Genomic DNA, 55,756 nt, shown 5'->3' with positions numbered 1-55,756 from the left:
CCGGCCGCCTCGCCGGCCACTGCGTTTGCCACCCCGCCGGCTCCCGCGCCGGATGCATGGCATTCGACCAGTACGTCGAGCGGTCGTTCGAGCCCGGACAGGTGGGGCAGGTAGAAGGTCTCGATGTCGCCCGGCTCTCCCGGGTGGTGCTGGTGGCGGGTGAGGCGCGCTTTCTGGATTGCCCATTGCACGTGTGAACCGTGCATGAGGCAGACGCTCGCATGCCGGTCGCGGTTTATGCCGAGCACAACGGGGGTATCGTCCATCGTCTTCTCCTGGTTAGCGCAGCGGCAGATCAGTGGGTTGAACACCGGGAGCGACAGCCGGTGTATGCCGGATTGAAAGCAGCGGGCAGCGTGCGGTAGTCAGCCATTGGTAGTCAGCCATTCTTTGAGCGCGACCGTTCAGGATTAGTTCGCGGCCATGCGGCGAATTCGGCCGGCGGCGCCGGGCCGGCGCCGGTACGCTCACCGGAAAGGCGGTATCATCCGTGGATCCTGGCCACCATCCTCCCGACCATGCTCCAGACGCCCGCCTCCTTCACGCCGCTGTTCGCGCCGCATCCCGACCCGGAACCCTTGAACTTCCTGTTCCACAAGGGACAGCTCCTGGTGCGCGAAGACGGGCCGGCCTTGCCGGACGCGGCGGCGCTGGAGCGCATGGGCGTGGCGCGCGACACGCTACAGCCGCTGGGCTTGCTGGACGGACGGTATTGCCAGGCCGGCTGGTTCGACCTGGAACCGGCGCTGCCGCCGGGCCATGCCTGGCGCGGCCTGCGTGCGCTGTTCGGGGTGATCGACGAGGCGCTGGTGGGCGTCGCGGGAAGGGCGGCGCAAGTGGCCGAGTGGGCGCGCACCCACCGCTTCTGCGGCGTGTGCGGCAGCGGCACCGTGCTGGCCGTCGGCGAGCGTTGCTTCAAGTGCGTCAATTGCGGCCACATGGCCTATCCGCGCATCTCGCCGGCCATGATGGTGCTGATCCGCAAGGGCGACTCGGTGCTGCTGGCCAAGCACCTGCAGCATGCGACGCAGCGCTTCGTGCCGCTGGCCGGCTTCCTGGAAGCGGGCGAGTCGATCGAGGAAGCGATCCACCGCGAGGTGTTCGAAGAGGTGGGCCTGCGCGTGCACAATCTGCGCTACTTCTCCAGCCAGTCGTGGCCGTTCCCGCACTCGCTGATGCTGGCCTTCACGGCCGACTACCTCGAGGGCGAGATCCGGGTCGACGCCAGCGAGATCGCCGAGGCGCGCTGGTTCGGGCCCAACGACGAATGGCCGGAGCGGGTGCCGCAGATGTCGATCTCGAGCGTCCTGGTGGACGCCCATCGCCCGCCCGGCCGCTAGGGATTCAGGGCCGGGCCGGCGCCACCACCACCGTTACGCCATCCGGCGCGCGGGCCGCGGCCGGCGCCGGCGTGGGCGCCAGGGACTGTTCGACATTGAGCGGGGCCGGCTTGGCGCCGGTGCTGCGCAGGTTGATCGCGCGCTGCAGGATGTCGAACCAGAACGGCGCGCCGAACAGGGTGGTGCTGGCGGTCACCAGCCAGCCCGAGGCCTGCAGCGCGAAATCGGCATCGAGCAGCGGCGGAAAGGCTTGCCAGCCGATCGGCAGCACCCACAGCTGGGCCATCACGTCGGCGTCCAGCCCGTCGGGCACGGAGGTGATGTGGGCCGCCATGGCGGGATGCTGCCACAGGGTCTGGAACAGGTGGATGCTGTCGATGTTGAACAGGATCGTCAGCAGCAGCGAGACCAGGAACGAGATCAGGAGCTGGCGCCGCTTGTAGACGCCGGACAGGCGTTCCATGGCGGTTTCGAACCAGCCGGCAAGGGCCGCCTGGAAGCGCTGCAGGTCGCCGCCCGCCTGCTGGTACAGGGTCTGCAGGGTGCGCCGCAACTGGGGATCGGGAACGGCGGCGATGTCGGCCTCGAGCGAGCCCTGGCCCCCGCGGATGGCGTCGATCAGCGCGATCGCGAAGTTTGCCGGTTCGATGTAGGATGGGCGCAGCCTGGCGGGCAGGCGTGCGCCGGGATCGAGCGCACCGGCGTGCGGGTTGACCAGCGGATGCGCGTACAGCGCCCGCGCCGTGGCGTCGAAGCGGGGATCGTTCAGCATGCGCTTGATGGCATCCTGCAGCATGCCGGCGCGCAGGCGGAAGCTTGCTGCCAGCGCTTCCTGCAAGGTGGTGACGACCAGCGCCAGGGTGCCGTAGCAAAATGCCAGGCCGATGGCGACTTCCAGAACCGTGCTGCCGAACATAGCGCTCTCCCAGGCTGGAACCACACTCAACGCTAAGCGATCTGTGTCATATCGGATTTAATTTTCCTCAAGAATAGGGCGGCCGCCAGCCGGCTACGGTGCTTCCCTATATACTTGCGGCAATCGTTTTTTTAAGGTGCACCATGTCTGACAAAGAAGCTTTCACAGAACACGACTGGCGTCGTCTCCTGACCAGCCTGGGCGAAAATCCGGAGCGTCCGGGCCTGGTCGAAACGCCGGCACGCGTCGCGAAAGCCTGGAAACACTGGACCTCGGGCTACAACCAGGATCCGGTGGAAGTGCTCAAGGCGTTCGAGGATGGCGCCGAGGAATACAATGAACTGATCGTGGTGCGCGGCATTCCGGTCTACAGCCACTGCGAACACCACCTGGCGCCGTTCTTCGGCAAGGCCACCGTCGGCTACCTGCCGAACGGAAAGATCGTGGGCCTGTCGAAGCTGACCCGACTGGTCGACATCTTCTCCAAGCGGCTGCAGGTGCAGGAACGCATGACGATGCAGATCGCCAATGCGCTGATGGAAGTGCTGGAACCGAAGGCCGTCGGCGTCGTCGTCAAGTGCCGCCATATGTGCATGGAAAGCCGCGGCATCCGCGCCATCGGCGAAGAAACCATCACCTCGACGCTGCTGGGCGAGCTGCAACCGAACCTGGCGCTGCGCACCGAGTTCCTCGCGCTGGCGCGCGACTGAGATCCCGCGAATAGGTTACGTTGTAAATACAACGGGAACCTGTTCCAGATCAGGACCTCCAAGTTGTTTTGGAGGTCAATATGGATCGTCCAGCCTATCCCAGCGATATTCCTCGCGAGCAGTTCGAGGCGATACGGGCCATGCTCGAGGCGGCCCGGCGCAAGACGCGTCCGCGCAAGCATGATTTGTACGATGTGTTCTGCGCCGTGCTGTACTTCCTGCACACCGGCACCACCTGGCGTGCGATGCCGGCCGGCTATCCGCCCTGGCGCACCGTGCACGAGTATTTCACCCAGTGGACCATGCAGCGCGAGAACGGTCAGTCGCTGCTCGAAAGCGTGCTGGAGAAAGCGGAGAGGCAGGCCGAACTCGCCCAGCTGCGCTCCTTGATGCACAAACGCTAGGCGCCCGGCACGAGCTGTCACTTTTTTGTCACATTCTGTTGCACTTTGCCAAAGGTGCGCAGGAATGGATGGGCTAAGCTATGGAAAAAGTTATCAATTTTTCATCAATAGCCCCGCGCCATGTTCGAGCACGTCAATCTGATCCTGTTTTCCGCCCTGAATGCCCATGCTGGCCTGACTGGCTGGCAATTGTTGGGGGCTATGTTTGCAGCCGAATGGCTGATTTTCCTGGTGCCTTTTTCCCTGGTCTTGTTGTGGGCCAGTGGGACGGGTCCGCGGCGCGAGGTGGCGCTGCGCGCCTTCCTGGCGGCGGCCTGTGCGCTGACCCTGAACGCCATGATCGGCCACCTGTGGTACAGCCCGCGTCCCTTCGTGGCCGAGATCGGCCATACCTTCCTGCTGCATGCCCCCGACAGCTCTTTCCCCAGCGACCACGCGACCAGCATCTTCTCGGTGGCGCTGGTGCTGGCCTTCAGCCGCGTGCCGCTGGCGCGCAGCCTGGGACTGGTGATGCTGCCGATCTCGCTGCTCGTGGCCTGGTCGCGCGTCTATCTCGGCGTGCATTGGCCGAAAGACATGATCGGGGCCTTGCTGGTGTCGGGCGGCTTTGCGCTGCTGGCCTATACGCCGCTGGCGCAGGCCGCCTGCGCACGGGCGCTGCCGGCGCTCGAACTGGTCTATCACCGGCTGCTGGCGCTGCCGATCGGACGCGGGTGGCTGCGGCCCTGATTATTCTTCAGTCGACGCTTCCGGCTTTTCGAAGGTCAGCTTGTCGTCATCGCCGAGTTCGAAGATTCCCAGCGGCAGGCCGGTGACGGCGTCGGCATCCGGCGCTGCCAGCTCGGTGCAGCCCGTGGTGTCGATCTGCCAGGCCTGGTCATCGGCGCGCAGGGTATACACGTTGTTGCCGTTGCCGAACAACTCGACCTGCAAACCCGACAGCCATACCGACCCCAGCTCGAGCTGGCGCTGGCATTCCGGCAGGCGCGACATGATCACGCGCAGCGTTCCTTCCTTGGCCCAAAAGGTTTCTTTCTCGACCCTGACCGTGATCGCGTGATCGGTGTTCGGATCGATGGAATAGGTGGCCGTCTCGATGAAGCAGCCGGTCAACAGCAGCGGAGCCAGGAGGATGAGGGGAAGGCGCATCGGCAGTGTCATTGTTCATTCATGCAACAGTGTGGTGTGCCGAGTATAGCAATAGCGATAAGGACGGCGCCAATTCAGGCGGACAGCATGGATTGTCGTTTTGCGCCATCATGCGCCGCATGGAAAAGAACGACTACGAAGTGCTCGGCGGCCCGACAGCCAGTCGTCCCGTGAAGATGTGGACCAGGGGCGTGCCGGTCGAGCCGGAGGCGAAGGAACAGTTGTCGAAACTGGCGCAACTGCCGTTCGTCTTCCACCACGTCGCCGTCATGCCCGACGTCCATGTTGGCAAGGGATCGACGATCGGCAGCGTGATCCCGACCCTGGGGGCGGTGATCCCGGCCGCGGTCGGCGTCGACATCGGCTGCGGCATGATGGCCGCCAAGACCACCCTGCGCGCCGACGACTTGCCCGACAACCTGGGCAGGCTGCGCAGCGCTATCGAGCAGGCGGTGCCGCATGGCATGTCGCCCAAGACACGGCACGCCAGGGGCCGCGACGTCGGTTCCTGGAACAATCCGCCGCCGACCGTCGATGCCGGCTGGGCCAGGCTCAGGAACGAGTTCGACGAGATCTGCCGCAAGTATCCGAAGCTGCGGCATGCGAACCACTACAAGCACCTGGGCACCCTGGGCAGCGTCAACCATTTCGTCGAGGTTTGCCTGGACGAGGAAAACTTCGTCTGGCTGATGCTGCATTCCGGCTCGCGCGGCGTGGGCAATGCGATCGGCACCCATTTCATCGAGCTGGCGCGGCAGGACATGCGGCGCCACATGGTCAACCTGCCGGACCAGGACCTGGCCTACCTCGAAGAAGGCACCCAGCACTACGATGACTACGTCGAGGCGGTCGGCTGGGCCCAGAAGTTCGCGCGCATCAACCGCGAAGTCATGATGCAGAACCTGATCCACGCCGTACGCAGCGTGATCAGGAAGCCTTTCGAGACGCATGTGGAAGCAGTCAATTGCCACCATAACTATGTGCAGCGCGAGCGCCACTTCGGCAAGGACGTCCTGATCACGCGCAAGGGCGCGGTGTCGGCGCGCGAAGGCGAGCTGGGCATCATCCCCGGTTCGATGGGCGCGCGCAGTTTCATCGTGCGCGGCAAGGGTAATCCAGAAAGCTTCAATAGCTGCAGCCATGGCGCGGGTCGCGTGATGAGCCGCACCGAAGCCAAGCGCCGCTTCACGGTGGCCGACCAGGAGCGCGCCACGCGCGGGGTCGAATGCCGCAAGGACGAAGGCGTGATCGATGAAATTCCGATGGCCTACAAGGACATCGACGCCGTCATGCACGCCCAGCGCGAGCTGGTCGACGTGGTCCACACCCTCAAGCAGGTGGTGTGCGTGAAGGGATGAGCGCCCCATCTTCCACCAAGCGAGCCTGTCCATGACTGAAGACCAGAGCCTGACTGCCCGTCGCGGCAACGCGCCGGTTGCGCCACCCTCCGAGGTGCACGATCCGCAGCGCAATCCGGCGCCATCGACGCCGCCCGACAACCTGTGCCGCGCCGGCAGCTATGCCGGCCTGGTCACGGCGGTACGCAAGGCGCTCGAGCGCAACGCCGACTTCGGCAGCTGAATCTGCCGGGGATACTAGCGCCGCGCCAGCGACAGCAGGTCGGCCGGCGCGCCGAACTCGCGCTCCGGCGCCACCCGGCGCAGCGTCTCGATCGGCGCATAGCCCCAGCTGACCGCGCCGAAGCCGATGCCGGCGCGGCGCGCGGCGTCGGCGTCCGTGGTCTGGTCGCCCACGTACAGCGCCTGCGACGGTGGCGTGCTCGCCAGCCGCACCACCTTGCGGATGCGCGCGGCCTTGCCGAAGATCGACATGCCGCATTCGTACTGCCGCATCAGGGCCGCCAGCTCGGGCCCGAGCACGGCGCGCACGTTCTCCTCGGCATTCGAGGACACCACCGCCAGCCGCACGCCGGCGCGGTCGAGCTCGCGCAGGATCGGGCCGATGCCGTCGAACAGCGGGATGCGGCCGGCGCCGGTGACGGCGCGCATGCGGTCGATGAAGGAGCGCGAGGCGAACGGCAGCTTCCAGGCCGGCATGCCGACGTGGCGCATCACGTCGCGCGGCCCGTAGTGGCGCAGCCGCTCGGCCTGCTCGGCGTCGACCCGCCGGAAGCCGTGCTGGTCGGCGATATCGTTGAACACGCTCAAAAAGAAGGGCCAGGAATCGGCCAGCGTGCCGTCGAAGTCGAAGATCGCCAGGCGGTAGCTCATGCGGGGAGCCGGGAAGGAGTGGTCATGGCGCGATTATAGGAGACGGCGGCCATGGGGTGACGCCTGGTTTCCAATCGCCCGCGGGCGCCGCGCGCTGCTGATCCAGGAGCTCAGTGCGCAGCGCATCCTGGAGCGGGTCCGCGGCGCGCCGGTGGCCGCCTAGCGCATCGCCTGCAGCAGGCTGGCGCCATCGAGTGACTGGCGCAGCCGCGTCGAGTCGCGCCCCGGCGACAGGCCGAAGAAGCGCGCGTACTCGCGCGAGAACTGCGAGCTGCTCTCGTAGCCGACCGCATGGCCGGCGCGCGCCGCGTCCTTGGCGCCGGTGAGCATCAGGCGCCGCGCTTCCTGCAGGCGCAGCTGCTTCTGGTATTGGAGGGGGCTCATCGACGTCACCGACTTGAAGTGTTCGTGCAGGGTCGACGAACTCATGCCCACGTCGCCGGCCAGGCGCTCGACGCTCAGCGGGCGGTTGAAGTTGTCCTTGATCCAGCAGATCGCGCGCGTGACCTGGGCCATGCGGCCTTCGCCGCGCGCGATGTGGCGCACCACGTCGGCGTGTTCGCCGGTGAGCAGGCGATAGTGCAGCTCCTTCAACAGCAGCGGGGCCAGCACCGGAATGTCTTGCGGCGCCTCGAGCAGGCGCACCAGGCGCGCCGCGACGTCGGCCAGGCCAGGCGTGGTCTCGCTCAGGAACAGGCCGCGCGCCGACGCCGCGCCGCGTGCGCGTGGCATGGGGCGCCCCGGCAGTTCGAGGTCGAGCGCGGCCAGCACCTGGGGATCGAGGTCGACCCGCAGGCACAGATAGGGTTCTTCCTTGCTGGCCTGGGTGACGCAGCCGGTCACCGGCAGGTCGACCGACACCACCAGGAACTTGGCCGGGTCGTAATGGAAATCGTTGCCGGCCAGCGACACCAGCTTGGCGCCTTGCGCGATGATGCAGACCGCCGGCGCATGCACCACGTGCAGCGGTTCGGTGGTGCGGTCGCTGCGGATCAGCCACATGCCGGAAACGGGGCTCTGGTGCATGCCTTCGATGGGCGCATGGCGGGCAATCAGGTCGGCGAGTTCACGGATCGCTTGCATCGTCGTTCTCCTCGTGGCGGTGGCGGTTCATGCGCCTATTACACCCTATAACGCGCGTGAAATGCTCCGCAAGGATTGCCCAATCCTCCGGCTACACCACGCCGCCGTTGGCGCGCAACACCTGGCCGTTGACCCAGCCGGCCTCAGGGCCGGCCAGGAAGGACACGACACGGGCGATATCCTCCGGCTCGCCCAGGCGCTCCAGCGGCGGCAACCCGGCGAAATGGGCGATCTGCTCGGGCGTCTTGCCGTCGAAGAACAGCTCGGTCGCCACCGGGCCCGGCGCCACCACGTTGACGCGGATACGGCGGCCGCGCAGCTCCTTGGCGAAGATCTGGCTCATCGTCTCGACGGCGGCCTTGGTGGCGCCGTAGATCGCGTAGCCGGGCGGCTTGAGGCCGACCACGCTGGTGGAAAAGTTGACGATGCTGCCGTCGTCGTTCAGGCGCGTGGCCGCTTCGCGCATGGTGTTGAAGCTGCCCTGCACATTGATGGCGAAGGTGCGCGCGAACAGTTCGTCGCTGGTATCGGCCAGCGGCACCGTCTTGAGGATGCCGGCATTGTTGACCAGGACGTCGACCTTGCCCAGCTCGCGCTCGGTGGTGTCGAACAAGGCGCGCACCTGGTCGGGCTGGGCGACGTCGGCCTGGATCGCGATGGCCGTATGGCCGGCGGCGCGCAGGGCGGCGACGGTTTTCTCGGCTTCCTGGGTATTGCTGGCGTAGTTGATGGCGACGCGGTAGCCGTCTTCGGCCAGGCGGCGGGCGACGGCGGCGCCGATGCCGCGCGAGGCGCCGGTGACGATGGCAACTTTGGATGGGGTCATGGATGCTCCTCGGGTTGGTTGAGGACTCCATGATGCGCTGCTATCGGAAAAAGATCATTCCTGCGAAACCACCATCATTGTTTCGTTGCGGATAATATTTAGTAGCAGGGATTATTATTGGCAGTCATGCAGACGGTGGCGACCCGTTTGCGTTCCACGTAGTCCGGCCGTGGGACGCTGCCGTCGTCCGGGCAAGCGCCGGGGCCATTGCGGTTGCAGGCGACCGACTGGATCGTGTAGATGTGCTTGACGGTCGCTTCCGGCTCGCCGTTGGCGCCGGGGTGTTGGCCTTCGCGGAAGACGCGGTAGGAGCAGGTGACCGTGACCCGGAAACCGCTGTCGTCGACGAAATCGCCGAGGTCCGTGGCGGCGCCCGTTTGCGTGCAACGGCTGCCGAGGCCCTGGTAGACCCATTCGATGCCGGCGCGCGCCGCCAGGCCGGCGCGGGCGCCGAGCAGGGACTGGTTGACGGTGGCCTGCTGGGTATTGGTCAGCTGCAGCAGGGCCACCGCGATCCCGGCGACCACCACCAGGAACACGATCGCCGCGATATAGGCGAAGCCGGATTGGGGGCGCGCTTGGCTCATGGCACGTTGTCCACGTGGGCGCCGATGGTGAGCGGGACCGACTCGCCCTTGTCGCTCAGGGTCAGCTGCAGCTGGATGAAGCCGCTTTCCTGGGTCGCGCCCTGGTTGGGAGAATAGATGAAGGCGCAATGCGATACCTTGTCCGCCACCAGCGCGGCGCCGGCCGGCGCCGCTGCCGGGCAGGTTTCGTTGAAGTGGAAGCTTGCGTCGGCGAGGCGGTACAGCTTGCCCGCGCCGGTGCCTCCGGCCAGCTCCGCGCCGAGGCACAGGTAGGTGACGACTTTTTCGTCCTTCGGCACGATGACGAAACGTCCGCCGTCATAGCCCGGCGGGACCCGGATGGGGGCGTCGAGGGTGATGCTGGACACCCCGGTGGCGGCGTTGGTGGGAGCGCCCGATGCATTGACGATGCCGACGTTCACCTGGTCATAAACGTCGCTCGTGTTCTGGTTGCCGATCACGATGGCATCGCCCGGCACGGGCGCATTGACGTAGTCGGTCAGCACGTCGAAGCGGTCCCTGGTTTCGGTATCGTCGAGGAAGTCGCCGGCCACAGTGTTGCCTTCGATGTGGGGACCCATGCGGTAGCGGCCGCCGTCTTTGGTCGGCACCAGTTCCATGCACGTTGACGATCCGAGCCGCAGCGAATTGGGCACCGCGCTGCGCACTTCGCCGACGATCTTGCGCAGGGCCGTGTCGGCCTGGTTGGTCAGCGCCGCGCGTTGCCCGACCAGCAGGTAGCTGCGGATCGCCGGCAGCAGCTGCAGGACGAGCACGCCGCCGATGATGCCGATCAGGACGATGACGACGATCAGCTCGACCAGCGTGAAGCCGCGCGCGAGGGGGCGCTTCATGGCTGTCATGGCCTGGTCCTCCAGCCGGTGAGCTGCAATTGCTGGCCGCCGCGTTCCGTCACCACCACCTGGATGCGCCGGACATTGTCTGCATCGGCGATGTCCGTCAGCGTTGCCGGTGTGACGCTGACCGCGACGTCGTAGCGGTCGAGGCCTGCGATCGGAGCGCCGGCCACGTCGACGATGCCGCCGCTGGTCGCATATCCGTTGTAGTGAGTGACCTCGGTATAGTCGGCGCGGTTTTCAGGCTGTGCGGCGCTGCCGCCCTCTGTGACGTAGGGCTTGAGCATGACCTCTTCCATCATGGTTTCGGCAATGGCCAGCATCTGCTGGGTGATCAAGGGGTCGGCGCTGGCAACGTTGGCGCGGTTGTAGACCGCGACCAGGCCGGCCAGCGCCGTACCCACGATCGCGATGGCGATGATCAGCTCGACCAGGGTCATCCCGGCCATGCGCTTAATTGACAAGACCGGTCCTCCCGTCGACGTGGATCGTGCGCCGCACGCCACTGGAATCGCTGACCGTGATGTCGAAGCCCGCCAGCGGCGCACCATCCGCCGCGGCGGCGACCGTGCCGTCCGGACGGAAGAACAGGGCGGGCTGCGGGTTGTTCATGCTGACCTTGCCATCGTTGCTGTCGAAGGTGCCGTCTCCGGCGCCGTCGAGCTGCAGGTTGCAACCGGCCATGCCGGCAGCCGTGCTGATGCGCAGCTCGAGACGCCGCTCGAAGGTCGTCACGCACGCGATGCGGCGCTTGGCCACCGCGCTCTTCTGGGCGGTGCGCAAGGCGCTGGCCACCTGGTCGCCGAAGACGACGGCATTGATGCTGTTCCCGCCCATCAGCCGCGGAATGCCGATCGCGGCCAGCACGCTGATCAGCACCATCACCGTGATCAGTTCGACCATCGAGAAGCCGTCCTGGCGCCGCCATGCGCGCTTCAATTGAACACCTCGCGCATGTGGATGATGCGTTTGCTCTCGGGCGCGAAGATGCCGAAGGTGGCGCGGCCGGATGGATCGGCGCAGCCGCCGAGCGATTGCAGCCAGGGCAGCTTGGCGCCAGCACTGGTGCGGATCGGGTCGGCCTTCAGGCAGGACTGGTCGTGCGTGGTGTCGATGCCGAGGTTGAAGGCAATGTTGATCCAGCCCGCCGCATCGCCCTGGACTGGCAATTTGGCCTTGCCGCCATCGAGCTTCAGATCGGAAAAGACCTGGGTCTTGGGCTTGGCGCCGCTGCCGTTGGCGTGGGCATGCGAGGTCTGGGCGATGGCTGCCGCAGGCACGATGGTGAAGTCATCCCTGTTGTTGAGGAGCCAGCTGGCGCCGCTCCAGTATTCCACCGTGACCGGTAGATCGAGCGTGGAGCCAGCGCGGCCGAACAGCGTGGCGATGCGCAGACGCCCGCTGCGAATTTCCGGCTGAGCTTTTTCATGACTATCGTCGCCGCCCGAGCCGACCGTATTGTCGGCGTTCTGCGCGCGCAGGCGCATCACGCCGGGCGCGAGCGGCAGTCGCTTGCCATTGGCGTCGGCCGGCGAGGAATAGGTGGGATTGGCGCGCGCCACGCCCTTGGCAAAGGCGCTCGCCGCGATCGTCGCGGATCCCAGGACACCGCTGTTCGGGTTCGCTGTCTTGCCTTCCTTGTCGTAGGCAGTGAGCGTGACAGTCTGGCTGACGATGCCGTCCGAATAGTTTTCGGTCGCCTGGCCCGCGGCGTTCATTGCCGTGACCTTGACGGGAATCGGCTCGCCCGCATAGAAGAAGTCGAGCGGCTTGCGTGGCTCGTTGAACTGCTCGACCAGGAAATACTTTGGAATGACCGGCCCGACGCTGGTGCAATGGTCGGTTCCGTTGGTGGCCTGCGTGCTCCCCACGGTGTCCAAGCCGGTGTTCAGGAATGTCGTCTCCGTCTTTGCCGTCAGCTGAAGGCTGCCGGCTTCGTTCCACGACACCGCCGCGGTGGCCTTTCCTTCGCCGAACTCGAATGCTTTCTTCGTGAGTTGACCGGCTATGGCGCCGACCGGACGCACGCAGTTCAGGGAAATATTCGTCATGGTCGCGCTAGGCGGCAGCTTCGCCTTGTCGAAGTTCGCCGTGACCTTGTTGTTCTTGCTGAGCGCCGACACTGCCACATCGAACGTATCGCCCGCGTGGATCGGCCCTGCCGGCGCTGTGAGACCGAACTTGTATGGTGCGACGCCAAAGGTGGCCTCGCCTTCCACTTCGCCGGACTTCGCTTTCAGGCCCAACTCACCGGCATCCTCGTAGGCCAGCGTTACCTTGGCGTCGCCATACCTGTCGAACGAGGTCGCCAGGGTTTGCGCCTTGCCGGCAGCGCAGGCGAGGGCGATGCCGCTGCCGCCGGTCACGTTCAGGGTTTCGCCGCCGGTGCCCGGCCGGACATAGGCGCAGCTGTATTCGACGTCGATCGTCTGTTCCTTGAACTTGGCGACGCAGGAGTCGGTGTTGTCGCTTTTCTCCCGGGCCTTGATGATCGCCTGGATGCTCTCGCCCGCCCTGAAAGGCTGGACCTCGATCTCGAAGCCGGCGCCGGCAAAGCTCATGTCGCAGCTATTCACGCTGTTCTCGTCGGGAGCACTGCGGATGCAGCGTACCGGCGTGGTGCCGCCGGACGTCAGGCGCAGCGTTTCGGAGCCCACCGTGTTGCGCGAGACGGTCGCCTTGACCGTGCCGGTGCTGCCGGTGTCCGCGCTCACGTTGCCGGGGAATAGCTTGACCTGCGCGCCGCCGGTGAACTTGCTGCTGCAATCGGCATTGGCGCAGGCGGCGACCGTCACCGATTCCGGCGCGCACACCGAGCCGCTGCCATCGTGCGAAATCAGGAAGTGGTCGAGCGCCCCGGCTGCCGGCTTGGGTGCCTCGCAGCGTGGCCCGTTGGCGGTATTGACCGGATAGTCGCTCTGGTTGTCGACGCAATCGCAGTAACCCGGCCGCGTGCCCTTCTTGCAGAAGATCTTTTCGCTGACGCGGCCATGCCAGTACAGGGTCGCGAAGTCGACCGCCGCATTGCCGTTGATGAGCGCATCAGAGGCTTCCAGCTTGAGCTGGCCGGTGTCGACGTCGCCGTTGATGCGCACCGCGTGTCCCATGGTGAGGTATGTCGACGCCGTGACCTTGCCGGTGACGATGCTGCTGGCCGCATACATCTCGATTTCAGGCGAGGTGATATTGCCGTTGACCGTGCTTCCCGACGCCAGCGTGAAGCGGCTGGTGGCGACGATATCGCCTTTCAGGGTCACCGGCGAGCCGGTGGTGACGACGGTGCCGCTGATCGCGCCATCGATGTTCGCGTGCGAGCCGATCGTGATCGGCCCTTTCGAGCTCACCGTGCCGACGATGGTCGACGGGGAGTTGAGCGTGATCGAGTTCGTGCCGCTGACCGGCCCGCGGATCGTCGAATGGGAGCCGACCGTCAGGACGTCGCTGGCCTTGACCGTGCCGGTGATCGTGACCGAAGCGTCGGTGGTGATGGAGGTGCCGGTGACATCCGCGCCGACGGTGCTGCTGGAGCCGATCGACACCTTCCCCGTCGCGGTCACGCTGCCGCTGATCTTGACCGATGAGTTGGTGGTGACCTGGGCGCCGCTGACCGAGCCGTTGACGATGCCGCTGGAGCCGATCGACACCTCGCCGGCCGACGCCACGTTGCCGGTCACGGTCACCGAGGAGTCGGCCGTGATGGACGAACCGCTGACTCCCGCGCCGATGGTAGTGCTGGAGCCGATCGACACGGCTCCCGTCCCGGCCAGGCCGCCGCTGATCTTCACCGACGAGCCGACGGTGACCTGGCCGCCGCTGACCGAGCCGTTGACGATGGCGCTGGTGGCGACCGACACCGCGCCTTTCGAGACCATATTGCCGGTGATCTGGAAGCCCGCTTCGCCCCCGAGCGTCATGGAGCCGGCCGTCACGTTGGCGGTCACGCGGACCGGCCTGGTCAGGGAGAACTCGCCGGCCGCGTCGAACGAACCCCCGGAGATTCTGATCTTTTCCGGGTTGATCCCGTTGAGGTTGATGGAACCCCCGCTGCTCAGGCGCGCGCTGCCGGACATCGACACGCCATAGTCCCAGCCCGGACTGATACTGGATCTGATATGGACGCTGTAGCCGTTGGCGATCGCCATCGAGTCGTCCCATGCGCTCGAGGGCAGGTTGCCGCAGGTGTATGCCTTGCCGTCGAGTTGGCAACCTTTCACCCTGCTTCCATTGAAGGCATGCACCTCGCCAGCTTGCGCCGGCGCCTGCGTCAGGCACAGCACGCACAGCAGCATCCACGTCCACAGGCGCAGCGCTGGAATTGCTGTAAGAACGAAAGGAAAATGCACGAAGACCCTGACGCTAAGCGTAATTCCCGAAAGTGTGCACCGGATTGCCGCCAGGCGACAATAAGTTTTTCACTTCGGCAACGATCTGGTCGCATTCCCGCCCAAGAATGCGTTCCCCGGACAACGGTGTGTGACTATCATGGAAACAGACTTACAATAGTTTCCACCTTACTAACGCTTGCGGACACCATGGCCCATATTCAACCAGCCGGCTGGCGCGAGATGGCCGTCACCGGCGCCGCCGCGCGCGAGATCGAAACCCTGGCCTACCTCGAGCAGCGCCTGGCCGACACGCCGTACGTCATCTACCACGGCGTGCACTGGACCAACGTCGAGCAGGGGTACTCGGTCTATGGCGACGTCGACTTCATCGTGCTCGCCCCGAACGGCCGCATCCTGGTGATCGAGCAGGTCGCCGGCTTCCTGAACGAGACGCCGGAAGGCCTGGTGAAAAGCTACCAGGGCAAGCCGCGCAAGATCCGCAGCCAGATCCTGGCGACCATCGAGGGGCTGACCAAGCGCTACCACGGCACGCTGTCGGTCGACTATCTGCTGTACTGCCCCGACTACATCGTGCGCGACCAGCAGCTGGCCGGGATCGACCCGGACCACATCATCGACGCCACCAACAAGCCCAAGCTGGCGCGGGTGATCCGCGAGTCGCTGCCCATCACCGACCGCACCGACGAATTCGACAAGGTCACGCGCTTTTTAGGCGACACGCTGAACCTGCGGCCCGATCCCAGCGCCATGATCGGCAACGCGGTAAAGATGGTGACGCGGCTGTCGGGCGGCCTGGCGACATGGGCCCGGCGGCTGGAATTTTCTCCGTTCCGCCTGCACGTGATCGGCACCGCCGGCAGCGGCAAGACCCAGCTGGCGCTGGCCGAATACACGGCTGCGCTCGACGCCGGCCTGCGTCCGCTCTACGTCTGCTTCAACCGGCCGCTGGCCGACCACATCGAACGCCTGGTGCCGGCGGGCGGGCGGGTGGCCACCTTCCACATGCTGTCCGACGCCTGGCTGCGCGCGCAGGACGTCACGCCCGACTACGGCGCGGCGGACGTCTGGGACAAGATCGAAACGTCGATGACGGGAGCCGAACTGCCCGAGACTTGGCAGTTCGACGTGGTGATCGTCGACGAGGGCCAGGATTTCTCGGTGGCCTGGCGCGACATCGTGCTGCGCATGCTCAAGCCTGACGGGCGCGCGATCTGGATGGAAGACCCGGACCAGAACCTGTACGGCCGCGCGATGGTGCCGCTGCCGGGCTGGGTCACCCTGCATTCGCACACCAACTACCGCAGCCCGCGCCAGATCGTCGACATGCTGACGGCGCTCGGCGCCGCGCGCCAGCCGGTGGAGGCGGGCAGCCCGTTCAAGGGCGCCGACATCGAGGAGCTGACGTATCCGGAAGGGGACGAGGAAGCGATGCTGGCGCAGACGCGGCGCGCCGTGACCTCATGCCTGGCTGCGGGCTTCGGGCGCCAGGACATCGCGATCTGCGCGTTTCGCGGACGCGAAAAATCGGCCATCCTGAAGCTCGACCGGTTGAGCGATTCGCACACGCTGCGCTCGTTCACCGGGGCCTATGACTTGTTCGGCAACCCGGTATTTCGCGAAGGAGGCTTGTTGGCGGAGTCGGTGTACCGCTTCAAGGGGCAATCGGCCCCGGCGCTGATCTTCACCGAGATCGATTTCGAGGAACTGGACGAACGCGCGCTGCGTAAACTCTTCGTGGGAATGACGCGCGCGCGCCTGAAGCTGGTGCTGGTGATGAGCGAGCGCGCCTCGCTGCAGATGCTGGACCGGATGAGCGGCCCGGGCGCCACGGCGTGAAGCGCGCGCCACCGGGCCCGCGCCGGCGTATAGTCGGTGCATCCGGCCACATCGGCAGGGCACAGGAGGCAGCATGCGCGAAGCGACCCCGGGCACCACGTTCCACGGCCTGCCATTGACCGCCGAACAGCATAGCGAGATCCAGCATTACATCCACCGCCGGCAGCGCGCCGGCGAAGACTGGGACACGCCGGAACTGCAGGCCATGCTGGCCGACATGCTCGATCCGCCCGAGGCGGCCGTCCATTCGCGAGCCGACGACGATGCGTCGACCGCGGCCGAACGCTTCACGGCCGGCCGCGACGACGGCGAAGAGCCGATGCCGCATTGAGACAGTACGAACATTATTTTGTGCGCCGCACAAAAAAGCTGTTATACTCGGCTGCTCGATCAGGCCACGCCTGGTCGAAAGTCCTCCGATCCGTGACCGCGCCTGTGCAGTGCGCGACTTTCCGGAGGACGTGTTTTCGGTATGTCAGTCAGCCTGTACAGCGGACGCACCGCGCAGATAGCGCGGGCGCCCATAGCTCCGGCACCACGCAGATAGCATGGGCAGGAGCGGCGATAAATCGGTAATGCTTTGAAACGAAGCCCGCAGGATGCGGGCTTTTTTTTCATCCCTCTCCTGGCGCTCGATGCCGGGCCCCACGATCCCCCCGCATCAACGACGCCCGGCGCCTGCCGGCGCCGCACCTCCAGGAGAACCCGCATGGCAAAAGAAGAACTGATCGAAATGAACGGCCTCGTGTCGGAAGTGCTGCCCGAACTGCGTTTTCGCGTCGAGCTGGAAAACGGCCACAAGATGATCGCCTACACGGCCGGCCGTATGAAGAAGAACCACATCCGCATCCTGATGGGCGACCGCGTCACGCTGGAGCTCTCGCCCTACGACCTGACCAAGGGTCGCATCGTGTTCCGCCATCTCGAGTCGCGCGGACCGGCCGGCCCGCGCCGCGCCCCGCAGCGCCGCCGCTGATCGATCGGCGCAGGCAGGGCGTGCGCCGCCCCGCCTGGAACTTCAGGCCGCCAGCGCGGCCGGATTCTCTGCGCTCGCCGCCATGTGACGGTTCACCGCCGACAGCACCGACTTGAACGAGGCGGTCACGATATTGCTGTCGATGCCCACGCCGAACAGCGTCGGGCCATTCCCCACGCGCAGTTCGACGTAGCAGGCCGCGCGCGCATCGGCGCCCGAGCCGATCGCATGCTCGTGGTAGTCCATCAGGCGGATCTCCAAGCCCAGCGCGTTCACGAAGGCGTCGATCGGACCATTGCCGGTGCCGGCGAAGGCTTGCTGCGCATGGTGGCGCGCCACGTTCACGTCGAGCTGGACCTCGTGCTCGCTGTCTTCGACCATGCGGTGCGAGATGTAGTGATACGGCTCGTCCTGCTCCAGGTATTCGCGCGCGAACAGGGCGTGCAGGTCGCCCGCGTTGATCTCGCGGCCGCTCTCGTCGGCCACGCGCTGCACGGCGCGCGAGAATTCGATCTGCAGGCGCCGTGGCAGCTGCAGGCCGTATTCCTGTTCCAGCAGATAGGCCATGCCGCCCTTGCCCGACTGGCTGTTGACGCGGATGACGGCGTCGTAGCTGCGGCCCAGGTCGGCCGGGTCGATCGGCAGATACGGCACTTCCCAGATGGCGTCGGGCTGCTGCTTGGCGAAGCCCTTCTTGATCGCGTCCTGGTGCGAGCCCGAGAAGGCGGTGAACACCAGGTCGCCCGCATACGGATGGCGCGGATGCACCGGCAGCTGGTTGCAGTCCTCGACCAGTTGGCGCACGGCGTCGATGTCCGAGAAGTCCAGGCCGGGGTTGACGCCCTGCGTGTACAGGTTCATCGCCAGGGTGACCAGGTCGACGTTGCCGGTGCGTTCGCCGTTGCCGAACAGGCAGCCCTCGACGCGGTCGGCGCCGGCCATCACCGCCAGCTCGGCGGCGGCGACAGCGGTGCCGCGGTCATTGTGCGGGTGGACGCTGATGACCAGCGATTCGCGGTTGTTCAGGTGGCGGCACATCCATTCAATCTGGTCGGCATAGACGTTCGGCGTCGCCGCCTCGACGGTCGACGGCAGGTTGACGATCATCTTGTTATCCGGCGTCGGCTGCCATACGGCGCTGACCGCGTCGGTGATCTGCTTGGAGAAATCGAGTTCGGTGGTCGAGAACGATTCCGGCGAATACTCCAGGCCCCATTGGGTCTGCGGATGCTGGGCCACCAGTTCCTTGATCAGCTGGACGCCCTTGACCGCGATCTGCACGATCTCGTCGCGCTCCATGCCGAACACCACGCGGCGGAACACCGGCGCCACCGAATTGTAGACGTGGACGATGGCGCGCTTGGCGCCGACCGCCGATTCCACCGTGCGGCGGATCAGCTCATCGCGCGACTGGGTCAGCACGATGATGGTGACGTCGTCCGGAATGTGCTTGTCTTCCACCAGCATGCGCACGAAGTCGAAGTCGGTCTGCGAGGCGGACGGGAAGCCGACCTCGATCTCCTTGATGCCGATCTTGACCAGCATCTTGAAGAAGCGCAGCTTCTTCTCGACGCTCATCGGCTCGATCAAGGCCTGGTTACCGTCGCGCAGGTCGGTGCTCATCCAGATCGGCGGCGTGGTGATGGTGCGGCTCGGCCACTGGCGGTCGGCCAACGGGACGGCGGGGAAGGGACGGTATTTGGTGGCGGGATTGTTCAGCATGATCGGGGCTCCTGATGGGGTGGTCACTGGGCGACCTTGTGGGTCTGCGAGGTGGCGACAGGCTGCCGGACGGGCCACGAAAACGCTAGGCCCGGCAACCGATCGGTAGCTTTAGCAGCAGGCGAATGCCTGCGCGCGAGCCTGCCGCCAGGACGAGCCCGGTGGGAAAATGCGATGGTGCGAAAAATGGCGTGGTAGACATCGGTGCGAATCCTACTGCTGTTGGGGCCGGCGGAGCCGGGACGTACGGCGGAGCGTTACGCGCGTAGTAGCAGGGCAGCCAGCGATAGCGCGCCGGCGGCTGGTAGGGAGGTCGACAGATGCAGGGTGAAAGACATAATTTCGACTTTAAGGAACTCTTGGCCGTATGTCAAGCGGGAAAGTGCCGGTTGTGGAAAAGAAAGTACGGGAAATTCGCCGCGTTGATTACGTGGGTTGTTTGGCGAAAGTGTCACTTCGACGCCGTGGGGCGCACTGGCGATGCAGTTTATGCAGCTACCATGGCTGAGAACAGCGGCCGGTAGTTTGCTGCGTGGTAGCATCGAAGACGGACCTTTTTGGAGAGATTCATGACTCGCCGTTCCGTGACCGACACTGCCCGACTTCGCCTCAAGCTGTGTGGCGCCGCCGCCCTGATGCTGCTGTGCTCCGCCTGTGGCGACGGCATACCGAAGGACGAGGACGACGAGGATGGCGGCGAATCTCCCCCGCCGCAGGCCGCGCTGTCGATCCTGGCGGGCGATCCGACGATCGAGGGCACGATGGACGGCGCCGGCACGGCTGCGCGCTTCAAATGGCCGCAGGGTATTGCGATCGATGCCGATGACAATCTGTATGTCGCGGACACCGGCAACTTCGTCATTCGCAAGATCACGCCGGCAGGCGTTGTCACGACGGTGGCTGGGGCGGCCGGCACCAGCGGCTTTGTCGATGGCGACGCGGGCAATGCCCGCTTCGGTAATCCGGTGGCCGTGGCGGTGAACAGGCGCGGAACAATTTATGTCGCCGATAATCTGCGCATCCGGAGCATTACCTCCGCTGGACGCGTCAGCACGACGGCCACGATCCCCATCGGGAACAACGTCAGCGAGGGCCGGCTGGCCTCCGTGGTGCCTGGCGCGATCGCGGTCGATGCTAACTATAACCTGTTCATCACCAACAGCTACAGTACGCGCAGGATTGCGGGGGACAATACACTGATGCTGGAAGGCCAATCCGTCGTCAACAACCTGACGGGGGGGAGCCTGTTCGAGCCGCGCGGCGTGGCGGTGGACAACAACAACAACGTGTTCGTGTTCGACCTGGATCGCGAGATCAGTCGCTGGAACCCGAACGGCGTGATTGGCGTCAACAATATGATTTTCCTGGCCGGCGCGGCGAATGCCCGGGGATCGAACAACGGCGTCGGCACCGCCGCGCGCTTCGAGCAGGTGGTGGCGCTGACGGTCGACCCGCGCGGCAATGTGTATGCAGCCGATGCGATCAACAACCTGGTGCGCAGGATCACGCCGGAAGGCGTGGTCACGACGGTGGCGGGCTCGACACGGTCGACCACCCTGCGCACCGGCGACCTGCCGGGCAGCCTGGCCGACGTGCGCGGCATCGTCACGGATGGCAAGGGCAATCTGTATGTCACGTCCGGCAATGCGGTGGTCAAGATCAGGCTGCCGTAGGCGCTGACCCGCATCTTCGGATGATCGTGCAAGCTTCCCGGATGATCGAGCTACCGCGCGCCAGCGCGTGCGCTGCATACTAGCCGGAAGCGGAAGAGCCGGGATGGCCTTCCCATTCAACGATCATCAAGGAGTGCGCTATGAAATTCTTTCGATCCGATTCGGGTGGTTCGTCACGTTGGGCGGCTGCCTGGGTGTTGATGGCTGCGCTGGTCTGGTCTGCGTCTTCGGCGCGTGCCGACAGCGGCTCGGCGCAAGCGCAGGCCAACAAGGAAGCGGTTAATAAAGCATTCGCTGCCTGGGCCGCCGGCGGACGGACGTTCTTCGACGACATGCTGGCGCCGAATGTGGTCTGGACCATCAAGGGCAGCAGCCCGACCGCGCGCGTTCTTCGCGGCAAGCAGGAATTGATCGACGGTGCGGTCACGCCGCTGTCGACCCGTCTGCAGCGCCAGATTCGGCCCACGATCCGCAACCTGTGGGCCGATGGCGATCACGTCATCATCGAATGGGATGGCGAAGCGGTGGCGAAGGACGGCAAGCCTTATCGCAACAGCTATCTGTGGATCTTCCGCATGCAAGGCGGCCGCGCGACTGAGGTGACGGCCTATCTGGATCTGGCGCCGTATGACGACGTGTTGCGGCGCGTGCCGGCCTCGCAATAGGTGCGATCAGGCCGGCATCACGACAGCCTGCTTCCCATACTCGACCATGCGCCCGCCATGTTCGCGCTGCCAGGCCGCAGCAGTCGGCTGGTCCGCAAACCAGATGTGTTCATGGTCGCCGAGCGCGCCGAGATCGAGCCGGAAGCGGTCCAGCACTTCCGGCGGACGGCGGTCGATATCGCGCTTGCACGCATCCCAGGTCGCGTAGCCCAGCTCCGCGGCCAGCGTGCGGAACATGTGCTTGAGCTGCAGCGTCGTGCGTGCGTGGTAGAGCTGTGTGACGCGCACATCCGCTGTCTTTCCAGTCGCATGCACGCGGCGGACGATGGGCAAGGCCTTGCTTGGCTGGTCCGAATGAGCGCTGCGTAGCATCCCGCGGGCGTAGCGGCGCAGGAAATCGGTATTGGTGTCTGGAGGGGTGTTTCGATGGAGGCGCATGCCAAGTCCTTTTCACATGGTATTGGCCGCTCTCGCTACGGCATCAGTGAATGAACAGGGGATGAACTCCTGAAAAACGGTCACGTCGTGGACGTCGGCAGGTGCGCTGGCTTTCGCGAGAGTGGGCGTCCTGCACAGCCCGGAGCGGATGGTAGCACGAGTTTCGCGCGGTGTAGCCGCTGTGTTGCAAACATGCCATGGCAAAAAAGGCGCAACCGGTGGGTGATCGTGTTTGATACCATCCCGAAATGAACGTTACCCCTACTCACCTGGCCGCGACTCCGCGCATCCGCTATCGCCAGAATCTGGCATTGGTCCTGCTGGTCGTCACCGGCGTCATCAATTACCTGGACCGCGCCACGCTGGCCGTCGCCAATGAATTCATCCGCGCCGACCTTGGCCTCTCGCTCGGTGAGATGGGCGTGCTGCTGTCAGCCTTCTCGTGGAGCTATGCGCTGTGCCAGTTGCCGGTGGGCGCCCTGGTCGACAAGATCGGGCCGCGCTGGCTGCTCGGCGCGGGACTGGTGATCTGGTCGCTGGCACAGGCGGCGGGCGGACTCGTCTCCACCTTCGGCTGGTTCGTGCTGGCGCGCGTCGTGCTGGGCATTGGCGAGGCGCCGCAATTCCCGGCCGCGGCGCGGGTGGTGAGCAACTGGTTCCCCTTGCGTGCGCGCGGCACGCCGACCGGCATCTATAACTCGGCCTCGCCGCTGGGCTTCGCACTGGCGCCCTTGTGCCTGTCGCCGCTGATTGCCGCGACCAGCTGGCACTGGGCCTTCTTCATCACCGGCGCGCTGGGCATCGTCGCGGCCATCGTCTGGGTCATGCTGTATCGCGACCCGGTGCGCGAAGAGTTGACCGACGCCGAGCGGGCCTACCTGGATGAAGGCCAGACGCTGGAGGCCGCGCCGGCGACGGGCTTCGCGTCCTGGCGCGCGCTGTTCCGCCAGCGCGCCACCTGGGGCATGCTGCTTGGCTTCTTTGGCTCGGTGTATCTGAACTGGGTTTTCCTCACTTGGCTGCCGGGGTATCTGCGCACTGAACGTCATATGGACGTGGCCTATGTTGGTGTGGCGGCGACAATTCCCTTCCTATGCGGCTTCTTGGGTGCGCTGTCGGCTGGCTGGGCGTCGGACCAGATTACGCGCCGTGCCAAATCGGTCGTCGCGGGGCGTCGGACGGCGGTGGTGCTGTCGATGCTGGGGATGGTGGCGTTCACGGTTCCGGCTGCGCTGGTCGAGAGCAATACCGCGGCCATTGCCTGTATCTCGGTCGTCATCTTCTTGGCGAATGCGGCGTCGGCCTGTTCTTGGTCGCTGGTAACGGCGGTAGCGCCGCGTAGCCGCATTGCCTCGCTAGGCGCGATCCAGAATTTTGGCGGGTTCATTGGCGGCGCCTTGGCGCCGATCTTTACCGGCTATATCGCACAGGGTTGGTCGTTCGTGCCGGCTCTGTTGACCGGCGCCAGTATTGCGTTCCTCGGCGCAATTTCATATCAACTCTTGGTTGTGCAGCCAATTTCTGAGCAAGATTAAGAATTAGACAAGTGGGTGAGCAGTAAAAAATGCGTACAATCTAACTGCAGATAATGGATTTGCTGGAATGTTACAGATGTTTCTAGAGGTTGTTGCAAAATGCCTAGAAGGCATTTGTAAGCTCATCCGATGTTGTTATTGTTCTGCATTTAGGAGTGCAATTGACAGTGCTAACAGCGCCGTTCATTAATTATTATTAAGTATTGTCTTCCCTTTAAAATTTCACAGTCAACTATGGGTGAAAACTTGATTTCTCTAAAATCTTATGTCGCAAAGACGCTATCCGCAGTTGAAGCGCGACCAGAGCGGTCAAATCAACACGAATTCAATGGCGTACAGGGACTTAAAGCATTATTCGGACTCGCCCCGTTTAGTCGCGAAGCAGTTTTTTCGCTGAAGGGGTATTCGGAAAAATGTACTGCAGGTGTAACTTGGTATGATGCCCGGGAGTCACATGAGACTCGTACAGAACATCGATTATATTTTCAGTCCAATCCGGTAATGCAATTGGCTGAAGAGGGTGATAATATAATCATAGGGTTTGATCAAAAAAGCGTTCTTCATTTTATTTTGGTGAAATCAGGCTCTGATGAACACGGGGGGCAACTCGACAACTGGCTAAAATATTAGGGCTGTAGTTCGCCCTTCCTAAATTATGAAGAGCGATGAATAAAATAAAAAGGCAGGGAGGTTGGTTCACCTCCCTGCCTTTTTATTTTTTCAGTGAAAAATCAACTCTAATTTTCAGTGGAGAGATTATCACTTGGACGTGAGCCAATGTCCTCTAGAACGCGTTCAGATCTGATCCAGGTTGCTATTTTTTGATTCAATATTTCGATATCAAGACGCTGGGAGCCTTTAATAGCACATTCCCAAATTGTCAGAACCCTCCATCCGGCATCAACTAATTTTCCGACGTCACGTAAGTCGCGTTTTTGATTAGATCCTATTTTTTCTAACCAAAATTCCGTTCTCGAAGCGGGAACTTTAAACATATGGCATGCATGACCATGCCAAAAACATCCATGTATCAAAATTACCGCACGATATTTAGGTAAAACTATATCAGGCTTGCCAGGGAGGTCTTTTCGATGCAATCTGAATCTAAACCCAGCGGCATGCAAAATTTGACGAATTAGCAACTCTGGCTTAGTGTTCTTAGAGCGGATGGCACTCATATTTTTAGAGCGCGTCGCCCGATCATGTACGTCAGCCAATCATGCTGCCTTCGGCAAGATCGAAGTTTTAGCTTTCGCTGCCATAATATGAGGTTTCATTAATGTAGCAACAGCTTTAAAAACAGGGACTACCACAGAGTTCCCAAATTGTTTATACGCTTGAGTATCGGAAACAGGAATCTTAAAGCCAAGATCATCTTTGCTGGCATATCCCATGAGCCTAGAGCATTCTTTTGGAGTTAAGCGTCTAGGGCGGTTTTTAATATTCTCAGGGTGGTGAAGATCTAACGAGAAATTGAAGCCTCGGTCAATCAAAATTTCTGATCCATCCTTGTAATAGCGGGCAGATAATGTTCTGGTTATGTCTCCGTCTTTAACTAATCCATAACCGAAGCCGTTTCCCTTCGCCTTGTGCTTGATCGAATAATTGAACAGGTATTCCCAAAGTTTAGTGGTGAGAATATATTTTGCATCCACATCATAATCTAAAATATCGCTTAGCTCCATTTTCTTTTTTGGATGCAATTTCGTGACATTTTTGAGAGTGAAATCATGGTGAACGTCCAAGTCTTTGCGGAAGCCAACGAGGACAACGCGTTCGCGATGCTGAGGAACGAAATACTTGCCATCAATGACTTTGGGATCATTAGGGCCGTTCGAATCAATGTCGGAAACCCAATAGCCTAATTCATCTAGAGTTTCAGAGATTACTTTGAAAGTTCTTCCTTTGTCATGACTTTTTAAGTTTTTGACGTTTTCGAGTACGAAGGCGGCTGGGCGTTTCGCCGCTAAAATTCGTGCAACATCAAAAAACAAAGTGCCTTGCGTTTTGCACTCGAATCCATGCGCACGGCCAAGAGCATTTTTCTTTGAAACCCCTGCAATCGAAAACGGTTGGCAAGGAAATCCCGCTAGTAAAACGTCGTGATCAGGAATTTCTTTATCAATATTTTTGTACGCCTCTTCCTCAGAGATGCTTTCGTTTTCGCTAAGTGTGATTTTTCTTATGTCCGTATTAAACTTATGAAATTTCTCATCGGAGTAATGATTAGCCTTGTAAGTACGGACAGCGTATGGGTTCCATTCGCTAGTGAAAACGCACTGCCCCCCTATTTCATCAAATCCACGGCGAATCCCGCCGATGCCAGCAAACAAATCAATGAACTTAAAGTCATAGCCATTATTTTTTGGCGGCTGTGGTAAGAGAGCTGAAAGAATTTCAAACTCAGAATGAGTAAGCGCCGGCCCAGACGATTTTCCCTTCAGCCATCGGTTAATGGTTTCTCTGCATCGGCCATTAACTTTTTTTTGCGGGTTAAGAAATTCCGCAATTTGTTTCTGATCATAGATCTCTAAAAGTTTCCTGATTAGCAACAGGTCTTCGGATTCGTTGGTCTGCATGAGGAGTTCGGCTTGTTCGGAATAAATATGTGACATGATATCACTCATATGACCCAGCGAGGAAGAGGTAGAAACAATTAGTTCGTCTGCGCCGAAGAAAGTTCGCTAACGTGCCTAGTAACTGGTAGCGGGATGAGATCTGAAATTCTTGAGTTTGTAGCAGTTAGACTACGTAATTTTCCTTTTGGTAATGTTAGTATGAGAGTTGCTATTACTTTTACGGGGGTTGCAATTGAGGCAAGGAGTGTTGGCGGACTATTTTTTGGGCGTCGGGACAAAACTGTTGAGAGGGACGGAGATAGACCCGGCGGTGTCGCGTGGTCATGAACTGCAGGGTATAAGCGACTTTCGTATATTCTTGGGTTCTCCGAGTGGGAAAACGAGAATACCGGTCGTATATGTATGGATTAGCGACGATATGGATGAGCCGGAGAGTTTGTCGCTAACCGGTACATGGTACAACAGTCGTCGTGATCAACTACATCGAGATCCCGAGTACCGCCTTTATTATCCCGCTGCTTCTGAAGAAATTGTTTACCGCGCAAAGGCGGGTGATCGATTATTTTTGGGTTTGGCTAAAGACGGTTCCTTACTGGCCATTTTTTGCCCATGCGACAGCTCTACTGAGCAGCAATTACTTTGGCTGTTTGGATTGCAACGTAATCAGAATTATGAAATCGACCAAGTTGATTTAAGGATCGATAAAGGGCGTTCGCTAGATATCGCTGCTCGTCACGTACTTGAGTTGATTAGCGTCGAGGTACAAACTAACGAAGAACAGTTATTAGATAAACTATTAAAGAAATTTGGTGCTCTATTTCCTTCGACGTCGAAGTTTTCAGCCTTCGCCCGGGAAATTTCTGAAGATATCGATCCTGTGTTAGATCCGGATGCAGCGTTGCTAAACTGGATGGATATTGAGGAGCGGTTGTTCAGGACTTTAGAGCGTCACATCGTTGGGGAGCGACTGAAATCTGGTTTTGTCGTAAATGACCAGCCAGATGTAGATGATTTTATAAAATTTTCGTTAGGCGTTCAAAATCGTCGAAAGTCTCGAGCTGGATGGGCATTTGGAAATCACGTAGAGGCGTTACTGCAGGCCCACAATCTAAAATTTTGCAGAGAGGCGACCACGGAAAAGCGTAATGGACCAGATTTCTTATTCCCAAGTGAAGCAGCCTACCATGACCCATCATGGCCCTCTTCGTCACTGAGGATGTTAGCCGTTAAAACATCTTGCAAGGATCGATGGCGCCAAGTGCTTGCGGAAGCGAATCGTATTGATAGAAAGCATCTTTTGACTCTTGAGCCTGGAATTTCATTAGCGCAAACTAATGAAATGAATCGCTCAAATCTGCAGCTTGTAATTCCACATTCATTACATAGTTCCTTTCAATTTATTCAACGTAAGGAAATATTAACAGTTGCAGACTTTTTGAAGATGAGTCAAGAAATCTGAGTTTAATAGTAAATAAAAATGCCAGTCAAAATGACTGGCATTTTCAACGCAGATTAAAACGCGCGGCACAGTTAAGTTAATTACCTTTACACATCAATATTGCCAGCCCGCAGCGCATTAGTCTCAATGAAGTTCCTCCGCGGCTCCACTTCATCCCCCATCAGCGTCGTAAAGATCTGATCCGCCGCAATGGCATCCTCGATCTGCACTTTCAACAAACGACGCACGGTCGGATCCATCGTGGTCTCCCACAACTGCTCCGGATTCATCTCGCCCAGACCCTTGTAGCGCTGCTTGTTCACGCCACGCTCAGCCTCTTCACGCAACCACTCCATCGCCGCATGGAAGTCGCGCACAGCAAACTCCTTCATGCGCTCGCCTTCGCCGCGGCGCACGATCGCGCCGTCGCCCATCAGGCCCTGGAAGGTGGCGGCCGAATCGGCCAGCACGGTGTAGTCGGCGCCCGCCACGAAGTCGGCGTCGATCGCGGTCACCTGCACGTTGCCGTGGTAGATGCGCTCGATGCGCAGGCCGTGCTTCTCGGACAGCTCGTCCGACTTGACCTTGACCTTCACCACCGGATCGTTGATCGCCGCTTCCATCGCCTTGGCCGATGCTTCCGCGCCTTCGAGCGTGGTCAAGTCCAGCACCACGCCGCCGCTGACGATCGCGGTCAGCGCAGCGCGGTCGATCACACGCGCCAGGCGCATCATGATGGCGTTGGCCAGGTTGTACTTGCGCGCCAGCTCGGCCAGCGCCTCGCCCGTCACCGCTTCGGCGCCTTCGCGCGGAATCAGCGAAGCGGTGTTCAGCGCCACGGTCATCATGTAGCTGGCTTCTTCGATGTCATCCTTCAGGTAACGCTCGTCGCGGCCGGCCTTGACCTTGTACAGCGGCGGTTGCGCGATATAGATGTGGCCACGTTCCACCAGCTGCGGCATCTGGCGGTAGAACAGCGTCAGCAGCAGGGTACGGATGTGGGCGCCGTCGACGTCCGCATCGGTCATGATGATGATGCGGTGGTAGCGCAGCTTGTCGACGTTGAATTCGTCCGGGCCGATCGAGGTGCCGAGGGTCGCGATCAGGGTCGTGATCTGTTCCGACGACAGCATCTTCTCGAAGCGCGCCTTTTCCACGTTCAGCACCTTGCCGCGCAGCGGCAGGATCGCCTGGAACTTGCGGTCGCGGCCCTGCTTGGCCGAACCACCTGCCGAGTCACCCTCGACGATGTACAGCTCGGCCAGCGCCGGGTCGCGTTCCTGGCAGTCGGCCAGTTTGGAGGACAAGCCAAGGCCGTCCATCACGCCCTTGCGGCGGGTCAGGTCGCGCGCCTTGCGCGCCGCTTCACGGGCACGGGCGGCTTCGACGATCTTGCCGCAGATGATCTTGGCGTCGTTCGGCTTTTCCATCAGGAAGTCGGTGAGCGTCTTGGCGACGATTTCCTCGACCGGGCCGCGCACCTCCGACGACACCAGTTTATCCTTGGTCTGCGACGAGAACTTCGGCTCAGGCACTTTAACCGACAGCACGCAGGTCAGGCCTTCGCGCATATCGTCGCCCGAGATCTCGACCTTGGCCTTCTTGGCGAAGTCGTTCTCGTCGATGTACTTGTTGATCACGCGCGTCATCGCCGCGCGCAGGCCGGTCAGGTGGGTGCCGCCGTCGCGCTGCGGGATGTTGTTGGTGAAGCACAGCACCTGCTCGTTGAACGAATCGTTCCACTGCATCGAGACGTCGACCGAGATATTCGTGTTCTGGTCCGACATGCGGTCGCCGGTTGCCTGGAACACGGTCGGGTGCAGGACGGTCTTCGACTTGTTGATGTACTCGACGAAGCCGCGGGTGCCGCCCTCGAAGGCGAACAGCTCTTCCTTGCCGGTGCGCTGGTCGGAGAGCTTGATGCTGACGCCATTGTTCAGGAACGACAGTTCGCGGATACGCTTGGACAAGATCTCGTAGTGGAACTCCACCAGCGTGAAGATCGTTTCGTCGGCCCAGAAATGCACCTCGGTGCCGCGCTTGTCGGTCTCGCCGATCACCTTCATCGGCGAGACCTCGAAGCCGTCGCGCATCTCGATCAGGCGATCGACCGGTACGCCGCGCGTGAATTCCATCTGGTGCACCTTGCCGTTCTGGCGCACGGTCACGCGCAGCAGCTTCGACAGTGCGTTCACGCAAGACACGCCGACGCCGTGCAGGCCGCCCGATACCTTATAGGAGTTCTGGTTGAACTTGCCGCCGGCGTGCAGCTCGGTCAGGGCAATCTCGGTGGCCGAGCGTTTTGGCTCGTGCTTGTCGTCCATCTTGACGCCGGTCGGAATGCCGCGGCCGTTGTCGGCGATCGAAATCGAGTTGTCGGAGTGGATCGTGACGTGGATCTCGGTGCAGAAACCGGCCAGCGCTTCGTCGATCGAATTGTCGAGGACTTCGAACACCAGGTGGTGCAGGCCGGTGCCGTCCGACGTGTCGCCGATATACATGCCCGGACGCTTGCGCACCGCTTCCAAACCCTCCAGGATCTGGATCGAGGACGCGCCGTAATCATCCGCCTGTGGGGCGGGCTTTTCTGCTGGGATATTCTCGGACATGGACTGCTTTCTATAAGACTATCTAGTTCAGGCAAATGCATACGGGCCGCCGGAGCGGCCCGCGCGACGCGTCAGATGCGCATCGGCATGACGACGTACTTGAAGTCGCCATTGTCGGGAATCGAGATCAGGGCCGACGAATTCGAGTCGCCCAGGGCGATGTTCACCTGGTCGCACTTCAGGTTGTTCAGCACGTCGAGCAGGTAGGTGACGTTGAAGCCGATGTCGATCGCGTCGCCGCCGTAGTCGATCTCGAGTTCTTCGACCGCTTCTTCCTGGTCTGCATTGGTCGAGCTGATCTTCATGACGCCCGGCTCGATGATGCAGCGCACGCCCTTGAATTTATCGCTGGTCATGATCGCGGCGCGCTGCAGCGAACGCAGCAGTTCATCGCGGCTGATCGTGAAGTCGTTCTTGTAACCCTTCGGGATCACGCGGGTGTAGTCAGGGAACTTGCCCTCAACCAGTTTCGAGACCAGCTCGATGTCGGCGAAGGTCAGTTTCACCTGCGAGGCCGCGATGTCCAGGCGCACGGTTTCATCGCTTTCTTCCAGCAGGCGCTGCAGCTCGATGATGGTCTTGCGCGGGATGATGACTTCCTGGCGCTCGAACTGCTGCTCGGTCTCCACCTGGCAGAACGCGAGGCGGTGGCCGTCCGTTGCCACGGCAATGATGTTACTGCCGTCCAGCACCAGCAGCAAGCCGTTCAGGTAGTAACGGATGTCCTGCTGGGCCATCGAGAAGTACACCATATTGAACAGGTGCTTCAGCGTTTTCTGCGGCAGGGTCACCGAGGCGTTGTAGCTGTCGGCCACCGAGACGGTCGGGAATTCCTCGGCCGCCAGGGTCTGCAGCGCGAAGCGCGACTTGCCGCTCTGGACCGCCAGGCGCTTGTTCTGCAGGGTCATGGTGACGTCGCCCGATTCCGGCAGCGCGCGCAGGATGTCGAGCAGTTTACGCGCGGCCACCGTGGTGCCGGTCACGTCGTCGCCCGAGCCGATATTGGCGTGCGTGGTGATCTGCACTTCGGTGTCGGTCGACAGGAAGGACACGCTCTCGCCGGTCTTGCGAATGAGGATATTGGCCAGAATCGGCATAGTGTGCCGACGCTCGACAATACCACTCACGATCTGCAGTGGCCGGAGAAGCGTATCTCGGGTGGTTTTGACCAATTGCATAGTTATCCTCAGTACGTTTGAAAGGTGGTGTGTTACTAAAGCGATATTGTGCCATTGCCTGAGGCAAACACAAATATTCCGCTCAAGGGCAGAAAATCAACCCTTGAGCGTCTGTTCCAGCACGTGCAGCTCGTGGTTGCACTCTGGATTCTTCTGGCGGTCGCCAGCAATCTTGCGCACCGCGTGCAACACGGTCGTGTGGTCGCGGCCGCCGAACAGTTCGCCGATTTCGGGCAGACTCTTTTGCGTGAGTTCTTTTGCCAGGTACATGGCGATCTGGCGCGGACGGGCGATGTTCGCCGGCCGGCGCTTCGAATACATGTCCGCGACCTTGATGTTGAAGAAGTCGGCCACCGTCTTCTGGATGTTTTCCACAGAGATTTGACGGTTCTGCACCGACAGCAAATCCTTGAGCGCTTCCTTGACCACGTCGATGGTGATGTCCTTGCCGTGGAAGCGCGAGTAGGCCAGGATCTTGCGCAGCGCGCCTTCCAGCTCACGGACGTTGGAGCGCAGGTGCTTGGCCACGAAGAAGGCGACGTCGTCCGACAGGGTCACGTCCTCGGACTGCGCCTTTTTCAAGAGGATCGCCACGCGCATCTCGAGCTCGGGCGGCTCGATCGCCACCGTCAGGCCGGAATCGAAGCGCGAGATCAGCCGGTCGTCCATGCCCGTGATCTCTTTTGGATACGTATCCGAGGTGATGATGATCTGCTTCTTGGCCGCGATCAGCGCCTCGAACGCATAGAAGAACTCTTCCTGCGTCCGGCTCTTGCCACCGAAGAATTGAATATCGTCGATGAGCAGCATGTCGAGCGAGTGGTAATAGTGCTTGAAATCGTCGAAGCCCTTGCGTTGATAGGCGGTGACGACGTCGCGCACGTACTGCTCGGCGTGGATGTAGCGGATGCGCGCGTTCGGCTGGTCGGCCATGACCTGGTTGCCGATCGCATGGATCAGGTGGGTCTTGCCGAGACCGACGCCGCCGTAGAAGAACAGCGGGTTGTACGACACGCCCGGGTTGTTGGCGACCTGGATCGCGGCGGCGCGCGCCAGCTGGTTGGCCTTACCGGTCACGAAGCTGTCGAACGTCAGCTCGGTGTTGATGCGGCTTTGTTCGCGCTTGGGCGAGTTGGCGATGTTCAGGTTCTGGGTCGGGCTCGGGCTGGCGGACGGGCTCGGGTTGTCGGCGCCAGGCGCAGGGCGCGGCGCATTGAAATCGACCGTGGCCGAATTGCCGGACGCGCTCGTGTCTGCCACCTTGCGGGCAGGATTGTTCTTTGGGTCGAGCACGAACTGCACCTCGACCGGCGCTTCCCAGTACTGGGCCGCCAGTTCGGTGATGCGAGTGGCGAACTGCGTCTTGACCCAGTCGAGCTTGAAGCGGTTGGGCGCAGCGATGCGCAGCTTGCCGTCTTCGTAGTCGAGGGCCACCAGCGGTTTGATCCACGCGCTGAATTGCTGCGGCGTGAGCTCGAGCTCAAGCTGCGCGGATGCTGACTGCCAAAAATTTTCCATACTTCGCTTTTGATTCGTAACACGCTATTTTACCTGTCTCGGCCGAAGTTATCCACAGGCGCTGCACATATTTTCCACCGAAACGGCAAGCCGGGGCGACCTCTTGCCAAGCTGGAAAGCTCGCACGATGGCGCTTGGCGAAACAACACCTGCCTTGACATGAGGGTGCGAAGTAGAGTCTAATTCAGGGTTCCCCGTCCGTGCGCCATGCCAGGCTGTGATTTTTCAGCGGCTGGTGGTTGGGCGACGAAAGACTTGCTGTGGCGTGACGCTGGTTTAACCTCGAGCGAAACTGTCATCGGCGCCGAATCTGACACGACGTCAGACCCGATTTTGCATCTTATTTTGCTTTAAGCGAGACCACCATGAAACGTACTTACCAACCTTCCGTCGTCCGTCGCAAGCGCACGCACGGCTTCCGCGCACGTATGGCTACCCGTGGTGGCCGTCAAGTCCTGAACGCTCGCCGCGCCAAGGGCCGCAAGCGTCTGGCTGTCTAAGTCACGCACCGCAGATCGATTGCGGTCGGTGATGACAGGCGAAGGTTCGCACGACTTCGCGCGCGTTCGGCGCATCGTTAAAACGGATGAATTTTCATCCGTTTTTCGTTTGCGGCCGACGCAAAAAACGGCGCATTTCGTGCTCTACACGCGTCCGAACGACCTGCCGCATGCGCGGCTGGGCGTCGTTGCGGCCAAGCGTTTCGCGCCGCGCGCGGTGACCCGCAATACGATCAAGCGCATGACGCGCGAGCTGTTCCGTACGAGCAGCCTGGCGCCGGTCGATTGCATCGTCCGCCTGTCGCGTCCCGTCAACGCCAAGGATGGCCCGGCCACCACGCGCGCCCTGAAGGCCGAGTTGAAAGTGGAACTGGCGCGCCTGTTCGCTTCCCAGAAGCCGCGCCCTGCGCGGGCCAGCTCGCCATGAAGACGCTGCTCGTCTGGTTGCTTCGCGGCTACCAGCTGCTGCTGTCCCCCATGCTCGGGCCGCGTTGCCGCTTCTATCCCAGCTGTTCCAATTACGCAATCGAAGCGCTGCGCGTCCATGGCGCCGCACGCGGTTCCTGGCTGGCCGCGCGCCGCGTGGGCCGCTGCCATCCGTGGAACGCGGGTGGCGTCGACCCGGTGCCGCCCAAAGACGGCGGCCCCAAGGAATCCCATTCAGCCGCTTGCGGTTGCAACCACTCCTGAAGACTCCAATGGAATTCAATAAACGTACTGTCCTGTGGATCGTGTTCGCCATCTCCCTGATTGTTCTCTGGAACAATTGGATGGTGGCTAACGGCAAGCAGTCGCTGTTCTCGGCGCAACCGCCGGCGCAAGTCGCTCAGCAGAATAAACCGTCGGACGTGCCGGCTGCCGCGCAGCCGGGCAGCGCCGCCGTGCCGGGTACTCCGGCGGCCGCGGCTACCGCCGTGCCCGGTGCTCCCGCCGCGCCGGCTGCGCCAGTCAGCCAGATCGTCACCGTCACCACCGACGTGGTGAAAGTCGACATCGACTCGGTCGGCGGTGTCATCAAGCGCCTCGAGCTGCTGCACTATCCGGATCACTTCGACAAGACCAAGAACCAGGTCCTGTTCAATGTGAACGGCCCGAACGTCTACCTGGGCCAGACCGGCCTGATCGGCACCAGCGCCGCCGGCGTGCTGCCGAACCACACCACGCCGTTCACCGTCAAGTCGGCGCAGACCACGCTGGGCGGCAACAACCAGGCGCAGGTCGTGCTGGAAGCCGAGCAGGGCGGCGTGCGCCTGACCAAGACGCTGACCTTCCGCAAGGGCGACTACCTGGTCGGCGTGCGTCATGACGTCACCAACATCAGCGCCGCGCCGGTCCAGCCATCGCTGTACCTGCAGCTGCAGCACGACGGCAACAAGCCGGCCACCGATTCCTGGTTCATGCCGAGCTACACCGGCCCGACCCTGTACACCGACGCCGACAAGTACCAGAAGCTGACCTTCGAGGAAATCGAAAAAGGCAAGGCCGACCACTCGACCAAGGCGGATAACGGCTGGGTCGCGATCTCGCAGCACTTCTTCGTCTCGGCCTTCATCCCGGCCGACAAGGCGCCGCGCGACATCTTCACCAAGAAGATCGCCAACAACCTGTATGCGATCGGCACCGTGCAATCGCTGGGCAACGTGGCGCCCGGCGCGACCGTGTCGACCGACACCCGCCTGTATTCGGGTCCGCAGGACGAGCAGATCCTGGAAACCATCACCCCGGGCCTGGAGCTGGTGAAGGACTACGGCATGCTGACCGTGATCGCCAAGCCGATCTTCTGGGTGATGACCCAGCTGCATTCGATGCTGGGCAACTGGGGCTGGACCATCGTCGCCCTGACCATCCTGATCAAGCTGGCCTTCTTCCCGCTGTCGGCCGCCGGCTACCGCAGCATGGCCAAGATGCGCGTCGTGACGCCGAAGATGCAGGCGATCCGCGAACGCTACAAGAGCGACCCGGCCAAGATGCAGCAGGCCACCATGGAGCTGTACAAGACCGAGAAGATCAACCCGCTGGGCGGCTGCCTGCCGATCCTGGTGCAGATGCCGGTGTTCTTCGCCCTGTACTGGGTGCTGCAGGCATCGGTCGAGATGCGCGGCGCGCCATGGGTCCTGTGGATCCAGGATCTGACCCAGCCCGACCCGTACTTCATCCTGCCGGTGATCTACGCGGTGTCGATGTACATCACGACCAAGCTGAACCCGCAGCCGACCGATCCGGTGCAGGCCAAGATGATGCTGTTCATGCCGATCGCGTTCTCGGTGGTGTTCTTCTTCTTCCCGTCCGGCCTGGTGCTGTACTGGGTGGTCAACAACATCCTGTCGATCGCCCAGCAATGGGTCATCACCCGCAAGTTCGAGAGCGGCGCGGCCAAGTAATTCGCAGCCTTCTCGTGAAAAGCCCGCGCTTCGAAAGCGCGGGCTTTTTGTTTTTGAAGATCCCGTATCCCTTACAATCGCCCCCATGAAACTCGATACATCACCCATCGCCGCCATCGCCACCGCTCCGGGCCGCGGCGGCATCGGCGTCGTGCGCGCCTCCGGCAAATCGCTCGCCTTCCTGGTCGACGCCCTGTTCCCCGGCGTGACGCTGGCGCCGCGCCACGCGACCTACATCCCGTTCAAGGCCGCCAACGGCGACATCATCGACGAGGGTCTGGCCCTGTACTTCAAGGGACCGCATTCCTATACCGGCGAGGACGTGCTCGAACTGCAGGGCCACGGCGGCCCGGTGGTGCTGCAGATGCTGCTGGCGCGCGTGCTGGAAGCCGGCGCGGCTTCAAGCCTGCGCCTGGCCGAGCCGGGCGAGTTCACGCGCCGCGCTTTTCTGAACGATAAACTCGACCTGGCCCAGGCCGAGGCGGTGGCCGACCTGATCGACGCCTCCACCGAAGCCGCCGCCAAGTCGGCCTCGCAATCGCTGTCGGGCGCCTTCTCGCAAGTGGTGCACAAGCTGGTCGACGGCACGATCAATCTGCGCATGCTGGTCGAGGCCACGCTCGACTTCCCGGAAGAAGAAATCGACTTCCTCGAAAAGTCGAACGCGCGCGGCCAGCTGGCCGGCATAATCGAAGCGCTGGAGAACGTGTTCCGCCAGGCGGCGCAGGGCGCGCTGCTGCGCGAAGGGCTGAACGTGGTGCTGGTCGGGCAGCCCAATGTTGGCAAGTCCTCACTCCTGAACGCGCTGGCCGGGGCCGAGGTGGCGATCGTCACCCCGATCGCCGGCACCACGCGCGACAAGGTGAGCGAGACGATCCAGATCGAGGGCATCCCGCTCAACATCATCGACACCGCAGGCATCCGCGCAGTGAGCGAAGAGATCGACGTGGTCGAGCGCATCGGCATCGAGCGCACCTGGGGAGAAGTCGGCAAGGCCGACGTGATCCTGCACCTGCTGGACGCGAATCTCGGCCCGAGCGCGGCCGACGAAGCGATCGTCGCGGCCTTCCCTCCCAACGTGCCGGTGGTGCGCATCTGGAACAAGATCGACCTGTCGGGGCACAAGCCGTCGAAGGACGAGAGCGCGGACGCCGTTCACCTGTATCTGTCGGCGCACGAAAAGCTCGGCATCGACCTGCTGCGCGCCGAACTGCTGCGCATCGCCGGCTGGCAGCAGACCGGCGAATCGCTGTACCTGGCGCGCGAGCGTCACCTGATCGCGCTGCGCGCCGCGCGCGAACACCTGGAGCTGGCGCGCCAGCATGCGATGCAGGACGACCAGTCGCTCGACCTGTTCGCAGAGGAGTTGAGGTTGGCGCAAGACCATCTGTCGAGCATCACCGGGCAATTCACGCCGGACGATCTGCTGGGCGTGATCTTCAGCCGCTTCTGTATCGGCAAGTAACGGTCAACAAGCGTCCAGCCGGCTCGTGGTAGGCTTGGAATATGGATCAATACAAGCCACCCCATCCCGCCGCGCCGATGCGGCGCACGGTCGCCAGGCTGGCCGCCATCGCGGTCGGCGCCAGCCTGCTGGCGTCCTGCTCCAGCCTGATCGGCCCGCGCCAGGTCGAGGTCCCGCTGCACAAGCTGCAGGCCGGACTGGACAAGCGCTTCCCCGTCAACGAGCGCCTGCTGGAACTGTTCGACATCCAGCTCACCCGTCCGCAACTGGCGATCCAGCCCGAGGATGACCGCGTCGCGCTGGCCGTCGAGGCCTTGGTCGCGCCGCCGTTCGCGCGCGCCTGGACCGGCAACATCGCGTTTTCCGGGCGCCTGTACATCGATCCGGGCCGCGCTGCCGTCATGATGGCCGAGCCGCGCGTCGATCGCCTGCAGCTCGGCAACCCCGAGGCGGAGCGTCACCTGACCCGCGTCGCCAACGGCCTGATCGACACCGTCGCGCGCGACATGCCGGTCTACACCTTCGAGCAGAAAGACTTGCGCTATGCGGGCGTGCAATTCGTTCCCACGCGGATCCAGACCACGCGCAGCGGCCTGGTCGTGACGCTCGAGCCGGCAAAATAAGCCGGCGTACACAAGCGTGCACGCCGACAGTTGGCTTTACACTACGATTTTTGGCGGTGCATTGTGGCTCATGCAGCGACAAACGTTGCACGCATGTCAAATCGCTCCCCGGGAGCCGGACAGGGGATTGCACCCGCCTGGCATTGGGCGCACACTGATATGCAACGAAAGTCGTGATGGGTTCGCCTGTCGCGGTCCGGCTTGCGCTTTCTCATGCGCACGGAGTTCCGCTGAAGTAATCTTTCTCTGACTAAAGGCTGCCGTATCAGGGGGTGGATCTTGGAAACGACACACGAGAGTCTTCCGGACAGTGGGCTGCCCGCCGAGCCGCCGGTGGCCGTCTCAATTGCCTCCACAGGCAGCATGCCGACCCGCGCCAGTCTTCCGGCCAAGGGTTCGTGCTGGTACTGCGAAAAGCCGCTCGACAGCGTGCGGCGCTTTTGCGGCAAGTCCTGCGCCGATTCATTCGACGAAGAAGCCGAGTTCACGCGCTGATGGCGCGCTGCGCAGTCAGCGTGGTCAGCGCGGGCCGGCCTGCTCCAGCAGCGCCAGCGCGTTTTCGAAATCGAAGCGCCTGAGCGCCGCGTCGAACGCCGCCACCTTCTCGCTTCCCATGCCCGCCAGCAGGCGCGGACGCAGTTGCGCGGCCAGGTCCGGCGCGCGCCCGTCGCCGATGTCGAGCATGTCGCGCAGGCGCGCCAGGTCGTCGCGCGCGGCCGGCGAGTTTGCCTGCACCTGCGCCGGCGTTTCAGGCGCAGCCAGCAGCACGTCGACTTCCGCCAGCGCCCGCGCCAGCTCCTCGTCCAGCGCCGCGATCAGCGCCAGCGGCGCCGCGCCGCCGGCCTTCAGCGCCAGTTCGACGTCCAGCGCCAGCCGGCGCAGCCGGTTCGCTTCGATCATCCCCGCCGCGCCCTTGAGCGTGTGGGCGATGCGGTGGGCCAGCACGGCGTCGCCGGCATCCAGCGCCGCGTGCAGGCGCGCCGCGAGGTCGCGGTAGTCGCCGGCGAAGCGTCCCAGTACGCGCAGGAACAGCGCGCGGTCATCCATTACCCGCTCCAGTCCGGCCGCGAAGTCGATGGCCGGCGCGCCGGGCGCCGCCGCTGCGCCGCTCACCGCGTCGTGAACGACCAGGCGCGCGACACCGCCGCGCCATTGACCGTACCGGTGAAATTGACCTCGTAGGTCGTGGCCGCGCGCAGCGGGAGCACGGGGATGATGGAGGCCGCGGTCGGCTGCCCGAGCGGATCGACGCGCAGCACCTGCAGGTCGGCGCCGCCGCGCGGGCGCACCGTGAAGCTGCCGACCGCCAGCGTCGAATCGAGATTGGTGTGCACGCTGATCGGATACCCCACCTCGTTGCGGTCGGGGACCGGGTCCGGTTCCTCGGTGTCGCTCAGGAAGTTGGGCGCGACCCCGGTCTGGCCGTTGAAGGGCCAGGTGACGATCGCGCCGCGCGCGATGCCGGGGCCGTAGCCGTTGCGGCTGGCGAAATCGGCGGTGAAATAGTGGTAGCCGCGGCTGGCGCTGGCGGCGCCGGTGCCGATCTCGCGGAACATCGGCTCGAAGATCACGAAACGGTGATAGATCGCCGTGATCAGTTCTTCGGTCATGAAGAAGCCCGAGCCGTTGTTGCTGCCGGAAATCACCTCGCCATAGGCGAAACCGCGCGTCCGATCCAGCGTGTAGCCGGCCGCGTTCAGGCGATCTTCCAGCTTGGCGCCGGTGAATCCCTGGAGGCCCGGCTTCTGGTCGTGGCTCATCAGGTTGTTGATGCGCAGGTATTCGGAGTGCCCGAGCGCGGCATTGTCGATCTGCGCGTTCTGGCTGACCGTCGGCACGCCGGCCTGGGCGCGCCGGTAGTTGATCCAGTTGCGGCCATCGACGGCGATATTGCCGGTCAGGGTGGGGGCATCCGCGGCCGGCGTGGGCGCGGGCGCGGTGGGGCTTGGCGTGACCGCCAGGCCGCCACCGGATTCGCCCGTCGGACTGCCGCCGCCACCGCCGCCGCATGCACTCAGGGCCAGGGCGGCGCCCAGGATCGCGGCAATCGACTGCCAGCGTGGCGTATAGCTCATCTTGCAACTCCTGTCAATACATAAGCGTGGGGCATCATTCTAGGCCAAAAACAGGGATCGTGACCGCCGCTGCAACCATCGCGCAGCACCCTTGCAGGGCACCCTGTAGAATAAGCCAACATTTCCCATGTCGAGTCGACCATTGAAGCTATCTAACCAGCAACGCCTCGCGCGCGCCAAGTTCGCCCTGCCCAGTTCCGTGACGCTGCTGTCGATCGCCTGCGGCTTCGCCAGCATCGTGATCTCGGTCGACAACGCGCGCGTCGGCGACCCGGACGACTTCCGCCTGGCCGCGATCCTGCTGGTGCTGGCCGGCGTGTTCGACGCGCTCGACGGTTTCGTGGCGCGCGCCACGAATACCCAGTCCAGCTTTGGCGTGCAGCTCGACTCGATCGCCGACGTGATGAACTTCGGCTGCGCGCCCGGCCTGCTGCTGTACTGCTACGGCTTCACCCAGCTGGGCGACGTGCACCCGACCCTCGAACGCATGGGCGGCCTGGCCTGCTTCGTGTTCGTCACCTGCGGCGCGTTGCGCCTGGCGCGTTTCAATATCAGCCATGGCCGCACCGACCCGCGCTACTTCGTCGGCATGCCGATCACCGCCGGCGCGGCCTGCGTCGCCTCGGTGGTGGTGGCCTGGCCCGATCCCGTCACCGCGACGGCGCCGGCCTTCCTGGTGTGCGCGCTGATGGTCTGCGTCGGCGCGCTGATGGTGTCGACCATCCGCTTCCCCAGCTCCAAGCACCCGAAAGGCAAGGTGATGCTGGCGCTGCTGGGCGTGTGCCTGGTACTGCTGGCGCTGCTGCAGGAGCGCTTCTTCGTGCTGTTCTTCCTGCTCTACGTGTGTGCGACGCTGCTGCTGAACATCGGCTGGAAGCTGGGCTGGCGCGGCGTGGCGCCGCCCAAGGTGTTCGAAGATTAAGTCACGCGATTAAGTCACGCGATTAAGTCACGCGAACTTGTCGAGCATCGCCGCCAGGTGGGCGGCGCGGGCGCGGGCGTCGTCGAGGTCTTCGGCGTCCCCGGTCTGGGTCAGGATCGATGAGGTCAACAGTTGCACGAAGGAGCGGTCGAGCGCCTTGCGCGCCGCCGCCATCTGCTGCGCGACGGCGTCGCAATCCGACGGCGAGTCGGCCAGCGCGATCAGTTTCTGCACGCCGCGCAGCTGGCCCTCGATCCGGGCCAGCCGGTTCAGCAAGTCCTTCTTCTGCTGCGCGCTGAGGGCCTTGCCCTCGACGATCCGGAGCGGGCCCTCGACCATCTCAGGCCACCTCGTGTCCGCGCGCGGCGCGCAGGATGCGGAACCAGTCCTCGCGTTCGAGCTCGAAGCTGGCGCCCAGCACCGCCTCGCGGATCGCCGCGATGCGACCGCTGCCGGTGAGCGGAATCGGACGGCAGGGCAGGCGCATGATCCACGCGAACACCACGCTGCAGAACGGCTTGCCGATGCGCTCGGCCACCTCCTGGATGACCTGGCGCAGCGCGGCGCCGCGCGCGTCGTTCGTGTCGAACAGGCGCCCGCCGCCCAGCGGCGACCAGATCATCGGCGCGATGCCCAGGTCTTGCAGGCCGTCGAAGGTCGCGTCGAACATCGGCGCGGTGTGCAGGGGAGAGAACTCGACCTGGTTGGTGGCCAGCGGTATGCGGCGGTTGAGCGACTCGAACTGGTGGCGCGTGAAGTTCGACACGCCGAAGTGCAACACCTTGCCGTCCTGCTTCAGGCGCGCGAAGGCCGCGGCGATCTCGTCGAATTCCATCAGCGGATCGGGACGGTGGATCAACAGCAGGTCGAGGCGGTCGGTGCCCAGCTTGCGCAGCGATTCCTCGGCCGAGCGCATGATGTGGCTGGCGCTGGTGTCGTAGTGCTGGATGGTGTGGCCCGGGTGCTTGTTCGACAACAGCTTGATGCCGCACTTGCTGACCAGCTCCATGCGCTCGCGCAGCGACGGTTGCGCGCGCAGGGCTTCGCCGAACAGCTCCTCGACGCCGTAGTTGCCGTAGATGTCGGCGTGGTCGAAGGACGTCACGCCCAGCGCCAGGCACTGTTCGATGAAGTCGACGCGCGCCGCCACCGGCATGTCCCATTCGACCATGCGCCACATGCCGGCCACGATGCGCGACAGTTCGAGACCGCCTTCGCGCGTCGGAATGCGGGGGGAGAGAAGTTCGGCGGGCGCTTGCGGCATCGGGTTCTTTCGTGATGACTGGATGGCATGATTATAGCGGCCGGAAGCCTGCGCCGCGTCAGCCGCCGCGCATGAAAAAAGCCCGTCCGGCATAAGGCGCGGACGGGCTTTCGACGATCGAAGGCGGATGCTTACCGCATCCGGCTTATTGCATCCAGAGGCGCATCGAATCCCAGGCGCGTCCAAAAATGCTCGCTTCCTGCACTTCTTCCAGCGCCACCACCGGCAGCACCAGCAACGGCTTGCCGTCGACCGTCATCTTGAGCGTGCCGACCTGGCCGCCCAGCGCCAGCGGCGCGACCAGCGGGTCGCGGCGTTCCAGCACCGGCTTGAGCTTGCCCGCCACGCCCTTCGGCACGGTGACCAGGATGTCGCGCGTGAAGCCGATCTTGACGGTCGATTGCGCGCCCTTCCAGATGGACGGGGTCTGGATTGCCTGGCCTTTCGAGTACAGCTTGACGGTGTCGAAGTTCTGGAAGCCCCAGTTCAGGAGCTTCTGGCTTTCCTGCGTGCGCACGTCGGTCGAGCTGGTGCCCAGCACCACCGAGATCAGGCGGCGTTCGCCGGTGCTGCCGTTCGGACGGCGCGCCGAGGTGATCATGCTGTAGCCCGAGGAGGTGGTGTGGCCGGTCTTCATGCCGTCCACGGTCGGGTCCAGCCACAGCAGGCGGTTGCGGTTCTGCTGGGTGATCTTGTTATAGGTGAACTGCTTGATCGAGTCGATCTTGTACAGGTCGGGGAAATCGCGGATCACGTGGGCGGCCAGCTGCGCCAGGTCGGCCGCGGTCGAGTAGTTGTTCGCGTCCGGCAGGCCGTGCGGGTTGGCGAAGCGGGTGCTCTTCAGGCCCATGCGCTGCGCTTCGCGGTTCATCAGGGTGACGAAGGTGGCTTCGTCGCCCGCCACCGCTTCGGCGATGGCGACCGCGGCGTCATTGCCGGACTGGATCATCAGGCCATGCAGCAGGTCGTTGATCGACACCGGCACGCGTGGATCGATGAACATCTTCGAGCTGCTGGCGTCGACTTTCCAGGCGCGCTCGGACACGTTCACCATCTGGTCCAGGGAAATGCGTTTGTCGCGGATCGCGGCAAAGGCGACGTAGGCCGTCATGACCTTCGTCAGCGATGCCGGTTCGATGCGCATATTCTGTTCTTGCGAGGCGATGACCTGGCCGCTCGTCGCGTCGAGCAGCAACCACGATTTGGCGGCGATGGCGGGCGCGGGCACGGTTTGCGCACTGGCCGAGACCATCACCAGGCTGGCGGCGAAGGCCGCTAACAGTTTTTTCATGGGGAGTATTTCGTCATTAAAAGTAGAGCGGTGGTGGAGCGCAAGGCAATGCCCCGAAGGAAGCATTGCCTCAAGAGAAGGGAATTATTATAGGGGGTTGTTGCGACTAAATGTCACGTCGCCACAGTTGAATCACGAGATTTTTAATGTGGCCGAGCTTGCGATGGAAGAAGTGGTCGGCGCCTGTAATGACGGTGACAGGCAGGTCGAGCGGTCGCGCCCAGTCGAAAACTTCCTTCAGGGTAATAGTATCGTCCAGTTCGCCGTGGATCAGGATCGTGTCTTGCGGCACTTCCGGCATCGGCCACTTGCCGGCCGCCGTGCCCACCAGCACCAGGCGCTCGGCCGGCCGGCCTTCGGCCGCCAGGCGCAGCGCGAATTGCGCCTGGACGAAGGTGCCGAACGAGAAGCCGGTCAGCGTGATCGGCAGGTCCGGATATTGTTCGCGCATGTGGGCATACATGACGGCCATGTCGTCGACCTCGCCCCGGCCCTCGTCGTGCACGCCTTCGGATTCGCCCACGCCGCGGAAATTGAAGCGCGCCGCCGCATAGCCGAGCGTCACGAAGGTGCGCGCCAGGGTCTGGGCCACCTTGTTTTCCATGGTGCCGCCATACAGCGGATGCGGGTGCGCCACCAGGGCGACGCCGCGCGGCGCGCCTTCCGGCAGGTCGAGCAGGCATTGCATCTTGCCGGCGGGGCCGTCGAGTTGGAACTTGTGCGAATGGATGTTCATAAAGCGTCTTGTCGGATCAGATCTTGAGGCGGTCGACGACCTTGCCGCCGACCAGGTGGGTATCGATGATGTCGTCGATGTCGTCGTTGTCGACGTAGGTGTACCAGGTGCCTTCCGGATAGACCACCAGCACCGGGCCTTCCTCGCAGCGGTCGAGGCAGCCGGCCTGGTTGATGCGCACCTTGCCCTGGCCGCTCAGTTCCAGTTCCTTGATGCGTTTCTTGGCATGCTTCTGCGCCTTCTCGGCGCCGCACTTGCCGCAGCTCGGGCGTGCATCCTTACCCTCGCGGATGTTCATGCAGAAAAATACATGATGCTTGTAAAACTGCTCGTCATTCACTTGGTCGTTCATGTCGTTCTCATTGGAAAGAGTGGCATGGCGTCGCGCCAAAGCGCCATGATACGCGCTCTTATTGCCGATTGAGTTTATGCGAGGGCAGCAGCAAGAACCATAAGGCAACAAAGGGCCAGGCCAGCGACAGGAACTGGGCCGCGCCATTAAAGTTGAGGAACTTGCCCTGCACCCAGCCCTGCAGGGTGGACGAGAAATACGGGTTCACCGGGATCGTATTGACCACCACCAGCGCCAGGATCAGGGTCACTACCGCCAGCCGGCGCTGCGCCACCTGCGGCGCGAACACCAGGCCGGACAGCATGATCAGGCCGATCAAAAAGCCGCCTTCGGCGCCCGGCGTGACCCAGACCAGCGCGTTATCGGGCCGGAACAGCAGCGAGCTGGAGAAAGCCTTCACCACGAGTGCGCCCGCCAGCAGGGCCAGCATGAGCCAGAAGCGCGGGGCGCCGCGGCGCACCAGGCACATCAGGGTGAGGGCGGCGCCGGTCATGCCGCAGGCGGTGATGATGGTTTCGGACAGCCAGTACTGCTCCACGCTCATGATGTCGTCGCCCGGGCGCAGCATGGCCACCAGGTCGATCTCGGTGTCGAGCCAGGACGACATCCAGCCGGACAGGATCGGCAGCACCTGGCCGTGGCCGAACAGGTAGCTCTGCGGGTAGATCTGGGCCAGCGGCCACATGGCCACCAGCACCAGGCCCTGGCTGGCGTGCGGCGCGAACCAGCGCTGGCGCAGCTTGAACAGGCGGCTGCGGTCGAGCAGGCCGGGGGCCCACAGCGCGCCGAGGATGGCGCCCAGGAAGCAGCCGCCGGCATTGGTGACGAAGTCGAGGTTCGACGGCACGCGGCTGGGCAGGTAGGTCTGCACCGCCTCCATCGTGCCGGTGGTGAGCAGCCCGGCGAGCGTGGCCAGCAGCACCGCCCACACGCCGCGCACGCGCGGATACATCGACAGCACCAGCAGCATGCCGAACGGGATGTAGCCGACGATATTGACGCCGGCGTCGAAGCCGGTCCAGTAGCGCTGCTTGACCAGGTTCAGGAAGGCCAGCGGCGAGATGCCGCTGTCGCGCCAGCCGGTGAACGGAAACCAGCTGGCGTAGACGATCAGGAGCAGGTAGGCCAGCAGCGCGGCGCGCACGATGGGCGAGCCGCGCGAGCGGCCTGCCGCCACCTCTGCCGGGACTTCCGCTTCGGTCATTTGCCTTGCAGGTTCAGGGTGGCCAGCCAGGCGCCGATGTCGTCCGCCAGCCCGTCGGTGCTGGCCGCCAGCGCCGCCGCGCCGCCGGCCGCATCCTGGCTCGCTGCCGGCGTGCTGCGTTCGAAGCTGCGCTGGTCGATCAGGCGGTGTTCGGTAAACACCGAGGCGCGCAGCATGATCCGGCCTTCGCTGCGGTCCGCGCTAGAAAACGCGTGCACGAAGTCGTCGATCTCGATGCGCAGGATCGGCACGCCATTGGCGGCGTCGGTGGCCGACAGCACCTTCATGTGCGCCTGCGACAGGCGGGTCTTGATGCGGGTGGTGACCAGGGCGACCGGGGTGGCGCTCCAGCGGCTGCTGGCGTAGGTGCGCGCCTGCTGGGCATCGGCGTAGTTCAGGCGGTAGAACATGCGCTCGGTGTCGAGGCCACTGGGGCCGGTGACGTCCATCACCACGATCGCGAGCGGAGCGGCGGGCGGCGTGGCCGGGGTGAACGGCCGCAGCGACGGCGCGCCGAAGTCGTAGACGGTGTTCTGCGCGCGTTCCTGGCTGGCGCAGCCGGCCAGCAGCAGAGCACAGGTGACGGCGGCGGCGACGGCGGCGGGAAAGCGGAAGGATTGACGGTTCACGGTGGTCCTCATTTGGTCGGGGGCACGAAGCCGGGCTCGCCGGGGCCGGGCGCGTCGCCCGGGGTGCCGAACAGGATGCTCTGCGGGCGGTCGGAGAACGAGTTGGCGGTGCGCCGCACCGCGCGCAGCGAGGCGCGCGCCTCGTCGGTCATCCGCACCACGTGCGGCAGGGTTTCCAGTTCCAGTTCGCTGGTGGCGGCGCCGAGCGCGCCGATGGTGGTGTTCAGGCGCTCGATCGGGCCGTCCGGCGCCTGCAGGCGGGTCGCCAGCTGGTCGTAGTTGCGCGTCATCGAAGTGGCGCTGGTGGCCAGGGTGTCGATCGAATCCATGCTGCGGTCGACCTTCTTCACCAGGCCGGGCAACTGGTCGAGCACCGGATCGAGGCGCTCGGGAATGGCGGCGTAGGCGTCGGCGGCGCGGTCGACGCTCTCGAAGGCGCCGACCATCCTGGCGCGGTTGTCTTCGCTCAGCAGCTCGTCGAGGCTGGCGGTCACTTTCTCTGCCTTTTCGAGGATCGCCAGGCCGCGGTCTTCGAGCTGGTCGAGCAGGCCCGGACGCAGCGGGATGCGGGCAATGCGTTCGCCATTCGTCGCCAGTCGCGGCGAACCGGTGCGCTCGTCGTCGAGCTGGATGAAGGCGATGCCGGTGACGCCCTGGTAGCCGAGGGTGGCGTAGGTGGTGCTGGTGATCGGCGAGGCGGCGTCCACCGACAGCTTGATGAGGATCTGGCCGGTGACGCGCGGGTCGAACACGATCTCGTCGACGCGGCCGACCTCCAGGCCGCGGTAGCGCACCGTGGCCTGCGGGTTGAGGCCGGGAATCGACTGGGTGGTGACGATCTCGTAAGGCACCAGCTCGGTCTTGTCGCGGTTGAACCAGAGGCCGACCAGGATGGTCGCCACCAGCAGCGCGATCGTGAAGATGCCGGTCATCAGGGCATGCGACCTGTTTTCCATAACTATCGATTCTCCGATTCATGCTGGGCGTGGCGCTCGTCGAGCACTTCCAGCGCCCGCTGGCCGCGCGGGCCCAGGAAAAAGTGTGTGATGAAGGGATGCTCGACCTGCAGCACGTCGCACGACGGTCCCACCGCCAGCACGTGCTTCTCGGCCAGCACCGCGATGCGCGAAGACAGCGCGAACAGGGTGTCCAGGTCGTGCGTGACCATCACCACCGTGAGCTTCAGTTCGCGGTGCAGGGTCTGGATCAGGGTGACGAAGGCGTCCGACAGGTCGGGATCCAGTCCGGCGGTCGGTTCGTCCAGGAACAGCAGCTGCGGCTCGAGCGCCAGCGCGCGCGCCAGGGCGGCGCGCTTGACCATCCCGCCCGACAGGTCGGCCGGCATCTTGTTGGCGTGCTCGGGGCCCAGGCCGACCATATTCATCTTGAGCAGCACGGCGTCGCGGATCACGTCCTCGGGCAGCGAGCGCAGCTCGCGCATCGGCAGGGCGATGTTGTCGAACACGCTCAGCGCCGAGTACAGCGCGCCCTGCTGGAACAGCATGCCCCAGTGGTTGCGCATGCGCTGCAGCTGTTCGGGCGAGGCCGCGCTGATGTCCTCGCCGAACACGTGCACGCTGCCCTGCGACGGCCGCTCGAGGCCCAGCATCTGGCGCAGCAGCACGGTCTTGCCGGTGCCCGAGCCACCGACGATGGTGAGGATTTCGCCGCCGTAGATCTCGAGGTTCAGGTCCTGGTGCACCACCGTGCGTCCAAAACGGGTCCACAGGTTGCGGATCTGGACCACCGGCGCGCCGACTTCCTCGTCGGGGCGCAGGTTCAGCTCCTGGCGGCGTCGTTTGGTGTCTGGCATCAGAAGCCCGTCCCGCTGAAGATGATGGCGTACACCGCGTCGGCCAGGATCACCACCGTGATCGCGGTGACCACCGAGGTGGTGGTGCCGCGGCCCAGGCTCTCGGTGTTGGGCTTGATGCGCAGGCCGAAGTGGCACGAGATCAGGGCGATCAGCACGCCGAAGGTCGCCCCTTTGAGGAGGCCAATGGTGTAGTTCACGAACGGCACCGCGTCCGGCAGCTTTTGCAAAAAGTAGCGGAACGACATGCCCATCTCGATCTTGGCCGAGACCATGCCGCCCAACAGGGCCATGGCGTCGGTCCAGACCACCAGCAGCGGCATCGAGATCGCCAGGGCGACCACCTTGGGCATGATCAGGCGGTAGCCATGCGAGATGCCCATCACCAGCATGGCGTCGAGTTCTTCGGTCACCCGCATCACGCCCAGCTGGGCGGTGATCGAGGAGCCGGAGCGGCCGGCGACCAGGATCGCGGCCAGCAGCGGACCCAGTTCGCGGATCACCGCCATGCCCAGGATGTTGACGAGATAGGCGTCGCCCCCGAACATGCGCAGTTGCTGCGACGACAGGTAAGAGAGCACGATCCCGATCAGGAAGCCGACCATGGCCGTGATGCCCAGCGCCTGGAAGCCGGAGTGATAGATATTGGCCGAGATTTCGCGCCACGGCCCGGTCTGGGGACGGCGCAGGAAGCGGCCCAGGTCCTGGATCACGATTCCGATCAGGCCGATGAAGCTGCGCAGGTGCTCGAAGAAGTTCAGGATGCCGGCGCCGAGCACGATCACCCAGTGGAAGGGGCTGGTCCGGTGGCGCGGCAGCTTGATGTGGCTGGCTTCCTCGATGCGGCGGAACAGGTCTTCCTGGCGCGGGTCGAGCTTGAGGCGCTTGGGGCGCTCCTTGTTCCAGGTATTCCAGAACATCTGGGCGCCGATGTGATCGAGGCTTTCGATGCCCGACAGGTCCCATTCGCACGTCCCCTTGTCCTTCAGGCCGGCCAGTTGGCGCGTGATGCCCTTGAGGACGCCGCGCTGCGACAGGCCGTGGACTTGCCAGACTCCCTCGGCAATGACGGATTGGCCGGCCCCCTGGCCGGACTGTTGAATGGTTAATGTTGGCGCATTTTCAATCCGCATTGCGCCAGTGTAAAAGAGAATCGTTACTGTTGCCAGCCACGATCCTCTTGCGTGTTTGCCTGGTCAGGCAGCCAGATGGCGGACCTGGCGCGCCGGAGCGACCGCTTTCGGCGCATCTGCCTGCTTTACCAGGCGGGTCGGGGCATCGACCTTGCCGGCATAGTCGCTGGCCAGCAGCGCCGCCGCCTCGCCGGCATCCATGCCGCGCACCTGCAGCCACTGGGCCACCAGCTTGGCCAGGCGGTCCAGCGCGATGCGGTGGGTGGCGTCGGTGTGCGCATAGATCCAGTCAGAGAACGCCATGAAGTTGTCGAACGGCGCCTCGCCCAGCAGCACCGGAATGGTGTTGGCGAAGCGGCCCGAGTTGGCCACCAGGTCCCAGTAGCGGGCGAAGCGCACCAGGCGCTGCATGGTGGCGAAATCGATCCTGTTCGTCGCCAGCACGGTGTAGGGCGGGTAGGGATCGTAGACCATGCCGAAATCCTGGGTATGGCGGATGATCGGTGTGCCGCGCAGGCGCTTGAGGATGCCGAACTGGATCTCTTCGGCGCCCAGGCTCACCAGGTGGTCGAAGCCGCGCGCGAAGCTGGCCACGTCTTCGCCCGGCAGGCCGGCGATCAGGTCCACGTGCAGGTGGGCGGTGGAGTGCCGGGTCAGCCAGCGGATGTTCTCGGCCGCTTTTTCATTGTTCTGGCGCCGGCTGACCAGGGATTGCACCTCGGGGTTGAAGCTCTGGATGCCGATCTCGAACTGCAGCGCGCCGGCCGGGAATTTGGCGATGGTCTCCTTCAGCGCCTCGGGCAGGTGGTCGGGCACCAGTTCGAAGTGGGCGTAGACCGGGTCGTTCGGCGCCGCCTCGATCTTGTCGAGGAAGAACTGCATGATGCGCAGGCTGGTCTTGACGTTCAGGTTGAAGGTGCGGTCGACGAACTTGAACAGGCGCGCGCCTCGGGCGTACAACATCTCCAGCTCGGCCAGGAAGGTATCAAGAGGGAAGGGCCAGGCCGTCTTGTCGAGCGAGGACAGGCAGAACTCGCACTTGAACGGGCAGCCGCGCGAGGCTTCCACGTACAGGGTGCGGTGGGCGATGTCCTCCTCACTATATAAGGAGTAGGGCAGGGCGATGTCGCCCATCGGCGGCTGCACGCCCGCATGCACCTTCATGATCGGCTTCGGTCCGTCCAGGATCTCGCGGCACAGCTTGGGGAAGGTGACGTCGCCCCAGCCGGTGACGACGTAGTCGGCCAGTTTGACGATCTCTTGCTCGCCTGTCTCGTGCGAGACTTCCGGGCCGCCCAGCACGATGGTCACATCCGGCGCCACGCGCTTGAGCATGGCCACCAGGCGGGTGGTCTCTTCCACGTTCCAGATATAGACGCCGAAGCCGACGATGCGCGGCCCATGCGCCAGGATGCGCTCGACCAGGTCGGTGGTCTTGGCGCCGATGACGAATTCCTGGATCGTCGTCCGCTCTTGCAGCGGACCCATATTGGCCAGCAGGTACCGCAGGCCGAGCGAGGCGTGCGTATAGCGGGCATTGAGGGTCGAGAGCAGGATCGTCATGGCGGGGAAAGGAGGGCGGCGGCGGGAAAGGCGGTATTTTACTGTGATTGCCGGCCCTCGCCTTTATATGGAAGCGTCTTTCGGGTGTGTTTTTGTGGCTTGGTGGGTAATAACGCTGGTGCTCGGCAGGATTGCTTGTTAGAATGCACGCCGGAATTCAGGAAGCCTGTTGCCCCGTAGCGGAACAGTTTTCCAGCAAGTTATGCCTGATGACCATAGCAAGTCGGTACCACCCCTTCCCATCCCGAACAGGACCGTGAAACGACATTGCGACGATGATAGTGCTGCAACCAGTGTGAAAGTAGTTTATCGTCAGGCTATTCAATAGAGAGAAAGCCCACCAGATGTCTGGTGGGCTTTTTTGCTTTCTGCGGTACTGAAACGACGGTGTTGCATAAAACTTATTTATTTTGAATATTTGCGCATAAGTGATGGTGCGTGGGCACTAGTTTAGAGCTAAAGTTGTTGCACCTTTTGCCCTTCGTTCCGCCATCTTCCAATATGCGGCCGTCGCCGCGGAAAGCGCCCTGATGAAACCTCCTGTCCCTGCGGTCCGGTTTCTGTTTGTCTCGATGCTCGCGCTGGCGCTTGGCGGTTGCAGCAGCGACGACGATCCCGCGCCACCACCACCGCAGCCGCCTTCCGAACCCGCCGCCCGCGTCCAGGTCGAGCTTGCACGCACGACGCATGGCGTGCCGCACGTGCGCGCCGATGATTTCCATAGCCTTGGCTATGGGCTGGCGTATGCCTATGCCCAGGACAATGTCTGCATGTTCGCCGACTCCCTGCTGACCGTGCGTGGCGAGCGCTCGCTGTTCTTCGGCGCCGATGCGCGTCCGCGCCAGCGCACGGGCGACGAGTATGGCGGCGGCAGCGGTTTCATGGACTTGAACAATGAAGAGAGCGACTTCTTCTTCAAGGGCTACCTCGATATCGGTCAATTACGCGCGGGCTATGCCGCGGGGCCGCGCGAGCCGCGCGATCTGCTCGAAGGCTTTGTCGAGGGCTATAACCGCTACCTGAAGGATGCCGGCGGCAAGCTGCCGGCCGCCTGCGCCGACGCCAAATGGGTGCGGCCGATGACGCTCGACGATATGGTTCTGGTGGTGGCGGAGAAGGCCCTGCATGCCTCGGGCCAGGCCTTCGCCAGGGATTTCGTCGCGGCCGGGCGGGTGCCCGGGGCCAGCGTGCGCCTGGCCATGAAGGCGCCGCGCAAGCTCGACGCTTCGTCGCTGGTGGCGCAGCTGGACCAGCTCAACAAGCAAGGTTTCGGGAGCAACGCGCTGGCGGTGGGCAAGGACTTGTCCGCCAATGGGCGCGGGCTGTTGCTGGGTAACCCGCACTATCCCTGGACCACGACCGACCGTTTCTACCAGGCTCACCTGACCGTGCCGGGGCGCTATGACGCGATGGGCGTGATCATCGGCGGCATCCCGGCCGTCGTGATCGGCTTCAATCGCGATGTGGCGTGGAGCCACACGGTGACGTTTGCCTATCACTTCACCACCTTCCGGCTGGCGCTGGACCCCGCCGACGCCAGCGGCACCACGTATTTATATGACGGCGAGCGGCGCAGGATGACGTCGAAGACGGTCCACGTCGATGCGCTGCTACCGGACGGATTGATTGGCCGGCGCAGCAAGACCTTTTATTTCAGCCACCAGGGCGCCGTCGTCAGCCGGCCGGCGGCGGGCATGACGTGGACGGCGGAGGCCGCCTATGTGCTGGCCGACCCGAACCGCAGCAATACGCGCCTGCTCGAGCAGTGGCTCGGCATCGGCACCGCCGGCGGCGTGCGCGCGCTCAAGGATTCGCTGGACAAGGTGGTGGGCCTGCCGTGGGTGAATACGGTTGCGGCCGACCGTGAAGGCAATACGCTGTACGCGGACGCCAGTGTCGTGCCGCACATGAACGCCGACAAGTTCGTCAATGGCTGCCTGTTGCTGCAGGCGGCGCTGCTGTTCGACGGGTCGCGCAGCAGTTGCGGCTGGGGGCAGGACCCGGGTGCGCCGCCCGGCATTTATTCTCCGGCCACTGCGCCGTGGATGATGCGCACCGACTATGTCGGCAATTCAAACGACAGTTATTGGCTGGCCAATCCCAAGGCTTTGCTGCCGGGACCTGCGCCGCTGGGCTATTCGCCGTTGTATGGGCGGATCAATGTCGAGCAGAGCTTGCGCACGCGGATCGGTTTCCGCCAGGTCGAGGATGTGCTGGCCCAGCGCAGCAAACTGGGCCTGGGAGACATGCAGGCGCTGGCGTTCTCGAACCGCGTGTATGCGGCCGAGCTCGTGTTGCCGGAACTGTTGCCGGCGATGCTGGCGGCGCTCAAAGGGGCGGCGGACAAGCTGCAGTCGCTCGGCGTGCCGTTCGATGGCCGGCTGGGTGACTACCAGGTCGAGCCGCGTAACGGCGTGCGCATTCCTCTGCATGGCGGCAACGGCAATCAGGAAGGAACCTATGGCTCGCTGACCATGCGCAGCGGATTGACGGCGCAGGGCTATGTCGGTGCACACTGGGGACAGAGCTATATCCAGACCGTGACGTTCGACGAGCAGGGCCCGGTGGCCCAGGCCATGCTGACCTATGGCCAGTCGACCGATCCCAGGTCGCCCTGGTATGCCGACCAGACCATGGTGTATTCGCGCAAGGAGTGGCCCAGCCTTCCCTTTACGCCAGAGAAGATCCGGGCCGATCCGCATTACACGACGGTCACGCTGCGGGAGTAGCGATCGCGTCCAGCTGCGCCAGGGCGTCTTTCGGTAGCACGAGCTGGGCTGCGGCCAGGTTTTCGCGCAAATGGACGGGCGACGAGGTGCCCGGGATCAGCAGGATATTCGGCGAGCGCTGCAGCAGCCAGGCGATCGCCACCTGCATGGGTGTCGCGCCGAGTTGCGCGGCAACGGCGGACAGGGCGTCCGACTGCAAGGGCGAGAAGCCGCCGAGCGGGAAAAACGGCACATACGGAATCCCCCGGCGCGCCAACGCATCGATCATGGCGTCGTCATTGCGGTGGACCAGGTTATACATATTCTGGACGCACGCGATCGGCATGATGCGCTGCGCCTCCTCGAGCTGGCGCGGCGTCACATTGCTCAGGCCGATGTGCCGGATCAGGCCGCGCTGGCGCAGCTCGGCGAGGGTGGCGAGTTGAGGTTCGAGCGAGCCCTCGGCCGGTTTGTAGGGGTCGAACATGGCGCGCAGATTGACGACCTCCAGGGTATCCAGCCCCAGGTTGCGTAGATTGTCGTGCACGGCCTGCTCCAGTTCGGGCGCCGAGAAGGCGGGCAGCCAGCTGCCATCCGCGCCGCGCCGCGCGCTGACCTTGGTAACGATGACCAGCTCGTCGCGGTAAGGGTGAAGCGCTTCACGAATCAACTGGTTAGTGTCGTGGGGGCCGTAGAAATCCGAGGTGTCGATGTGATTGACGCCGAGTTCCAGCGCTTCACGCAGCACCGCACGCGCGACGACCGCATCCTTGGGCGGGCCGAAGGCGTTCGGGCCGGCCAGTTGCATGGCGCCATAGCCGAGGCGCCGTACCGTGCGGTTGCCGAGTGTGTAGGCGCCGGCTTGATCGATCGTGGTGGACATGGTGTCGCTCCTTAGTGAGTTGGTGCGATCAAGATAAGTCGCGCCGATCTGTGTGACAATCCGCTTAAATTCACACAAGCTGTGCGAAAAAACGAACAATGAAGATTGAACTGGGAGATTTGTCGGCTTTCGTCGCCGTCGCACGCGCCGGCGGCTTTCGGGAGGCGGCACGCGCGACCGATGGCAGCGCGTCCGGCTTGAGCGAGGCGGTCCGGCGCCTCGAAGCGCGCCTGGGCGTACGCCTGCTGAACCGGACGACGCGCAGCGTGGTGCCCACCGAGGCCGGCAGCAGCCTGCTGGCGCGCCTGGATCCGGTATGGAGCGAGATCGACAGCGCCCTGGACGTGGTCAATGGCTTTCGCGACACGCCGACCGGCACCTTGCGCCTGAATGTCTCGATGAGTGCGGCGCGCCTGGTGCTACCGTCTATCGTGCCGGCGTTTCTCGCCAGATATCCGGAGATCCGCCTGGAGGTGGTGGCCGAGGAGAGCTTCGTCGACGTGCTCGCGGCTGGCTGCGACGCCGGCATTCGCTATGAGGAACGGCTGGAACAGGACATGATCGCCGTGCCGATCGGCCCGCGCACGCAGCGCATGGCGGCGGCGGCCTCTCCCGCCTGGCTAGCCCGGCATGGGATGCCCGGGCATCCGCGCGAACTCCCGCCGGGCGCATGCATCAGGGCGCGCTTCGCCAGCGGTGCGATGATCCACTGGACGTTCGAGCGGGGCGGGGAGGCGGTGACCCTCGAGCCGAACGGGCAGTTGCTGGTGCAGGTGGGCGGGGCGCTGGACCTGGCGATCGATTCGGCGGTGCAGGGCCTGGGTGTGATCTACCTGTTCGAGGATTGGCTGAAGCCGTATGTCGAGCGTGGGGAGCTGCAACCTGTGCTGGAGCCGTGGTGGCCGCAGTTTTCCGGTCCCTATCTGTACTACTCGGGCCGCCGGCTGGTGCCAGCGCCGCTGCGGGCCTTCGTCGACTTCATCCGCAACGAAGCGGTTTCGTCACAAAACTGAAAAATTAGGTGTTGACGAAGCTCAGCAGGACGAGCATAATCTCATTCCTCTGCTGCTGACGAACAAAACGATTCGAAGCAAACAGCAGATGATGCAGTACCGAATAAAGTTCTTTAAAAATTAACAGTCGATAAGTGTGGGCGTTTGATGAAGGTGCCAGCTGACTTGTTCAGCTGCATACTTAAAATATCAAATGTTCGCACAAAGTATTAAGCGTTGTCTCAGCAATGAGATGACGGTCAGTATTTTGAGTGAGCGACCTCGCTAGCAATAGCGAGTGACTCGAAAGAGTCAACAAACAGAGATTGAACTGAAGAGTTTGATCCTGGCTCAGATTGAACGCTGGCGGCATGCTTTACACATGCAAGTCGAACGGTAACAGGGAGCTTGCTCCGCTGACGAGTGGCGAACGGGTGAGTAATATATCGGAACGTACCCAAGAGTGGGGGATAACGTAGCGAAAGTTACGCTAATACCGCATACGATCCAAGGATGAAAGCAGGGGACCTTCGGGCCTTGTGCTCCTGGAGCGGCCGATATCTGATTAGCTAGTTGGTGAGGTAAAGGCTCACCAAGGCGACGATC

General features: G+C 63.2%; 55 protein-coding genes, 2 rRNA genes and 1 pseudogene (1 of these 58 cut by a window edge). 26 read left to right on the top strand and 32 right to left on the bottom strand.

Translation table 11 applies throughout. From position 1 onward, the window contains the following. Positions 1–266: the beginning of a carbamoyltransferase C-terminal domain-containing protein gene (locus ABIB42_RS08040; RefSeq protein ID WP_219861759.1), read on the bottom strand. The gene continues 1,393 nt to the left of window position 1, outside the view; 266 of the gene's 1,659 nt are visible here — the first part of the coding sequence; the start codon lies at positions 264–266; the stop codon falls past the left edge of the window. 252 nt (positions 267–518) lie between these two features. Between ABIB42_RS08040 and nudC the strand changes: the two genes are divergently transcribed. Beyond that, positions 519–1,340, top strand: coding sequence for an NAD(+) diphosphatase (nudC, locus tag ABIB42_RS08035; RefSeq protein WP_184240225.1), 822 nt, complete (start codon positions 519–521; stop codon positions 1,338–1,340). A gap of 4 nt (positions 1,341–1,344) precedes the next feature. Here the strand turns inward: nudC and ABIB42_RS08030 are convergent, their stop codons facing one another. Further along, entirely contained in the window at positions 1,345–2,256 is a 912-nt protein-coding gene (locus tag ABIB42_RS08030) for a hypothetical protein (RefSeq protein WP_219861757.1), read from the bottom strand. Between the two features lie 143 nt (positions 2,257–2,399). Here ABIB42_RS08030 and folE point away from each other — a divergent pair, with 143 nt between their 5' ends. From folE to ABIB42_RS08015, 3 genes and pseudogenes are all read left to right on the top strand, one after another. Beyond that, positions 2,400–2,966, top strand: a complete 567-nt coding sequence (gene folE / locus ABIB42_RS08025; protein ID WP_005664537.1) for a GTP cyclohydrolase I FolE — start codon at positions 2,400–2,402, stop codon at positions 2,964–2,966. A gap of 80 nt (positions 2,967–3,046) precedes the next feature. Then, positions 3,047–3,319 (top strand): annotated as a pseudogene (locus tag ABIB42_RS08020) (transposase); the annotation flags it as partial. Between the two features lie 252 nt (positions 3,320–3,571). Beyond that, complete coding sequence (locus ABIB42_RS08015) at positions 3,572–4,099, top strand: phosphatase PAP2 family protein (protein ID WP_229520306.1); 528 nt, start codon at positions 3,572–3,574, stop codon at positions 4,097–4,099. On the opposite strand, the gene ABIB42_RS08010 is transcribed toward ABIB42_RS08015, so the two are convergent. Next, entirely contained in the window at positions 4,100–4,519 is a 420-nt protein-coding gene (locus ABIB42_RS08010; protein ID WP_229409731.1) for a hypothetical protein, read from the bottom strand. A gap of 119 nt (positions 4,520–4,638) precedes the next feature. Between ABIB42_RS08010 and ABIB42_RS08005 the strand changes: the two genes are divergently transcribed. After that, the gene (locus ABIB42_RS08005; RefSeq protein ID WP_429248218.1) at positions 4,639–5,877 is read left to right on the top strand and encodes an RtcB family protein; all 1,239 of its coding nucleotides are present in this window, start codon (positions 4,639–4,641) and stop codon (positions 5,875–5,877) included. A gap of 31 nt (positions 5,878–5,908) precedes the next feature. Next, positions 5,909–6,100, top strand: coding sequence for a hypothetical protein (locus ABIB42_RS08000; protein ID WP_005664542.1), 192 nt, complete (start codon positions 5,909–5,911; stop codon positions 6,098–6,100). A gap of 14 nt (positions 6,101–6,114) precedes the next feature. Here ABIB42_RS08000 and ABIB42_RS07995 read toward each other — a convergent pair whose 3' ends face one another. From ABIB42_RS07995 to ABIB42_RS07960, 8 genes are all read right to left on the bottom strand, one after another. After that, complete coding sequence (locus ABIB42_RS07995) at positions 6,115–6,750, bottom strand: HAD hydrolase-like protein (RefSeq protein ID WP_005664543.1); 636 nt, start codon at positions 6,748–6,750, stop codon at positions 6,115–6,117. Between the two features lie 159 nt (positions 6,751–6,909). Beyond that, a complete protein-coding gene (locus ABIB42_RS07990; RefSeq protein ID WP_219861712.1) occupies positions 6,910–7,833 on the bottom strand; it encodes an AraC family transcriptional regulator in 924 nt (307 codons plus the stop codon). A 91-nt stretch (positions 7,834–7,924) separates the two neighbouring features. After that, the gene (locus tag ABIB42_RS07985; protein WP_005664545.1) at positions 7,925–8,659 is read right to left on the bottom strand and encodes an SDR family oxidoreductase; all 735 of its coding nucleotides are present in this window, start codon (positions 8,657–8,659) and stop codon (positions 7,925–7,927) included. A 98-nt stretch (positions 8,660–8,757) separates the two neighbouring features. Then, entirely contained in the window at positions 8,758–9,246 is a 489-nt protein-coding gene (locus tag ABIB42_RS07980) for an MSHA biogenesis protein MshP (protein ID WP_219861710.1), read from the bottom strand. Next, positions 9,243–10,100 carry a prepilin-type N-terminal cleavage/methylation domain-containing protein gene (locus ABIB42_RS07975; protein ID WP_051205024.1) on the bottom strand — a complete coding sequence of 286 codons (858 nt, stop codon included), beginning with the start codon at positions 10,098–10,100 and terminating at the stop codon, positions 9,243–9,245. The genes ABIB42_RS07980 and ABIB42_RS07975 overlap by 4 nt, the downstream gene beginning before the upstream one ends. Before the next feature lie 5 nt (positions 10,101–10,105). Next, positions 10,106–10,567, bottom strand: a complete 462-nt coding sequence (locus ABIB42_RS07970) for a type II secretion system protein (protein ID WP_184240233.1) — start codon at positions 10,565–10,567, stop codon at positions 10,106–10,108. After that, positions 10,557–11,042, bottom strand: a complete 486-nt coding sequence (locus tag ABIB42_RS07965) for a pilus assembly FimT family protein (protein WP_219861708.1) — start codon at positions 11,040–11,042, stop codon at positions 10,557–10,559. Before ABIB42_RS07965 ends, ABIB42_RS07970 begins: the two co-directional genes overlap by 11 nt. After that, on the bottom strand, positions 11,039–14,392 hold the full coding sequence (locus ABIB42_RS07960; RefSeq protein ID WP_219861706.1) for a DUF6701 domain-containing protein: 3,354 nt from the start codon (positions 14,390–14,392) through the stop codon (positions 11,039–11,041). The genes ABIB42_RS07965 and ABIB42_RS07960 overlap by 4 nt, the downstream gene beginning before the upstream one ends. Before the next feature lie 243 nt (positions 14,393–14,635). On the opposite strand from ABIB42_RS07960, the gene ABIB42_RS07955 reads away from it, so the two are divergent. From ABIB42_RS07955 to infA, 3 genes are all read left to right on the top strand, one after another. Then, positions 14,636–16,285 (top strand): ATP-binding domain-containing protein, encoded by a 1,650-nt coding sequence (locus ABIB42_RS07955; protein WP_219861704.1) that lies wholly within the window; start codon positions 14,636–14,638, stop codon positions 16,283–16,285. A 73-nt stretch (positions 16,286–16,358) separates the two neighbouring features. Continuing rightward, positions 16,359–16,616, top strand: coding sequence for a hypothetical protein (locus ABIB42_RS07950; RefSeq protein WP_005664552.1), 258 nt, complete (start codon positions 16,359–16,361; stop codon positions 16,614–16,616). 378 nt (positions 16,617–16,994) lie between these two features. Next, entirely contained in the window at positions 16,995–17,261 is a 267-nt protein-coding gene (gene infA, locus ABIB42_RS07945) for a translation initiation factor IF-1 (protein WP_005664553.1), read from the top strand. Positions 17,262–17,303: 42 nt separating this feature from the next. Here infA and leuA read toward each other — a convergent pair whose 3' ends face one another. Continuing rightward, positions 17,304–18,986 (bottom strand): 2-isopropylmalate synthase, encoded by a 1,683-nt coding sequence (gene leuA / locus ABIB42_RS07940; protein ID WP_040775737.1) that lies wholly within the window; start codon positions 18,984–18,986, stop codon positions 17,304–17,306. A gap of 566 nt (positions 18,987–19,552) precedes the next feature. On the opposite strand from leuA, the gene ABIB42_RS07935 reads away from it, so the two are divergent. Then, entirely contained in the window at positions 19,553–20,656 is a 1,104-nt protein-coding gene (locus ABIB42_RS07935) for a hypothetical protein (RefSeq protein ID WP_219861703.1), read from the top strand. A 140-nt stretch (positions 20,657–20,796) separates the two neighbouring features. Next, complete coding sequence (locus ABIB42_RS07930; protein WP_429248195.1) at positions 20,797–21,321, top strand: nuclear transport factor 2 family protein; 525 nt, start codon at positions 20,797–20,799, stop codon at positions 21,319–21,321. Between the two features lie 6 nt (positions 21,322–21,327). On the opposite strand, the gene ABIB42_RS07925 is transcribed toward ABIB42_RS07930, so the two are convergent. After that, complete coding sequence (locus ABIB42_RS07925) at positions 21,328–21,759, bottom strand: hypothetical protein (RefSeq protein ID WP_005664560.1); 432 nt, start codon at positions 21,757–21,759, stop codon at positions 21,328–21,330. Positions 21,760–22,007: 248 nt separating this feature from the next. Here ABIB42_RS07925 and ABIB42_RS07920 point away from each other — a divergent pair, with 248 nt between their 5' ends. Together ABIB42_RS07920 and ABIB42_RS07915 are read left to right on the top strand one after the other, a co-directional pair. After that, positions 22,008–23,294, top strand: a complete 1,287-nt coding sequence (locus ABIB42_RS07920) for an MFS transporter (protein WP_429248194.1) — start codon at positions 22,008–22,010, stop codon at positions 23,292–23,294. Positions 23,295–23,528: 234 nt separating this feature from the next. Further along, entirely contained in the window at positions 23,529–23,924 is a 396-nt protein-coding gene (locus tag ABIB42_RS07915; protein ID WP_429248193.1) for a type II restriction endonuclease, read from the top strand. A gap of 107 nt (positions 23,925–24,031) precedes the next feature. Here the strand turns inward: ABIB42_RS07915 and ABIB42_RS07910 are convergent, their stop codons facing one another. Both ABIB42_RS07910 and dcm read right to left on the bottom strand, forming a co-directional pair. Continuing rightward, on the bottom strand, positions 24,032–24,511 hold the full coding sequence (locus tag ABIB42_RS07910) for a very short patch repair endonuclease (RefSeq protein WP_429248192.1): 480 nt from the start codon (positions 24,509–24,511) through the stop codon (positions 24,032–24,034). Beyond that, positions 24,512–25,909: a DNA (cytosine-5-)-methyltransferase gene (dcm, locus tag ABIB42_RS07905; RefSeq protein ID WP_429248191.1), complete on the bottom strand. Its 1,398-nt coding sequence runs from the start codon at positions 25,907–25,909 to the stop codon at positions 24,512–24,514. Between the two features lie 382 nt (positions 25,910–26,291). On the opposite strand from dcm, the gene ABIB42_RS07900 reads away from it, so the two are divergent. Continuing rightward, on the top strand, positions 26,292–27,332 hold the full coding sequence (locus tag ABIB42_RS07900; protein ID WP_429248190.1) for a type II restriction endonuclease: 1,041 nt from the start codon (positions 26,292–26,294) through the stop codon (positions 27,330–27,332). Between the two features lie 86 nt (positions 27,333–27,418). Here ABIB42_RS07900 and gyrB read toward each other — a convergent pair whose 3' ends face one another. The 3 genes from gyrB to dnaA all read right to left on the bottom strand — a co-directional run bounded on the left by gyrB (position 27,419) and on the right by dnaA (position 32,616). Next, entirely contained in the window at positions 27,419–29,920 is a 2,502-nt protein-coding gene (gene gyrB, locus ABIB42_RS07895; protein ID WP_429248189.1) for a DNA topoisomerase (ATP-hydrolyzing) subunit B, read from the bottom strand. 71 nt (positions 29,921–29,991) lie between these two features. Continuing rightward, positions 29,992–31,098: a DNA polymerase III subunit beta gene (gene dnaN / locus ABIB42_RS07890; protein WP_005664571.1), complete on the bottom strand. Its 1,107-nt coding sequence runs from the start codon at positions 31,096–31,098 to the stop codon at positions 29,992–29,994. Between the two features lie 96 nt (positions 31,099–31,194). Next, entirely contained in the window at positions 31,195–32,616 is a 1,422-nt protein-coding gene (dnaA, locus tag ABIB42_RS07885) for a chromosomal replication initiator protein DnaA (RefSeq protein WP_005664573.1), read from the bottom strand. Between the two features lie 365 nt (positions 32,617–32,981). Between dnaA and rpmH the strand changes: the two genes are divergently transcribed. From rpmH to ABIB42_RS07850, 7 genes are all read left to right on the top strand, one after another. Beyond that, a complete protein-coding gene (gene rpmH, locus ABIB42_RS07880; protein ID WP_040378179.1) occupies positions 32,982–33,116 on the top strand; it encodes a 50S ribosomal protein L34 in 135 nt (44 codons plus the stop codon). Between the two features lie 31 nt (positions 33,117–33,147). Then, complete coding sequence (gene rnpA / locus ABIB42_RS07875; protein ID WP_005664575.1) at positions 33,148–33,543, top strand: ribonuclease P protein component; 396 nt, start codon at positions 33,148–33,150, stop codon at positions 33,541–33,543. After that, entirely contained in the window at positions 33,540–33,806 is a 267-nt protein-coding gene (gene yidD / locus ABIB42_RS07870) for a membrane protein insertion efficiency factor YidD (RefSeq protein WP_005664577.1), read from the top strand. The genes rnpA and yidD overlap by 4 nt, the downstream gene beginning before the upstream one ends. 8 nt (positions 33,807–33,814) lie before the next feature. Continuing rightward, a complete protein-coding gene (gene yidC / locus ABIB42_RS07865; RefSeq protein ID WP_429248188.1) occupies positions 33,815–35,497 on the top strand; it encodes a membrane protein insertase YidC in 1,683 nt (560 codons plus the stop codon). Between the two features lie 85 nt (positions 35,498–35,582). Beyond that, entirely contained in the window at positions 35,583–36,962 is a 1,380-nt protein-coding gene (mnmE, locus tag ABIB42_RS07860; protein WP_219861691.1) for a tRNA uridine-5-carboxymethylaminomethyl(34) synthesis GTPase MnmE, read from the top strand. A gap of 41 nt (positions 36,963–37,003) precedes the next feature. Next, positions 37,004–37,585 (top strand): DUF1439 domain-containing protein, encoded by a 582-nt coding sequence (locus ABIB42_RS07855; protein ID WP_005664581.1) that lies wholly within the window; start codon positions 37,004–37,006, stop codon positions 37,583–37,585. 363 nt (positions 37,586–37,948) lie between these two features. Then, a complete protein-coding gene (locus tag ABIB42_RS07850) occupies positions 37,949–38,080 on the top strand; it encodes a hypothetical protein (RefSeq protein WP_267873230.1) in 132 nt (43 codons plus the stop codon). Between the two features lie 24 nt (positions 38,081–38,104). On the opposite strand, the gene ABIB42_RS07845 is transcribed toward ABIB42_RS07850, so the two are convergent. After that, positions 38,105–38,698: an Hpt domain-containing protein gene (locus ABIB42_RS07845; protein ID WP_229520304.1), complete on the bottom strand. Its 594-nt coding sequence runs from the start codon at positions 38,696–38,698 to the stop codon at positions 38,105–38,107. Further along, positions 38,695–39,660: a CAP domain-containing protein gene (locus ABIB42_RS07840; RefSeq protein WP_219861689.1), complete on the bottom strand. Its 966-nt coding sequence runs from the start codon at positions 39,658–39,660 to the stop codon at positions 38,695–38,697. The genes ABIB42_RS07845 and ABIB42_RS07840 overlap by 4 nt, the downstream gene beginning before the upstream one ends. A 142-nt stretch (positions 39,661–39,802) precedes the next feature. Here ABIB42_RS07840 and pssA point away from each other — a divergent pair, with 142 nt between their 5' ends. Beyond that, positions 39,803–40,582, top strand: coding sequence for a CDP-diacylglycerol--serine O-phosphatidyltransferase (gene pssA, locus ABIB42_RS07835; protein WP_219861687.1), 780 nt, complete (start codon positions 39,803–39,805; stop codon positions 40,580–40,582). Positions 40,583–40,609: 27 nt separating this feature from the next. Here the strand turns inward: pssA and ABIB42_RS07830 are convergent, their stop codons facing one another. From ABIB42_RS07830 to ABIB42_RS07780, 11 genes are all read right to left on the bottom strand, one after another. Next, a complete protein-coding gene (locus ABIB42_RS07830; protein WP_005664589.1) occupies positions 40,610–40,921 on the bottom strand; it encodes a metal-sensitive transcriptional regulator in 312 nt (103 codons plus the stop codon). Position 40,922: 1 nt separating this feature from the next. Then, positions 40,923–41,846, bottom strand: coding sequence for an aldo/keto reductase (locus tag ABIB42_RS07825; RefSeq protein ID WP_219861685.1), 924 nt, complete (start codon positions 41,844–41,846; stop codon positions 40,923–40,925). Between the two features lie 145 nt (positions 41,847–41,991). Then, positions 41,992–43,137, bottom strand: coding sequence for a D-alanyl-D-alanine carboxypeptidase family protein (locus tag ABIB42_RS07820; protein WP_005664592.1), 1,146 nt, complete (start codon positions 43,135–43,137; stop codon positions 41,992–41,994). A gap of 106 nt (positions 43,138–43,243) precedes the next feature. Then, positions 43,244–43,873, bottom strand: coding sequence for an alpha/beta hydrolase (locus tag ABIB42_RS07815; protein WP_005664594.1), 630 nt, complete (start codon positions 43,871–43,873; stop codon positions 43,244–43,246). Positions 43,874–43,889: 16 nt separating this feature from the next. Then, on the bottom strand, positions 43,890–44,225 hold the full coding sequence (locus ABIB42_RS07810; RefSeq protein WP_005664596.1) for a (2Fe-2S) ferredoxin domain-containing protein: 336 nt from the start codon (positions 44,223–44,225) through the stop codon (positions 43,890–43,892). 58 nt (positions 44,226–44,283) lie between these two features. Further along, complete coding sequence (locus ABIB42_RS07805) at positions 44,284–45,429, bottom strand: VanZ family protein (RefSeq protein ID WP_071361122.1); 1,146 nt, start codon at positions 45,427–45,429, stop codon at positions 44,284–44,286. Next, positions 45,426–46,058, bottom strand: a complete 633-nt coding sequence (locus ABIB42_RS07800) for an ABC-type transport auxiliary lipoprotein family protein (RefSeq protein WP_307729054.1) — start codon at positions 46,056–46,058, stop codon at positions 45,426–45,428. Before ABIB42_RS07800 ends, ABIB42_RS07805 begins: the two co-directional genes overlap by 4 nt. Positions 46,059–46,066: 8 nt before the next feature. Then, positions 46,067–47,014, bottom strand: a complete 948-nt coding sequence (locus tag ABIB42_RS07795) for an MlaD family protein (protein WP_184240432.1) — start codon at positions 47,012–47,014, stop codon at positions 46,067–46,069. A gap of 2 nt (positions 47,015–47,016) precedes the next feature. Further along, positions 47,017–47,871, bottom strand: coding sequence for an ABC transporter ATP-binding protein (locus tag ABIB42_RS07790; protein WP_005664603.1), 855 nt, complete (start codon positions 47,869–47,871; stop codon positions 47,017–47,019). Then, complete coding sequence (locus tag ABIB42_RS07785; protein WP_219861681.1) at positions 47,871–49,004, bottom strand: MlaE family ABC transporter permease; 1,134 nt, start codon at positions 49,002–49,004, stop codon at positions 47,871–47,873. The genes ABIB42_RS07790 and ABIB42_RS07785 overlap by 1 nt, the downstream gene beginning before the upstream one ends. A 63-nt stretch (positions 49,005–49,067) precedes the next feature. Beyond that, positions 49,068–50,567, bottom strand: coding sequence for a B12-binding domain-containing radical SAM protein (locus ABIB42_RS07780; protein WP_219861679.1), 1,500 nt, complete (start codon positions 50,565–50,567; stop codon positions 49,068–49,070). A 205-nt stretch (positions 50,568–50,772) separates the two neighbouring features. Here ABIB42_RS07780 and rrf point away from each other — a divergent pair. Further along, positions 50,773–50,885: ribosomal RNA gene (rrf, locus tag ABIB42_RS07775) — 5S ribosomal RNA — on the top strand. A gap of 212 nt (positions 50,886–51,097) precedes the next feature. Continuing rightward, positions 51,098–53,296: a penicillin acylase family protein gene (locus tag ABIB42_RS07770; RefSeq protein ID WP_229520303.1), complete on the top strand. Its 2,199-nt coding sequence runs from the start codon at positions 51,098–51,100 to the stop codon at positions 53,294–53,296. Here ABIB42_RS07770 and ABIB42_RS07765 read toward each other — a convergent pair. Further along, complete coding sequence (locus tag ABIB42_RS07765; RefSeq protein ID WP_005664612.1) at positions 53,280–54,158, bottom strand: aldo/keto reductase family oxidoreductase; 879 nt, start codon at positions 54,156–54,158, stop codon at positions 53,280–53,282. The genes ABIB42_RS07770 and ABIB42_RS07765 overlap by 17 nt on opposite strands. 98 nt (positions 54,159–54,256) lie before the next feature. Here ABIB42_RS07765 and ABIB42_RS07760 point away from each other — a divergent pair, with 98 nt between their 5' ends. Together ABIB42_RS07760 and ABIB42_RS07755 are read left to right on the top strand one after the other, a co-directional pair. Beyond that, positions 54,257–55,171: a LysR family transcriptional regulator gene (locus tag ABIB42_RS07760; protein WP_005664613.1), complete on the top strand. Its 915-nt coding sequence runs from the start codon at positions 54,257–54,259 to the stop codon at positions 55,169–55,171. 307 nt (positions 55,172–55,478) lie between these two features. Then, positions 55,479–55,756: ribosomal RNA gene (locus ABIB42_RS07755) — 16S ribosomal RNA — on the top strand; the annotation flags it as partial.

This window comes from Massilia sp. UYP32, assembly GCF_050434365.1.
In the GTDB taxonomy this organism is placed as follows: Bacteria; Pseudomonadota; Gammaproteobacteria; order Burkholderiales; family Burkholderiaceae_D; genus Telluria; species Telluria timonae.
The sequence above is the reverse complement of the archived record's forward strand: the minus strand, read 5'-3'. Positions and strand labels throughout refer to the sequence as shown.

Bases quoted from the DNA above. Each gene is read 5' to 3' on its own strand.
- ABIB42_RS07855 (WP_005664581.1), top strand. From the start codon at position 37,004: ATGGATCAATACAAGCCACCCCATCCCGCCGCGCCGATGCGGCGCACG.
- ABIB42_RS07795 (WP_184240432.1), bottom strand. From the start codon at position 47,014: ATGGAAAACAGGTCGCATGCCCTGATGACCGGCATCTTCACGATCGCG.
- folE (WP_005664537.1), top strand. From the start codon at position 2,400: ATGTCTGACAAAGAAGCTTTCACAGAACACGACTGGCGTCGTCTCCTG.
- yidD (WP_005664577.1), top strand. From the start codon at position 33,540: ATGAAGACGCTGCTCGTCTGGTTGCTTCGCGGCTACCAGCTGCTGCTG.
- ABIB42_RS07850 (WP_267873230.1), top strand. From the start codon at position 37,949: ATGCCGACCCGCGCCAGTCTTCCGGCCAAGGGTTCGTGCTGGTACTGC.
- ABIB42_RS07790 (WP_005664603.1), bottom strand. From the start codon at position 47,871: ATGCCAGACACCAAACGACGCCGCCAGGAGCTGAACCTGCGCCCCGAC.
- ABIB42_RS08010 (WP_229409731.1), bottom strand. From the start codon at position 4,519: ATGCGCCTTCCCCTCATCCTCCTGGCTCCGCTGCTGTTGACCGGCTGC.
- ABIB42_RS07785 (WP_219861681.1), bottom strand. From the start codon at position 49,004: ATGCGGATTGAAAATGCGCCAACATTAACCATTCAACAGTCCGGCCAG.
- ABIB42_RS08000 (WP_005664542.1), top strand. From the start codon at position 5,909: ATGACTGAAGACCAGAGCCTGACTGCCCGTCGCGGCAACGCGCCGGTT.
- ABIB42_RS07990 (WP_219861712.1), bottom strand. From the start codon at position 7,833: ATGCAAGCGATCCGTGAACTCGCCGACCTGATTGCCCGCCATGCGCCC.
- ABIB42_RS07950 (WP_005664552.1), top strand. From the start codon at position 16,359: ATGCGCGAAGCGACCCCGGGCACCACGTTCCACGGCCTGCCATTGACC.
- ABIB42_RS07915 (WP_429248193.1), top strand. From the start codon at position 23,529: ATGGGTGAAAACTTGATTTCTCTAAAATCTTATGTCGCAAAGACGCTA.
- ABIB42_RS08030 (WP_219861757.1), bottom strand. From the start codon at position 2,256: ATGTTCGGCAGCACGGTTCTGGAAGTCGCCATCGGCCTGGCATTTTGC.
- dnaA (WP_005664573.1), bottom strand. From the start codon at position 32,616: ATGGAAAATTTTTGGCAGTCAGCATCCGCGCAGCTTGAGCTCGAGCTC.
- ABIB42_RS08015 (WP_229520306.1), top strand. From the start codon at position 3,572: ATGTTTGCAGCCGAATGGCTGATTTTCCTGGTGCCTTTTTCCCTGGTC.
- ABIB42_RS07820 (WP_005664592.1), bottom strand. From the start codon at position 43,137: ATGAAAAAACTGTTAGCGGCCTTCGCCGCCAGCCTGGTGATGGTCTCG.
- ABIB42_RS07840 (WP_219861689.1), bottom strand. From the start codon at position 39,660: ATGAGCTATACGCCACGCTGGCAGTCGATTGCCGCGATCCTGGGCGCC.
- nudC (WP_184240225.1), top strand. From the start codon at position 519: ATGCTCCAGACGCCCGCCTCCTTCACGCCGCTGTTCGCGCCGCATCCC.
- ABIB42_RS07900 (WP_429248190.1), top strand. From the start codon at position 26,292: ATGGATGAGCCGGAGAGTTTGTCGCTAACCGGTACATGGTACAACAGT.
- ABIB42_RS07765 (WP_005664612.1), bottom strand. From the start codon at position 54,158: ATGTCCACCACGATCGATCAAGCCGGCGCCTACACACTCGGCAACCGC.
- gyrB (WP_429248189.1), bottom strand. From the start codon at position 29,920: ATGTCCGAGAATATCCCAGCAGAAAAGCCCGCCCCACAGGCGGATGAT.
- ABIB42_RS07930 (WP_429248195.1), top strand. From the start codon at position 20,797: ATGAAATTCTTTCGATCCGATTCGGGTGGTTCGTCACGTTGGGCGGCT.
- ABIB42_RS07825 (WP_219861685.1), bottom strand. From the start codon at position 41,846: ATGCCGCAAGCGCCCGCCGAACTTCTCTCCCCCCGCATTCCGACGCGC.
- ABIB42_RS07830 (WP_005664589.1), bottom strand. From the start codon at position 40,921: ATGGTCGAGGGCCCGCTCCGGATCGTCGAGGGCAAGGCCCTCAGCGCG.
- rpmH (WP_040378179.1), top strand. From the start codon at position 32,982: ATGAAACGTACTTACCAACCTTCCGTCGTCCGTCGCAAGCGCACGCAC.
- ABIB42_RS07935 (WP_219861703.1), top strand. From the start codon at position 19,553: ATGACTCGCCGTTCCGTGACCGACACTGCCCGACTTCGCCTCAAGCTG.
- ABIB42_RS07985 (WP_005664545.1), bottom strand. From the start codon at position 8,659: ATGACCCCATCCAAAGTTGCCATCGTCACCGGCGCCTCGCGCGGCATC.
- dnaN (WP_005664571.1), bottom strand. From the start codon at position 31,098: ATGCAATTGGTCAAAACCACCCGAGATACGCTTCTCCGGCCACTGCAG.
- ABIB42_RS07780 (WP_219861679.1), bottom strand. From the start codon at position 50,567: ATGACGATCCTGCTCTCGACCCTCAATGCCCGCTATACGCACGCCTCG.
- ABIB42_RS07805 (WP_071361122.1), bottom strand. From the start codon at position 45,429: ATGACCGAAGCGGAAGTCCCGGCAGAGGTGGCGGCAGGCCGCTCGCGC.
- ABIB42_RS07810 (WP_005664596.1), bottom strand. From the start codon at position 44,225: ATGAACGACCAAGTGAATGACGAGCAGTTTTACAAGCATCATGTATTT.
- yidC (WP_429248188.1), top strand. From the start codon at position 33,815: ATGGAATTCAATAAACGTACTGTCCTGTGGATCGTGTTCGCCATCTCC.
- ABIB42_RS07960 (WP_219861706.1), bottom strand. From the start codon at position 14,392: ATGCTGCTGTGCGTGCTGTGCCTGACGCAGGCGCCGGCGCAAGCTGGC.
- dcm (WP_429248191.1), bottom strand. From the start codon at position 25,909: ATGTCACATATTTATTCCGAACAAGCCGAACTCCTCATGCAGACCAAC.
- rnpA (WP_005664575.1), top strand. From the start codon at position 33,148: ATGACAGGCGAAGGTTCGCACGACTTCGCGCGCGTTCGGCGCATCGTT.
- ABIB42_RS07770 (WP_229520303.1), top strand. From the start codon at position 51,098: ATGAAACCTCCTGTCCCTGCGGTCCGGTTTCTGTTTGTCTCGATGCTC.
- infA (WP_005664553.1), top strand. From the start codon at position 16,995: ATGGCAAAAGAAGAACTGATCGAAATGAACGGCCTCGTGTCGGAAGTG.
- ABIB42_RS08005 (WP_429248218.1), top strand. From the start codon at position 4,639: ATGGAAAAGAACGACTACGAAGTGCTCGGCGGCCCGACAGCCAGTCGT.
- mnmE (WP_219861691.1), top strand. From the start codon at position 35,583: ATGAAACTCGATACATCACCCATCGCCGCCATCGCCACCGCTCCGGGC.
- ABIB42_RS07925 (WP_005664560.1), bottom strand. From the start codon at position 21,759: ATGCGCCTCCATCGAAACACCCCTCCAGACACCAATACCGATTTCCTG.
- ABIB42_RS07760 (WP_005664613.1), top strand. From the start codon at position 54,257: ATGAAGATTGAACTGGGAGATTTGTCGGCTTTCGTCGCCGTCGCACGC.
- ABIB42_RS07995 (WP_005664543.1), bottom strand. From the start codon at position 6,750: ATGAGCTACCGCCTGGCGATCTTCGACTTCGACGGCACGCTGGCCGAT.
- ABIB42_RS07815 (WP_005664594.1), bottom strand. From the start codon at position 43,873: ATGAACATCCATTCGCACAAGTTCCAACTCGACGGCCCCGCCGGCAAG.
- ABIB42_RS07955 (WP_219861704.1), top strand. From the start codon at position 14,636: ATGGCCCATATTCAACCAGCCGGCTGGCGCGAGATGGCCGTCACCGGC.
- ABIB42_RS07920 (WP_429248194.1), top strand. From the start codon at position 22,008: ATGAACGTTACCCCTACTCACCTGGCCGCGACTCCGCGCATCCGCTAT.
- ABIB42_RS07980 (WP_219861710.1), bottom strand. From the start codon at position 9,246: ATGAGCCAAGCGCGCCCCCAATCCGGCTTCGCCTATATCGCGGCGATC.
- ABIB42_RS07975 (WP_051205024.1), bottom strand. From the start codon at position 10,100: ATGAAGCGCCCCCTCGCGCGCGGCTTCACGCTGGTCGAGCTGATCGTC.